The organism is Zunongwangia endophytica (genome assembly GCF_030409505.1).
GTDB lineage: Bacteria > Bacteroidota > Bacteroidia > Flavobacteriales > Flavobacteriaceae > Zunongwangia > Zunongwangia endophytica.
The window spans coordinates 346,030-403,700 of the sequence record NZ_JAUFPZ010000002.1 but is presented as its reverse complement, the minus strand read 5'-3'; the positions used below and the strand labels follow the sequence as shown (position 1 = coordinate 403,700).

General features: G+C 35.7%; 48 protein-coding genes and 2 pseudogenes (2 of these 50 only partly in view). 19 read left to right on the top strand and 31 right to left on the bottom strand.

Features of this window, described 5'->3' with window-relative positions; translation table 11 throughout:
• Nucleotides 1–1,266: the 5' portion of a phosphoglucosamine mutase gene (gene glmM, locus QWY91_RS01960; RefSeq protein ID WP_290231182.1), read on the bottom strand. The gene continues 120 nt to the left of window position 1, outside the view; only the first 1,266 of its 1,386 coding nucleotides appear in the window; it begins with the start codon at nt 1,264–1,266; the stop codon falls past the left edge of the window.
• A 118-nt stretch (nt 1,267–1,384) separates the two neighbouring features.
• On the opposite strand from glmM, the gene QWY91_RS01955 reads away from it, so the two are divergent.
• The 5 genes and pseudogenes from QWY91_RS01955 (at nt 1,385) to QWY91_RS01935 (ending at nt 11,101) form a co-directional block, all read left to right on the top strand.
• Nucleotides 1,385–1,975 carry an acyl carrier protein phosphodiesterase gene (locus tag QWY91_RS01955; RefSeq protein ID WP_290231180.1) on the top strand — a complete coding sequence of 197 codons (591 nt, stop codon included), beginning with the start codon at nt 1,385–1,387 and terminating at the stop codon, nt 1,973–1,975.
• A gap of 119 nt (nt 1,976–2,094) precedes the next feature.
• A complete protein-coding gene (gene uvrA / locus QWY91_RS01950) occupies nt 2,095–4,923 on the top strand; it encodes an excinuclease ABC subunit UvrA (protein ID WP_290231178.1) in 2,829 nt (942 codons plus the stop codon).
• A gap of 23 nt (nt 4,924–4,946) precedes the next feature.
• Nucleotides 4,947–5,635 (top strand): annotated as a pseudogene (locus tag QWY91_RS01945) (LOG family protein).
• 54 nt (nt 5,636–5,689) lie between these two features.
• Complete coding sequence (locus QWY91_RS01940) at nt 5,690–8,500, top strand: gluzincin family metallopeptidase (RefSeq protein WP_353958643.1); 2,811 nt, start codon at nt 5,690–5,692, stop codon at nt 8,498–8,500.
• 195 nt (nt 8,501–8,695) lie between these two features.
• Nucleotides 8,696–11,101 (top strand): alpha-ketoacid dehydrogenase subunit alpha/beta, encoded by a 2,406-nt coding sequence (locus QWY91_RS01935; protein WP_290231176.1) that lies wholly within the window; start codon nt 8,696–8,698, stop codon nt 11,099–11,101.
• A 66-nt stretch (nt 11,102–11,167) separates the two neighbouring features.
• Here QWY91_RS01935 and QWY91_RS01930 read toward each other — a convergent pair whose 3' ends face one another.
• The 6 genes from QWY91_RS01930 to QWY91_RS01905 form a co-directional block, all read right to left on the bottom strand.
• Nucleotides 11,168–11,887, bottom strand: a complete 720-nt coding sequence (locus QWY91_RS01930; protein WP_290231174.1) for a right-handed parallel beta-helix repeat-containing protein — start codon at nt 11,885–11,887, stop codon at nt 11,168–11,170.
• Between the two features lie 243 nt (nt 11,888–12,130).
• Nucleotides 12,131–13,663, bottom strand: coding sequence for a PH domain-containing protein (locus QWY91_RS01925; RefSeq protein WP_290231172.1), 1,533 nt, complete (start codon nt 13,661–13,663; stop codon nt 12,131–12,133).
• A complete protein-coding gene (locus tag QWY91_RS01920; RefSeq protein ID WP_290231170.1) occupies nt 13,656–14,180 on the bottom strand; it encodes a PH domain-containing protein in 525 nt (174 codons plus the stop codon). Before QWY91_RS01920 ends, QWY91_RS01925 begins: the two co-directional genes overlap by 8 nt.
• On the bottom strand, nt 14,168–15,007 hold the full coding sequence (locus QWY91_RS01915; protein ID WP_290231169.1) for a 1,4-dihydroxy-2-naphthoyl-CoA synthase: 840 nt from the start codon (nt 15,005–15,007) through the stop codon (nt 14,168–14,170). The genes QWY91_RS01920 and QWY91_RS01915 overlap by 13 nt, the downstream gene beginning before the upstream one ends.
• 297 nt (nt 15,008–15,304) lie before the next feature.
• A complete protein-coding gene (locus tag QWY91_RS01910; protein WP_290231168.1) occupies nt 15,305–15,709 on the bottom strand; it encodes a DUF2059 domain-containing protein in 405 nt (134 codons plus the stop codon).
• 85 nt (nt 15,710–15,794) lie between these two features.
• Nucleotides 15,795–16,547 carry a GLPGLI family protein gene (locus tag QWY91_RS01905; protein ID WP_290231167.1) on the bottom strand — a complete coding sequence of 251 codons (753 nt, stop codon included), beginning with the start codon at nt 16,545–16,547 and terminating at the stop codon, nt 15,795–15,797.
• Between the two features lie 207 nt (nt 16,548–16,754).
• Between QWY91_RS01905 and QWY91_RS01900 the strand changes: the two genes are divergently transcribed.
• The gene (locus QWY91_RS01900; RefSeq protein WP_290231166.1) at nt 16,755–17,252 is read left to right on the top strand and encodes a hypothetical protein; all 498 of its coding nucleotides are present in this window, start codon (nt 16,755–16,757) and stop codon (nt 17,250–17,252) included.
• Here QWY91_RS01900 and QWY91_RS01895 read toward each other — a convergent pair.
• The 5 genes from QWY91_RS01895 to QWY91_RS01875 all read right to left on the bottom strand — a co-directional run bounded on the left by QWY91_RS01895 (nt 17,249) and on the right by QWY91_RS01875 (nt 22,215).
• Nucleotides 17,249–18,088: a CvfB family protein gene (locus QWY91_RS01895; protein WP_290231165.1), complete on the bottom strand. Its 840-nt coding sequence runs from the start codon at nt 18,086–18,088 to the stop codon at nt 17,249–17,251. The two genes, QWY91_RS01900 and QWY91_RS01895, sit on opposite strands and share 4 nt — an antisense overlap.
• 108 nt (nt 18,089–18,196) lie before the next feature.
• The gene (locus QWY91_RS01890) at nt 18,197–18,541 is read right to left on the bottom strand and encodes a DUF2853 family protein (protein WP_290231163.1); all 345 of its coding nucleotides are present in this window, start codon (nt 18,539–18,541) and stop codon (nt 18,197–18,199) included.
• Nucleotides 18,542–18,757: 216 nt separating this feature from the next.
• The gene (gene menD, locus QWY91_RS01885; RefSeq protein WP_290231161.1) at nt 18,758–20,488 is read right to left on the bottom strand and encodes a 2-succinyl-5-enolpyruvyl-6-hydroxy-3-cyclohexene-1-carboxylic-acid synthase; all 1,731 of its coding nucleotides are present in this window, start codon (nt 20,486–20,488) and stop codon (nt 18,758–18,760) included.
• A 168-nt stretch (nt 20,489–20,656) separates the two neighbouring features.
• Nucleotides 20,657–21,796 carry a chorismate-binding protein gene (locus QWY91_RS01880; protein ID WP_290231159.1) on the bottom strand — a complete coding sequence of 380 codons (1,140 nt, stop codon included), beginning with the start codon at nt 21,794–21,796 and terminating at the stop codon, nt 20,657–20,659.
• On the bottom strand, nt 21,793–22,215 hold the full coding sequence (locus QWY91_RS01875; protein WP_290231157.1) for a PaaI family thioesterase: 423 nt from the start codon (nt 22,213–22,215) through the stop codon (nt 21,793–21,795). Before QWY91_RS01875 ends, QWY91_RS01880 begins: the two co-directional genes overlap by 4 nt.
• Before the next feature lie 48 nt (nt 22,216–22,263).
• Here QWY91_RS01875 and QWY91_RS01870 point away from each other — a divergent pair, with 48 nt between their 5' ends.
• Together QWY91_RS01870 and QWY91_RS01865 are read left to right on the top strand one after the other, a co-directional pair.
• Nucleotides 22,264–22,899: an alpha/beta hydrolase gene (locus QWY91_RS01870; RefSeq protein ID WP_290231155.1), complete on the top strand. Its 636-nt coding sequence runs from the start codon at nt 22,264–22,266 to the stop codon at nt 22,897–22,899.
• 143 nt (nt 22,900–23,042) lie between these two features.
• Nucleotides 23,043–24,320: an NRAMP family divalent metal transporter gene (locus QWY91_RS01865; RefSeq protein WP_290231154.1), complete on the top strand. Its 1,278-nt coding sequence runs from the start codon at nt 23,043–23,045 to the stop codon at nt 24,318–24,320.
• Between the two features lie 119 nt (nt 24,321–24,439).
• Here QWY91_RS01865 and QWY91_RS01860 read toward each other — a convergent pair whose 3' ends face one another.
• Both QWY91_RS01860 and dnaK read right to left on the bottom strand, forming a co-directional pair.
• Entirely contained in the window at nt 24,440–24,790 is a 351-nt protein-coding gene (locus QWY91_RS01860) for a hypothetical protein (protein WP_290231152.1), read from the bottom strand.
• 104 nt (nt 24,791–24,894) lie between these two features.
• The gene (gene dnaK / locus QWY91_RS01855; protein ID WP_290231151.1) at nt 24,895–26,811 is read right to left on the bottom strand and encodes a molecular chaperone DnaK; all 1,917 of its coding nucleotides are present in this window, start codon (nt 26,809–26,811) and stop codon (nt 24,895–24,897) included.
• Between the two features lie 243 nt (nt 26,812–27,054).
• Here dnaK and QWY91_RS01850 point away from each other — a divergent pair, with 243 nt between their 5' ends.
• The 6 genes from QWY91_RS01850 to QWY91_RS01825 all read left to right on the top strand — a co-directional run bounded on the left by QWY91_RS01850 (nt 27,055) and on the right by QWY91_RS01825 (nt 32,612).
• On the top strand, nt 27,055–28,479 hold the full coding sequence (locus QWY91_RS01850; protein ID WP_290231149.1) for an L-serine ammonia-lyase: 1,425 nt from the start codon (nt 27,055–27,057) through the stop codon (nt 28,477–28,479).
• A gap of 73 nt (nt 28,480–28,552) precedes the next feature.
• Complete coding sequence (locus QWY91_RS01845; RefSeq protein WP_290231147.1) at nt 28,553–29,188, top strand: CPBP family glutamic-type intramembrane protease; 636 nt, start codon at nt 28,553–28,555, stop codon at nt 29,186–29,188.
• A 61-nt stretch (nt 29,189–29,249) separates the two neighbouring features.
• On the top strand, nt 29,250–30,251 hold the full coding sequence (locus QWY91_RS01840; protein ID WP_290231145.1) for an alcohol dehydrogenase: 1,002 nt from the start codon (nt 29,250–29,252) through the stop codon (nt 30,249–30,251).
• 303 nt (nt 30,252–30,554) lie between these two features.
• Nucleotides 30,555–31,373, top strand: a complete 819-nt coding sequence (panB, locus tag QWY91_RS01835) for a 3-methyl-2-oxobutanoate hydroxymethyltransferase (RefSeq protein ID WP_290231143.1) — start codon at nt 30,555–30,557, stop codon at nt 31,371–31,373.
• A gap of 13 nt (nt 31,374–31,386) precedes the next feature.
• Nucleotides 31,387–31,890 carry a cupin domain-containing protein gene (locus QWY91_RS01830; RefSeq protein ID WP_290231141.1) on the top strand — a complete coding sequence of 168 codons (504 nt, stop codon included), beginning with the start codon at nt 31,387–31,389 and terminating at the stop codon, nt 31,888–31,890.
• A 23-nt stretch (nt 31,891–31,913) separates the two neighbouring features.
• Nucleotides 31,914–32,612, top strand: a complete 699-nt coding sequence (locus QWY91_RS01825) for an RluA family pseudouridine synthase (RefSeq protein WP_290231139.1) — start codon at nt 31,914–31,916, stop codon at nt 32,610–32,612.
• Here QWY91_RS01825 and ypfJ read toward each other — a convergent pair.
• On the bottom strand, nt 32,609–33,451 hold the full coding sequence (gene ypfJ, locus QWY91_RS01820) for a KPN_02809 family neutral zinc metallopeptidase (RefSeq protein WP_290231137.1): 843 nt from the start codon (nt 33,449–33,451) through the stop codon (nt 32,609–32,611). The genes QWY91_RS01825 and ypfJ overlap by 4 nt on opposite strands.
• 327 nt (nt 33,452–33,778) lie before the next feature.
• On the opposite strand from ypfJ, the gene QWY91_RS01815 reads away from it, so the two are divergent.
• Nucleotides 33,779–35,581, top strand: coding sequence for a glycoside hydrolase family 15 protein (locus QWY91_RS01815; RefSeq protein ID WP_290231135.1), 1,803 nt, complete (start codon nt 33,779–33,781; stop codon nt 35,579–35,581).
• 15 nt (nt 35,582–35,596) lie between these two features.
• Here QWY91_RS01815 and QWY91_RS01810 read toward each other — a convergent pair whose 3' ends face one another.
• Nucleotides 35,597–36,463 carry a DMT family transporter gene (locus QWY91_RS01810; protein ID WP_290231133.1) on the bottom strand — a complete coding sequence of 289 codons (867 nt, stop codon included), beginning with the start codon at nt 36,461–36,463 and terminating at the stop codon, nt 35,597–35,599.
• 11 nt (nt 36,464–36,474) lie between these two features.
• A complete protein-coding gene (locus tag QWY91_RS01805) occupies nt 36,475–38,019 on the bottom strand; it encodes a hypothetical protein (RefSeq protein WP_290231131.1) in 1,545 nt (514 codons plus the stop codon).
• Between the two features lie 147 nt (nt 38,020–38,166).
• Between QWY91_RS01805 and QWY91_RS01800 the strand changes: the two genes are divergently transcribed.
• The 4 genes from QWY91_RS01800 (at nt 38,167) to leuB (ending at nt 42,565) form a co-directional block, all read left to right on the top strand.
• A complete protein-coding gene (locus QWY91_RS01800) occupies nt 38,167–39,339 on the top strand; it encodes a 2-isopropylmalate synthase (protein ID WP_290231129.1) in 1,173 nt (390 codons plus the stop codon).
• Nucleotides 39,340–39,410: 71 nt separating this feature from the next.
• Nucleotides 39,411–40,793, top strand: coding sequence for a 3-isopropylmalate dehydratase large subunit (leuC, locus tag QWY91_RS01795; protein WP_290231128.1), 1,383 nt, complete (start codon nt 39,411–39,413; stop codon nt 40,791–40,793).
• Nucleotides 40,793–41,407, top strand: a complete 615-nt coding sequence (gene leuD, locus QWY91_RS01790) for a 3-isopropylmalate dehydratase small subunit (RefSeq protein ID WP_290231126.1) — start codon at nt 40,793–40,795, stop codon at nt 41,405–41,407. Before leuC ends, leuD begins: the two co-directional genes overlap by 1 nt.
• A 45-nt stretch (nt 41,408–41,452) precedes the next feature.
• Nucleotides 41,453–42,565 (top strand): 3-isopropylmalate dehydrogenase, encoded by a 1,113-nt coding sequence (leuB, locus tag QWY91_RS01785; protein ID WP_290231124.1) that lies wholly within the window; start codon nt 41,453–41,455, stop codon nt 42,563–42,565.
• Nucleotides 42,566–42,829: 264 nt separating this feature from the next.
• Here leuB and QWY91_RS01780 read toward each other — a convergent pair whose 3' ends face one another.
• From QWY91_RS01780 to ilvN, 14 genes and pseudogenes are all read right to left on the bottom strand, one after another.
• Nucleotides 42,830–44,122, bottom strand: coding sequence for a hypothetical protein (locus tag QWY91_RS01780; RefSeq protein ID WP_290231122.1), 1,293 nt, complete (start codon nt 44,120–44,122; stop codon nt 42,830–42,832).
• Between the two features lie 197 nt (nt 44,123–44,319).
• Nucleotides 44,320–44,880, bottom strand: coding sequence for a GNAT family N-acetyltransferase (locus tag QWY91_RS01775; RefSeq protein ID WP_290231120.1), 561 nt, complete (start codon nt 44,878–44,880; stop codon nt 44,320–44,322).
• A 2-nt stretch (nt 44,881–44,882) separates the two neighbouring features.
• Complete coding sequence (gene argH / locus QWY91_RS01770; RefSeq protein ID WP_290231119.1) at nt 44,883–46,157, bottom strand: argininosuccinate lyase; 1,275 nt, start codon at nt 46,155–46,157, stop codon at nt 44,883–44,885.
• 156 nt (nt 46,158–46,313) lie between these two features.
• Nucleotides 46,314–47,381, bottom strand: a complete 1,068-nt coding sequence (locus QWY91_RS01765; protein ID WP_290231116.1) for a M20 family metallo-hydrolase — start codon at nt 47,379–47,381, stop codon at nt 46,314–46,316.
• A complete protein-coding gene (gene argB, locus QWY91_RS01760) occupies nt 47,381–48,154 on the bottom strand; it encodes an acetylglutamate kinase (RefSeq protein ID WP_290231115.1) in 774 nt (257 codons plus the stop codon). Before argB ends, QWY91_RS01765 begins: the two co-directional genes overlap by 1 nt.
• 201 nt (nt 48,155–48,355) lie before the next feature.
• Nucleotides 48,356–49,302, bottom strand: a pseudogene (locus QWY91_RS01755) (N-acetylornithine carbamoyltransferase).
• A gap of 176 nt (nt 49,303–49,478) precedes the next feature.
• Nucleotides 49,479–50,615, bottom strand: coding sequence for an aspartate aminotransferase family protein (locus QWY91_RS01750; protein ID WP_290231113.1), 1,137 nt, complete (start codon nt 50,613–50,615; stop codon nt 49,479–49,481).
• 2 nt (nt 50,616–50,617) lie between these two features.
• On the bottom strand, nt 50,618–51,412 hold the full coding sequence (gene proC, locus QWY91_RS01745; RefSeq protein ID WP_290231111.1) for a pyrroline-5-carboxylate reductase: 795 nt from the start codon (nt 51,410–51,412) through the stop codon (nt 50,618–50,620).
• A 23-nt stretch (nt 51,413–51,435) separates the two neighbouring features.
• Nucleotides 51,436–52,398 (bottom strand): N-acetyl-gamma-glutamyl-phosphate reductase, encoded by a 963-nt coding sequence (gene argC, locus QWY91_RS01740; RefSeq protein ID WP_290231109.1) that lies wholly within the window; start codon nt 52,396–52,398, stop codon nt 51,436–51,438.
• Nucleotides 52,399–52,404: 6 nt separating this feature from the next.
• Nucleotides 52,405–53,592 (bottom strand): argininosuccinate synthase, encoded by a 1,188-nt coding sequence (locus QWY91_RS01735; RefSeq protein WP_290231107.1) that lies wholly within the window; start codon nt 53,590–53,592, stop codon nt 52,405–52,407.
• A 14-nt stretch (nt 53,593–53,606) separates the two neighbouring features.
• A complete protein-coding gene (locus QWY91_RS01730) occupies nt 53,607–54,236 on the bottom strand; it encodes a GNAT family N-acetyltransferase (RefSeq protein ID WP_290231106.1) in 630 nt (209 codons plus the stop codon).
• A 393-nt stretch (nt 54,237–54,629) separates the two neighbouring features.
• The gene (gene ilvA, locus QWY91_RS01725; protein WP_290231104.1) at nt 54,630–55,901 is read right to left on the bottom strand and encodes a threonine ammonia-lyase IlvA; all 1,272 of its coding nucleotides are present in this window, start codon (nt 55,899–55,901) and stop codon (nt 54,630–54,632) included.
• Nucleotides 55,902–55,903: 2 nt separating this feature from the next.
• Complete coding sequence (gene ilvC, locus QWY91_RS01720; RefSeq protein ID WP_290231102.1) at nt 55,904–57,379, bottom strand: ketol-acid reductoisomerase; 1,476 nt, start codon at nt 57,377–57,379, stop codon at nt 55,904–55,906.
• On the bottom strand, nt 57,376–57,671 hold the 3' portion of the coding sequence (ilvN, locus tag QWY91_RS01715) for an acetolactate synthase small subunit (protein ID WP_290231101.1). It continues 244 nt past the right edge of the window; 296 of the gene's 540 nt are visible here — the last part of the coding sequence; the start codon falls outside the window, past its right edge; the stop codon is at nt 57,376–57,378. The genes ilvC and ilvN overlap by 4 nt, the downstream gene beginning before the upstream one ends.

Below are 57,671 nucleotides of genomic sequence, written 5' to 3'. Positions count from 1 at the left end.
TACCCAGTTTTCAGGAAAATCAATTTTGACTCCGTCTACCGTGCTAATTTCTTCAACTTTATACTTTTCTTCTATCGCTTTTAAAATTGCATCAACGTCGATTTGCGGAGTTAATTCAATTTTATTTTTACTCATAAAGTATGCAGGATATTCTGCGCGTAACTCAGAAACTTTTACATTCTTTTCAGCTAAATGCGTTAAAAACAACGCAACACCTACCAAACTATCTCGGCCATAATGCGCTTCAGGATAAATAATTCCGCCATTACCTTCGCCACCAATCACTGCATTACTTTCTTTCATTAAGGTCACGACATTCACTTCTCCTACGGCGCTAGCTTTATAAGTTCCGCCATGTTTTTCAGTAATATCACTTAATGCTCTAGATGACGATAAATTACTTACCGTATCTCCCGGAGTTTTCCCAAGTAAAAAATCTGCACATGCCACTAAGGTGTATTCTTCGCCAAACATTTCTCCGGTTTCATCAATAAACGCCAAACGATCTACATCAGGATCAACCACCACCCCAAAATCTGCTTTTTCTTTCTTTACCAGTTCACAGATATCGGTTAGATGTTCTTTTAAAGGTTCCGGATTATGCGGAAAGTGGCCATTAGGTTCGCAGTATAATTCAACCACCTCAGCACCCAATTTTTTAAGCAATTTCGGGATCGCAATTCCGCCGGTAGAATTTACAGCATCTACAACCACTTTAAAGTTAGCCGACTTGATTTTTTCAGCATCAACTAATTTTAGTTTTAAAACCTCTTCAATATGACGATCGATATAATCATCGATTTTGGTCAATTTTCCAAGATCATCTACTTCAGCAAAATTAAAATCTTCGCTTTCTACAATTTCAAGAATTTTGGCTCCGTCTTCGCCACTTAAAAATTCACCTTTTCTATTTAGTAATTTTAAAGCATTCCATTGTTTTGGATTATGGCTTGCGGTTAGGATTATTCCGCCATCTGCATTTTCTAAAGGCACCGCGATCTCTACCGTAGGCGTTGTCGATAAATCAATATCGATAACATCGATTCCTAATCCCAAAAGCGTATTAACGGTGAGTTGCTGAATCATACTTCCAGAAATTCTCGCATCTCTACCAATCACAACTTTTAGCTGTTTTTTATCTGAAGTCCATTTTAACCAACTACCGTAGGCAGCGGCAAATTTAACTGTGTCTAAAGGCGTAAGATTCTCGCCGGTTTTACCACCAATAGTTCCTCGAATTCCTGAAATAGATTTTATTAAGCTCATTTTCTATAATTGTTTGTTTCTACTGGCTTTTATAAACCGAAAGGCAAATATAACAGCTTAGCCCGGCTGCTCAAAATCTTAACAAAACATAATGAAGTAGATTCCTTATCTTGTGGCAATGAATTATCTTGCCCACATCTACCTTTCGGGAGAAAATGATATGCTAAAAATCGGTAATTTTATCGCCGATTCTGTAAAAGGAAAACAATATTTAGACTACCCGGAAACAGTCCAAAAAGGGATTACACTGCATCGAAATATTGATGAATTTACCGACGCTCACCCTATCGTGCACCAAAGTGTTCGCCGTCTTTTTGAGAAATATTCGCATTACAGCACAGTGATTGTTGATATTTTATATGATCATTTTTTAGCTGCAAACTGGCAGGATTTTCATAACACCAAATTAGAAAATTATAGTTCAGATTTTTATAAACTCATCCAAAACAATATAGAAGTTTTACCAAAGCGAGTAAAAAACTTTATGCCGTACATGATCGAGCACGATTGGTTAGTCACTTATTCTACTATTGATGGGATTGGTCTAATTTTGTCTCAGATGAATAAGCGTACTAAATTTAGATCGAAAATGGGTGAATCTGTACACGAACTTCGTGAATTCTACGAGGAATTTAAAGATGAGTTTTATAGGTTTTTTGCAGAGCTTGAAGTTTTTGCTGAAAAAAGAAAAAAAGAACTACTGCAATAGAATTTGCTTAACCAAACTTAAAAAATCGCCCAATTTTAGATTGAAATTAACAATGGTGAAACCTTGCTTACTTTTTAGTTAGCAATGCATTGAGTAACTTTGCGATCTTGATGAAAAATATGACGAAAACTGAAGAAAAAATAGAAGTTTTAGGAGCCAGAGTTCATAACTTAAAAAATATTGATGTTGAGATTCCCCGCGAAAAATTAGTCGTGATTACGGGACTTTCAGGCTCTGGAAAATCTTCTCTTGCTTTTGATACGATTTATGCTGAAGGCCAACGCCGCTATATTGAAACATTTTCTGCTTACGCTCGCCAGTTTCTTGGCGGTTTAGAACGTCCCGATGTCGATAAAATTGAAGGACTTTCTCCGGTTATTGCGATCGAGCAGAAAACCACAAGTAAAAATCCGCGTAGTACCGTTGGAACGATTACCGAAATTTACGATTTTCTAAGATTACTTTTTGCCCGCGCCGGGGAAGCCTATAGTTATAACACCGGCGAGAAGATGGTAAGTTATACCGATAATCAAATTAAAGAATTGATTGTCGAGCATTATAAAGATAAACGTGTAAGTGTTTTAGCGCCGGTAGTACGTTCCAGAAAAGGACATTACCGCGAATTATTTGAAAATATTGCCAAACAGGGTTTTGTGAAAGTACGAACCAATGGTGAGATTCGAGATATCGTAAAAGGCATGAAGCTGGATCGATATAAAACGCATGATATAGAAATCGTCATCGATCGGCTTAAGATCGACGATAATACCGATGCGCAAAAACGTTTAGACGAGAGCATTAAAACCGCGATGTACCATGGCGATGATGTATTGATGATCATGGAGCAGGAAACTGGCGAGACCAGATTTTTCAGTAGAAATTTAATGTGTCCTACAACCGGGATTTCTTATCCAAATCCAGAACCAAACACTTTTTCTTTTAATTCTCCAAAAGGAGCATGCCCTAGCTGTAGCGGGATTGGTACTTTATATAAGGTGAACGAAGAACGAATAATTCCAGATAAATCAAAATCGATAAAAAAAGGGGGATTAGCACCACATGGTCCGCAAAAAAAGAACTGGGTATTTTCACAACTTCAGCTAATTGCAGATCGCTTTGATTTTAGTCTGAACGATCCTATCGAAAAAATTCCGAAGGACGCCATGAATATGATTATGAATGGTGGTAAAGAAAAATTCAGTAAAGAATCAAAATCTTTAGGAATTACTCGCGAGTATAAGATCGATTTTGAAGGCGTAGCAACTTTTATCGAAGAAACCTTTAAAAATAATGATTCTACTTCTTTGCGCCGATGGGCCAAAGAATACATGGATAAGATTGAGTGTACTACTTGCAACGGTAGTCGCTTAAGAAAGGAATCTCTATATTTCAAAATAGATGACAAAAATATTGCTGAATTAGCTAATATCGATATTAGTGATTTGGTAGCTCTTTTTGAAAATCTAGAAGATCGACTTACAGAAAAGCAAAAGAAGATCGCTACGGAAGTGGTAAAAGAAATTAGGACCCGACTTAAGTTCTTAGAAGATGTGGGGCTTACTTATTTAAACCTGAATCGTAGTTCTAAAAGTTTATCTGGTGGTGAAGCACAACGAATTCGATTGGCAACTCAAATTGGGTCGCAGTTAGTTGGCGTGCTTTATATTTTAGATGAACCAAGTATTGGTTTGCACCAACGTGACAACGAAAAACTGATTAATTCTCTAATTTCACTACGTGATATCGGAAATTCTGTTATTGTGGTAGAGCACGATAAAGATATGATCGAGCGCGCCGATCACGTAATTGATATTGGCCCAAAAGCCGGGAAACACGGCGGTGAAATTATTAGCCAGGGACCACCTTCAGAAATGCATAAAAATAGAACGCTTACCGCCGATTATCTTAGTGGTAAACTTGAAATTGCTGTGCCTAAAGAACGAAGAAAAGGAAATGGTAAAAAAATAAAACTTACTGGTGCTACTGGTAATAATTTAAAAAATGTTTCGGTTGATTTTCCTTTGGGAAAAATGATTGCGGTCACGGGAGTTTCAGGAAGTGGTAAATCTACTTTAATTAACGAGACTCTCTATCCGATTATGAACGCCTATTATTTTAATGGCGTAAAAGAGCCAAAACCTTATAAAAAGATAAAAGGATTAGATCATATCGATAAAGTAATCGATATTAACCAGTCTCCTATTGGGCGTACACCAAGAAGTAATCCGGCAACTTATACCGGTGTTTTTTCTGAAATTAGAAGCCTTTTTGCTAAAACTCCTGAAGCTTTAATTAGAGGTTATAAACCGGGCAGATTTAGTTTTAATGTAAAGGGAGGTCGTTGTGAAACTTGTAGAGGCGGTGGTTTGCGTGTTATCGAAATGAACTTTTTACCCGATGTGTATGTTGAATGTGAAACCTGCCACGGAAAAAGATTTAACCGCGAAACTTTAGAAATTCGGTACAAAGGAAAGTCAATTTCAGATGTTTTAGAAATGACTATTGATGAAGCAAACGAATTCTTCGAGCCGATTCCTAAGATCTACAGAAAACTAAATACCATAAAAAATGTTGGTTTAGGTTATATTACGCTTGGACAGCAAAGTACTACCCTTTCTGGTGGTGAAGCACAACGTATAAAATTAGCAACAGAATTATCTAAACGTGATACCGGTAACACTTTTTATATTTTAGATGAACCAACAACAGGACTTCATTTTGAAGATATTAGAGTGCTTATGGAAGTCCTAAATAAATTAACCAACAAAGGAAATACGGTACTCATAATTGAACATAATATGGATGTTATTAAAATGGCAGATCATATTATCGATATTGGCCCTGAAGGTGGTAAAGGTGGTGGCGAAGTTCTTGTAACCGGCACTCCTGAAGAAGTATCGAAAAATAAAAAGAGCCATACCGCAAGATTCCTTAAAAAAGAACTTTAATAAAAAAATTGAAAGCATAAAGCATGAGACCTAAACAAGGAGGAAAGACCTGGAACGAAATAAGAACTAACGATAGCTGGGCAATCTTTAAAATAATGGGAGAATTTGTGAACGGTTATGAAAAACTGAGTCAAATTGGCCCTTGTGTTTCTATTTTTGGTTCGGCAAGAACCAAACCTGATATGAAATATTATAAGCTTACTGAAGAAGTAGCGAAAAAAATAGTAGATCATGGTTACGGAATCATCACAGGTGGTGGTCCGGGATCATGGAAGCAGGAAATAAAGGAGCGCATTTAGCGGGAGGAACTTCGGTAGGATTAAATATCGAATTACCGTTTGAGCAACATGATAATCCTTATATCGACAATGATAAGAGTCTGGATTTCGACTACTTCTTCGTGAGAAAGGTAATGTTCGTTAAATATTCACAGGGTTTTGTGGTTATGCCAGGAGGTTTTGGAACCTTAGATGAATTATTTGAAGCCATCACACTTATCCAAACACATAAAATCGATAAATTTCCAATAATTTTGGTAGGAAGTGATTTTTGGAGTGGTTTGGTTGAATGGATTAAAAGCACTTTATTAGATACTTTTAAGAACATTAGCGCTCCAGATATGGATCTTGTTCAGGTGGTAGATACTCCAGAAGAAGTTATCGAAATTCTTGATAAATTCTATGAAGAGTACAATCTAAGTCCTAATTTCTAAACCACCAGACCAAAGTTTTCGTAAGCATAGTAGACGTTAAAACCTAAAAGCCTTTTGAGAAACTTTCTTCTACTCTTTTTGTGTTGTGTAGTTAAGATGACTAGCGTAGTCGCTCAGCATCGTATTTCGATAGACGCAAAAATAGATAAAGAAGAGAATACAATTCACATTCAACAGGAGGTTAGCTACGTTAACACATCAAAAGAAGCGATTAGGGAAATCTATTTTAATGATTGGGCGAATGCCTTTAAAGACAAAAGCACTCCCCTAGCCCGACGTTTTGAAGAAGAATATGTTCGGAAATTTCATTTTTCTAAATCAGAAGAAAAGGGATACACAACCATAAAGAAAGTAAAACTGGATGGTGATAGTCTTATGTGGATAAGACCTCAAAACCATCCAGATATTCTCCGTGTTCTTTTAAATGAAAAGCTTGAACCTGGTGAAACAGTTGCACTTCAGTTTGATTACGCGGTTAAACTTCCTAGCGATAAATTTACACGTTTTGGTGTTGGTGATGAAGGCGATTATAAGTTAAAGTTCTGGTATTTAACTCCGGCTATCTTCAATGGAGAATGGAAAATTTACAGCCATAAAGATATCGGCGAGCAATATACTCCGCCTTCCGATATTGAAATTCATCTAAACACGCCAACTGAATTTACCCCTTCAAGCTCACTAAATATTGAAGCAAATTATATTGAAGGCAATAGAAGGTACATTTCCCTGTCGGGAAAAAATCGGGTAGAGTCTGAACTTTTACTTACGCAAACTTACGAATTAGAAACCCTGCCCGTTGGGCGCCATCAATTGGTAAGTAATCTTGATGACGATGGTTTACAACCTGAAATTAAAGATCTAATTCTTATTCGAATTTTCGATTTTCTGGAAGAACGTCTAGGAACATATCCTCATCAAAAACTTTTGATCACTAAAGAAGATTATCTTAAAAATCCGGTTTATGGATTAAACCAATTACCCGATTTTATAAGACCTTTCCCTGATGGTTTCAATTATGATATTCAGCAATTAAAAACAATTACGAATAATTTTTTAAGCAATAGCCTTTTACTAAATCCCAGAGAAGATCAATGGATCCATGATGCGATCGCCATTTCTATAATGATGAATTATGTAGATCGCTATTATCCAAAAATGAAACTCATTGGAAGCTTAAGCAATATTATAGGAATTCGCTGGTTTCATGCAGCCGACTTAGAATTCAACGATCAATATCCATTACTTTACATGAATATGGCGAGAATGAATATTGATCAGCCTCTAAATGAAAGTAAAGATTCGCTATTAAAATTTAATGTCAATATTGCGAATCCTTATAAAGCGGGAATAGGAGTAAAATATTTAGAAGACTATCTGGGAAGTGAAGCGGTAAGAAATTCGATTGCTGAATTTTATTCAGAAAATAAATTGAAACTCAGCAACGCCGAAGAATTTGCTGCGAAACTTCGAAAGAACACCGATAAGAACATTGATTGGTTTTTTGAAGATTATGTAAATACTCGCAAAAAAATTGACTTCAAAATATCGAAACTCAAGAAGTCTAAAGATTCACTTCAAGTCACCATTAAGAATCGACGAGACAATAAAATGCCGGTTTCCCTCTACGGAATAAAAGACGATCAAATTATTTACAAAACCTGGGTAGACAGCATCGATAATGAAAAAACTGTAACCATCCCACGAAATGATGCCGAAAGAATTGCGTTAAACTACGAGCAAATAATTCCTGAATTCAACCAGCGTAATAATTACAAAGGAGTAAGTAAATTATTCAACAAACCAATTCAGTTTAGATTACTGGAAGATGTGGAGGATCCAGAATATACACAGATCTTCTTTATGCCAGAATTTGAATATAATTTATATGACGGTATCGCCATTGGCCCAAAAGTTTACAATACCACATTCTTGTCGCGTAATTTCAGTTTTAAACTATCTCCAAAATATGGTTTTAACAGTAATACCGTTGTAGGAAGTGCAGGTTTAGATTACACCTGGCAATATCTTAATAAAGATTTGAGCACCATAAGAATGGGCATTAGTGGTAATCGTTTTTCCTATGGATACGATCTCTATTATCGAAGGTACACCCCGTATCTTAGTTTTTACTTTAGACCGCAAAATCTTAGGGACAATGAGAGGCAAACTTTATCGATCAGAAACGTAAATGTTTACCGCGACGATAATCCCGTTATAGAAAACGAAACGCCAAATTATAATGTATTTAATGTACGCTATGCCTTTAGCAATTCGTATTTGGTTGATCGTACTTCAGCCCTTCTAGATTATCAATTGGCCGAAAATTTCAGTAAAGTATCCTTAACTCTGCAATACCGTAAGCTCTTCAAAAATAATCGCCAGTTAAACTTAAGATTCTTTGGTGGAGCATTTATATATAGTGATGTTAAGGACTCCGATTATTTCAGTTTTGCTTTAGATCGCCCAACAGATTACTTGTTTGATTATAATTACTACGGAAGAAGCGAAGGCTCGGGATTATTCAGTCAGCAAATTATTATGGCTGAAGGTGGATTCAAATCCCAGGTAATGCCCGAGTATGCAAACCAATGGATTACCACTGTGAATGCGAGCACAAATATCTGGAAGTGGATTTTTGCATACGGAGATGCGGGAGTGGTAAAAAACAGAGTAGAAAATAGCGAATTTCTTTACGATTCTGGGGTTCGTGTGGCTCTTGTGGAAGATTATTTTGAATTATTTTTTCCGGTTTATTCCAATCTTGGCTGGGAAGTAGCACAACCAAATTATGACCAAAAAATACGATTTATAGTTTCTCTGGATATCAATACGTTAATAAGATTGTTTACCCGGCGTTGGTATTAAAAGGCTAGAATCCGAATATTTCAGCCTTAATAATCAAATTTAAAGAATTCAACAAAAACCATAATTCAGTATTATATTTTAAATTATTTTTAATTAATCGATGTTAAAATATGTTATATTTAAAATATGACGATTTTCATGAATTGTGTATAATTCTAATTTTCGCTATATTTGTGTGATCCAAAAAAGAAGTTCATGCAAAGCGAAACCGAAACTAAAGAATCGATTTCTTACGAAGATTTTAAAACTCAAGTTTTAGAAGATTATAAAGTTGCCGTTACGAGCCGCGAATGTAGTTTACTGGGAAGACGAGAAGTGCTTACCGGGAAAGCTAAATTTGGTATTTTTGGAGACGGAAAAGAATTGCCGCAGCTTGCTATGGCAAAGAGCTTTAAGAACGGAGACTTTAGATCTGGTTACTATCGCGACCAAACGTTTATGATGTCAATTGGTGCACTTACCATAGAGAATTTCTTTGCCGGCCTTTATGCCGATACGGATATTAGTAACGAACCTATGTCTGCAGGTCGCCAAATGGGCGGTCATTTTATTACCCACAATATTAATGAAGACGGAAGTTGGAAAAATTTGATGGAGCAGAAAAACTCTAGTGCAGATATTTCTCCAACGGCAGGGCAAATGCCAAGATTATTAGGTTTGGCGCAAGCTTCCAAAATTTACCGTCATGTTGAAGGAATTGATGCTGAAAAATTTTCTGATAACGGAAACGAAATTGCTTGGGGAACCATCGGGAATGCCAGCACAAGTGAAGGACACTTTTGGGAAACAATAAACGCAGCAGGTGTTTTACAGGTTCCTATGATTATGAGTGTTTGGGATGATGAATACGGAATTTCTGTACACGCCAAGCACCAAACTACTAAAGAGAGCATTTCTGAAGTTTTAAAAGGATTTCAAAGAGATGAAGATCAAAACAACGGTTATGAGATCATTGTTGTGAATGGCTGGGATTATGTAGCGCTTGTTGAAGCCTACGATAAAGCTCAGAAAATCGCCAGAGCAGAACATTGCCCGGTCTTAATTCATGTTGTTGAATTAACGCAGCCACAAGGTCACTCCACCTCTGGATCGCACGAACGCTATAAGAGTGATAAACGACTTGCCTGGGAAAAAGAGTACGATTGTAATACGCAATTTAGAAAATGGATAATTGATAATGGCTTTAGTACGCCAGACGAAATTAGCCAAATAGATAAGGATATTAAACGTAATGTACGTGAAGGTAAGAAACGTGCCTGGGATGCGTACATTAATCCTAATAAACAAAGACAAAAAGAATTGCTTCAGCTTTTAAGCAATATTGCTAAAAAAAGTGAAGACGCCGAGAACATTAAAAAGCTAATTAGCTGGCTAAAAAGTTGTAAAGAGCCACTTAAAAAAGATGTACTCTCTACAGCTAGAAAAAGCTTAAGATATCTTATCAATTTCGAAGGGAACGAAAAAGATGATCTTTTGGCGTGGATGGAGAATTTTAGAAGTCAAACTAAGGATGAGTATAGTAGTCATCTATACAGCACGAATAAAAAGATAGATGAAGAAGTAATACCGGTTTATGGTGATGAAACTAAAACCGTTGACGCACGAATAGTTATTCGTGATAATTTCGATAAGATTTTTGAAACTCGCCCAGAGACCTTAATTTTTGGAGAAGATGCAGGAGAAATAGGAGATGTAAATCAAGGATTAGAAGGTCTTCAGAAAAAATATGGAACATATCGCGTTGCCGATACCGGAATTCGAGAAGCTACAATTTTAGGACAGGGAATTGGTTTATCGTTAAGAGGCCTACGCCCTATTGCAGAGATTCAATATCTGGATTATGTGATGTACGCACTGCAAACGATTAGTGATGATCTAGCGACTTTACATTACCGTACCAAAGGAACTCAAAAAAATCCTTTAATTGTAAGAACTCGTGGTCATCGACTAGAAGGTATCTGGCATAGTGGATCTCAACTTGGTGGACTTTTAAATTTAATGAGAGGTGTTTTTGTTCTTGTTCCTCGAAACATGACAAAAGCTGCAGGTTTCTATAACAATTTATTAGATCTTGATAATCCAGCATTAGTTATCGAATGTTTAAATGGATATCGTTTAAAAGAGAAATTACCTGAAAATCTAGGGGAGTTTAAAACTCCAATTGGTAAAGTTGAAACGATTAGAGAAGGAAAGGATATGACTATTGTTTCCTATGGTTCTACCCTTAGAATTATAGAGCAAACCGCGGAAGAGCTTTCAGAAATAGGAATTGATATTGAAATTATCGATGTACAATCTTTAGTTCCGTTTGATACTTCTAAAGATATCGTAGAAAGCGTTAAAAAAACTAACCGTCTTCTAGTGATAGATGAAGATGTACCCGGTGGTGCTTCTTCTTATATTCTACAACAAGTCTTAGAAAAGCAAAATGCATGGAGATATTTGGATAGTAAACCGCAAACACTAACGGCTAACGAGCATCGTCCAGCCTATGGTAGTGACGGTGATTATTTCTCTAAACCTTCTCATGAAGATGTTTATGAAAGAGTTTACGCTATTATGCATGAGACTAATCCTGAGAAATTTCCAAAATTCATTTAGAATTCAAGTTTAGATATAAAAAAAAGCCGCTTTTAGCGGCTTTTTTATTGCTTAGAAAGCATAAAATTAATTAATCCTTGCAAAAAGTCCTTTTCCGTTTCCATTACCACCACTTCCACTAATATTAATGTAGCCGTTGTTTCCATTACCATCAAAGCCATAAGCAAGATTGTTTTGCGCCCAGCAGTTAGTAACGGTATGGTTTACGTTTTGACCGGCACTACCCAATTTAAATCCGTTTCCATCACCATTCACACCATAACCATTATCATATGCATTGCAATTTTTAATAGAAACAGAATAAGGCTGTCCATATAAATCCCAACCATCATCAGAATTATTAGTAGCAGTACAGTAATTAAATTGATTTCCTGGACCTGCGGACAATTTACAAGCATAACCATCAGCATTTTCTCCACCATTTGCTACATCATAATTATTATAGGAATAACTATTATTGATACTATTATGATGTGATCCATTATAAATTTGCAGACCAGAATCTCCATTGCCATGGGTTGTAACATTATAGACCCAATTGTATCCACCATGCTGGAACACAATACCACAATCTGGAGCATTACGTATTGTCATATTACTAATATTCCAATAACTCCCATTTACTTTAACACCCCATCCTGAAGATATATTAGAACAGTCTAAAGTTCCTCCAGTAAAATTAATTTTAGCACTTGATTGTCCATTTCTCAATAGTTGTAATTGCTGGGTTAGATAAATTGTTCCATTTACTGTAATTACATCCGGGGGATGCAGAAGAAATAGCATTTCTTAGTTGAGTTTCATTATAAACGCCAACGCTGGCGTTTAAAACCTCTAGTTCTTGTTCGGTGTTATCCAGTTCATCTTTAGAACAACCAATAAAAATTAGACACACCGCAGTACAAATTGATAAAAATCTTTTCATGATAAATTTGGTTTTAGTAGGTTAACTATCAGACTAAAATACTAAATTACTATAAACCGAAAACGTTTTCGTGTATAGAATTATTAATTATTTAAGTTTTAAAATTACATCCAGGCTTTATTGCTGCGTTCAATCGAATAAAGACAATAATTCAATTTATCTAAAATCGACTTATCTACAGCTCTAAAAGTAATGTCTCCTGCTGCGGAATGAAAAACAACATGAACTAAATTTCTACGCTTATACCACAGCGGTTGTTTTATAGTAATTGATTGCAGCTTATAGATTTCAATAATTTCGATAGTTTCATCCCAAAGAAAAGATTTCTTAGAAATAAAATTAGCTCCAATTTTTAATTCCAAAGAATTGAAAACTCGATATTGGCAATAAGTATAGATCACTAAATATAAAGCCGCTAAAATCGACCAGATTAATACTTCAACAAATTCGGTAAAATACTGTAGAATAACACTAAGAATGATAGGCAGAAAACCTAAGATCATTCTTCTGGAAAGATCCACCCAATGCGGTCTGAAAATAGTTCCTTTCTCAGTTACATCAGATTGATATAAGAAGAATTTTATTTTTTCAATCGTCTCTTTTTCTAAACCGGGAATCTGGATTTTATCTTTCTTCTGTCGTTGCTCACTACTCGCCAGCCAAAGCGAAGCCTGATGAAGATTTAATTTTTTCTGAATTGGATTGGTAATAATCTTTAAAATTTGAACTCTTTTTGGTTTCAAAGAAACTCGGGTGTTAGTTCTTAACCCCATTTGAAGATCTAAACTGCTTTTAGTTTGGGTAAGATTAAGATTGAAATATTTAATAAAAACCTCTCCGGTAGTAATTAGAATACTCAGTACCAAAATTACAATAGCAAAACACGCAAAAATAAATACTGAATTACTGGCAACACCTCCAATATCATCAATGACTTCAGTATCCCAAAAGTTAGCAGTTTCTTCTTTAAAAAACTGATTCAGCTCATTAAAAATAGTCGATACAAAAACGAAAATTAATCCAAAACCTCTCAAAAAATTACTACTTATACCGGTCTTGAGTAAGGTTGAAAGGCTTAGTCTATAGGTCCATTTTTCTTCTTGTTCAAATTCTTCAATTTCTTCGCTGTTCTTAGCTTCAGGAGCTATTTCAGTATTAGATAGTTTTTCATTCTTAAGACTATTCAGTATATCTGCTAGAAGATTAGCCTCTTCAGCACTTACAGCTTCAATTTTAACTTCTTTCTCTTTACTTCCGGCAGTATCTATTACCAAACTATAAACGCCAGCTATCCGCTGCAAAATACCTCTTTCAAAATTCACCTGTTGAATATTATCAAAAGGAATAGACACGAAATCAGAATTGAAAACACCCTTTTTCAGAATAAATTCTTCGGCTTCATAATCTATATGAAACAAAAACTTTCGATAATCAAAATAGCTGAAAATCGCTACTAGAATCAATAAGAGCGCAAATCCTAAACCAGCATATAACAAAACTTCCTGTCCCGGACTCTTTAAAATAAAAACAGCTAAAATCGCCCAAGATGCCCTTAGTAATTTGTAAAGTTTTGAGGAGAAAATCAGCAAAATTCCTGCTGCCGATTGTCGTTGCGGTATGCTAAAAGGTTTAGACATCTTCATTAGTAATCTTACCCGATAAAACTTCTTTTAGCATTTCTGCCATTTGTGGATCTAAACCAGGAATTTTTATATCGCTACCACTACCACCGGCAGTAAATAGTTTTAGTGTAGCAATTCCCAGCCATTTATCTAGAAGACTTCGATTTATAGAAACATGCTGAACTCTATTAAATGAGACTACCGTTTTTTTGGAAATAATAAACCCTCTTTGGTAAATGATGTCTTTTTCTCGAACAGCATAACCATAAAGCGATTGTTTTTTTACGACATCAAAAACCGAGAAAAGTAGAAAAAGAATCAGAATACTACTAATAATTGCTCCAATGAAAACCTCTTCTTTAAAATACATAAAAACGCCAAAACCAATCACAACTAAAAACCAAACACCTATTTGCATCAGGTGTTTGGTTAATAATTTTTTACTTACTGAATTTAAAGCTACCTGTTCAAAATTGGGTAAACCTGAAATATCTATAGTATTATTACTGAAATTGGGTTCTATGGAATCCATTTTTTATCGAAGTTTGGCTTTCTCTTTTCAAGAAATGCGTTACGACCTTCCTTAGCTTCATCTGTCATATAAGCTAGACGTGTTGCTTCACCCGCAAAAACCTGTTGTCCTACCATGCCATCATCGGTCAGATTCATGGCAAACTTCAGCATTTTAATAGAAGTTGGCGATTTAGCCAGTATTTCCTGAGCCCATTCGTATGCTGAATCTTCTAATTCCTCATGTGGGATTACAGCGTTTACCATTCCCATTTCGTAAGCTTCCTGTGCAGAATAGTTACGACCTAAAAAGAAAATCTCTCGTGCTTTCTTTTGTCCAACCATTTTAGCCAAATAAGCTGACCCATAACCGGCATCGAAACTAGTTACATCGGCATCGGTTTGCTTAAAAATAGCATGTTCTTTGCTCGCTAACGTAAGATCACAAACCACGTGCAAACTATGCCCGCCACCTACAGCCCAACCAGGAACGACGCAAATCACCGCTTTCGGCATAAAACGAATTAAACGCTGAACTTCAAGAATATTTAATCGATGGTAACCATCTTCTCCTACATAACCTTGATGTCCTCTGGCTTTTTGATCACCACCACTACAAAATGAATAGACACCATCTTTTGGAGAAGGTCCTTCAGCAGAAAGCAAAACGGCACCGATCGAAGTATCCTCGTGCGCATCCTGAAAAGCGTGCAACAATTCGCTGGTCGTTTTAGGTCGAAACGCGTTACGCACCTCTGGGCGATTAAATGCGATTCTTGCTACACCATTACATTTTTTATAAGTGATATCGTCATATTCCTTAACTGTTTTCCAGTCAGCTTTTTCCATATTATAAAATTTATGAAGTAAAAATAAGGTATTATGAGCAGTTTATAAAGTGAAGTTAGGAGTTAATGGCTTGACGGTTCACAGTTCACAGTTCACAGTTTACAGTTAACAGTTAACAGTTAACAGTTTGCAGTTTGCAGTTTGCAGTTTGCAAAGAAATATTTTGAAATAATTTTTTGTAAACTGTAGAATAATCTCTCCTCTATTTTCTGAAATCTCTTATCTATTTTCTCAGTACTAAAAATGCAAAAAAAAACCGGCAATTAAAGCCGGCTGATATTTTGAAAAATATAAACACTACATGTATTTCGACATAATTCCCTGTAATTCTACACCCCATTGTTGCCCAACGGTCATTGCTTTTTCCATTACTTTTGGTGTAGTTTCTACCATCTTCTTCCCTACCGGAGTATCATAAAAAGCAAGGATCTCATCGATTTCGGCTTCCGTAAACTCTTCTCGATAAATTTCAGCTAATTTTACATAAAGTCCGTTTAAGCTCTCGTTTAAGTCTTTCTTAAAAGCTTCACGATTTTCTTCAGGAATCTGATTAACGATTGGTTCACTAATAATTTCAAATTGCTGCCCAGATGTCAACTCGATTAACTTTACTGCTTTTTTCTGAAAAGAATCACCCTCAGTTTGTTGTGCAAATGCACTGGTTCCTAAGATAAAACAAAGGATAAAAATTAGTTTCTTCATGATTAGGTTAAGTATTAATAATTTGAACTAAAATAGGTTTATTTTTCAATATTCTGAATTATAATATCGCAATTTCGATATCGCTTTATTTATTCCCGTATTTATCCTTATAATATTGTTCTCCTAACTGCAATGCTTCGTAAGCTTCCTTTTGTGAGCGTATCTTGGCGTTCTTCTTTACTGTATCAATCTTAATTTTTTCATCGGGATTCAGCATAATTTCAGTAGCTACTATAGAAAACTTTTCTTTATCTATTCTTAGGATCAATCCCTGAAGCCCGTTATAATTTTTTGGCCCAAATTGTAAAGGGACTTCAGCAGTAAACCAAGCTATAACCTCCTCATCGGTAATCTCTCCATCGCGACCATAATGTTTCTCTGTACCTATAGCTTTAAAACATTTATAATCTCCAATCTCTTGTTTTTCATTTTGTATTTCCCATTCTATTTTAGGATAAGCTACTAACCCTAAACTACTTGTTTTTTGAATAATTTGATCTTTAGAAAGATTGACGTAGTAATCGTCGGAGCCTGCTCTACTCCCCATTTTCAGAGAATTATCGGCGTCATTGTCTAACGGCTCGATATAATGATAATATGATTCCTGATCCCGAAAGTGAAGTTCGTACTTATCCTCATCTGCATTCATGTACATATCTATTACTCCTTTTCTAATTTCTGGAGCTACATCTTTTTTCTTTATTTCATCAAGAAATTTTTTTCTAAATTCTTCGTTTATAATTCCTTTATACAGAACAATACCCGTGGTTTGCTGAGCCTGAAGAAAATTTAAACTGAAAAGAAATAAAATTATAGATAATGTGATGACTTTTTTCATAGCAAATGATGATTTAAGCTGAAGTATTAAGAATTATTTGAAGCATAGACCATAGAATCGCGACTTCAGTTAAAGTTATTAAATTAATTCTGAAAAAGTAATAATATCGGTTAACTATAAAAATACTGCAGTTAATTTTGAAAATAACTCAGGCTGTTTTAAGTTTAGCATAATTTTTGAAATTGATTTAGAAACTTTCATATTTAGATGAAAAAACTTCTTACCATATTATTTTTTATGACAATCAATGCAGTTGCATTTGCGCAGGAAAATCCTGGTGATAGTACTGTGAATATTAAAATGGAAGATCGTTCTATCGCTCCGGCTTTAACGGAATTAAGACCAAATCAGTTTCTACAATATGATCCAAATTTGCCAAGCGGAACATTTATCGGCGTTCAAAACGAACGCGAAGAATTCGACATGGTAGGCGTGATAGAAAAAGAAAATCGCCAACGCGAAATGGCGAAAGCCAAACGATTGGCTAATATTAGTTTACCACAAACACAGCCAAAGGAAGAAAAAGCAATTCAGCTTACTGGGAATAATCAAGAGCAAAATCAGCTAAATAATGGTATTAATAACTTCAATAATACCACAAACAGCAGCAATCCTTTCTATCAATATCACAACGCCTTGTACAATAACACCATGCGAGGTGGTTTTTCACAACCCTATCGCACTAATCGCAGATATTATTATTAATCCTCTTGATTGAGGTAAATACCATCTTCCTTTATATCAATTTGTCGCTGCTTGTAAAGATTACCGGCTGCTCGTTTAAAGCTTTTCTTACTCATTCTAAAAACGGCTTTAATTTTTTCGGGAGAAGATTTATCAGTAATATTTAAATAGCCGTCATGATGTTGCAATTCATCCAAAATGGCCTGAGCATTTGGCTCGATACTTCTATAACCAGGGCGCTGTAGTGTAACGTCGATTTTCTCGTCACTTCTGGTTTTCTTAATATATCCTTTTATACGATCTCCAATTTCGATAGGCTTGAATACATCATCGTTGTACACCAAACCTAAATGAAGTTCATTAATAATCACATTATAGCCAAGATCGGTTTTATTACTTACTATTAGATCGACCTCCTCAAAAGGCTTAATCGTTAATTCTGAATTATCTAAAAAAGCGTGTACTTTACTTGAAGCTACTAATCGATTAGTGTCTTCATCCAAATAACAAAAAACCAAGTAACTATGCCCTATTTGCATTGGGTAAATCTGTTCTTTAAACGGAACAAATAAATGTTTTTCTAAGCCCCAATCTAAAAAAGCACCAAAATCTGTTGTTTCTACACATTTTAAAAAGGCAAATTCATCTAACTGTACGTATGGCTTTAAAGTAGTTGCTACAGGACGTTCGGAATGATCCAGATACACAAAAACTTCAATTTCATCTTCTAACTGAAAAGTTTCAGGAATATATTTATTAGGTAGCAATACCTCATCTCCTTCAGCATTTTTAAGAAACAATCCTGGTTCGGTTTCACGATCAATAATCAAACGATGATTTTCGCCAATATTTAGCATAATTCTAATTTAGATTGCAAAGATACTTTATAATTTCAGGGGATCATAAAAAAAAGAATCCGCATCCTAAAAATAGAAAGCGGATTCAATACTGACTAATCCTTAAGATTAGGCAAATACAGACTCTTTTTTAAAATACTGGGTAAGTAAATAATATAATGTAACTCTATATTTATTTCGGTTAGACTTACCATATTTTTCCAACATAGCATTAAGACCAACATCTAATTTTTCGTCGTCTGGCAGACCTAATTTTTTAACTAGAAAATTATTTTTTACGGTATCCATTTCAGCTTGATCTGTAGATGAAACTGTCTCTGCATCATCTCTAAAAACTACCGGGCCTAAATATTCTGTAATATTTCTTAGAAGATTTACATCTGGCTCCTCTCCCACTTTATCTTTGACATCCTGAATGTATTTTCCTACGCGTTCATCAGTCTTAGTACTCATAATTTTGTTTTTTGGTTTGTTCGAAATTACATATTAACCATCTCAAAATGAGCTAATAGAATCACAACAAAACTTAGGGAAAATTTAAAATTTAAGACCAAATCAGCTATTTTGTTAAATTTTCCTAGTGCTTATAATCAATTACCTATGTTCTAAATTCTAAAAGCGTATCGGTGTCTAAATTCTAAGATCTAACAGCGCAGCGATCCAATTCAATTACCGCATATAACTAAAATACTTTAGTAATACCTGATCGTTAACTTTACGCGGAGTAAAAATTTCCAAAATCTTTGGTTGTTCTGAAGCTTCAAAAAATGTACTCAAAGAATGGCTAATTTCAGCTTCAGTTGAAGCAGCATCATATTCAAAATTGTACATTTTCGCTAAGTGTTCTGCTTTTAGATTATGCGTAGTTTCAAAATAAGTTTCAAAGTTTTCACTGTCCTTATTTCCCGGTAAAATTCTAAAAATTCCACCGCCAGAGTTATTCAGAATTATAATCCTAAAATGTTTGGGTAGATAATTATTCCAAAGCGCATTACTATCATAAAAGAAACTAAGATCGCCCGTAAGCATTAAAACAGGAGATTCACTTACTACGGCAGATCCTGCTGCTGTAGAAATACTACCATCGATTCCGCTTGTTCCTCGATTACAAAATATGCGCAACGATGGATTCCACTTAAATAATTGCGAATAGCGAATAGTTGAGCTGTTCGCTAGTTGCATAATGTAGTTATCTGGAATTTTAGGTACCAATAATTGCATGGCTTTTAAATCGCAATATGGAATTTCGCCCATATAAGCTTCATGCTTAGCTTGTCGGTTTTTACGGATATTTTTCCAAAATTCGCCGTAGTCGCTATCAATTTTAGTAGTAAGCGGAAAAAACTCAGTAAAGAAATCATTTACTGAAGTTTCAAAATGTTTATTTAGGCAAAAGAAGGTGTTATATGCTTTTTTAGAATCGACATGCCAGTGATGTTTAGGATTATAATTCCGTAGAAATGCTTTTATTTTTTTTGAAACGATCATTCCGCCGAAAGTCAACAAAATATCTGGTCGCAAAGCTTCAAAAAGCTCCTGCATATTTTCATCTTTTTCGATAGGGCCGATCATCGTATCGATTCTAGTAAAAAATGCTGAGTGATGTAAATTTGAAGTGGTTTCAGTAAATACAATTACCGAATCATCTTTTGCCAATTTCTCGAGAAATTTTTGCTCCACCGCATTTGGATGAGCGACACCAACAATTACCATTTTACGCTTAGCCTTGTTCCAAAGATCTGCGTACGGCAAAAGTTCTTCTTTAGCATAATGTCTTTTGGTAATTTCAGGCAAAATTTCAATAGGATTTACCTCGATATTTTCAACAGTATCGTAAAGCGGTTCGTAGAGCGGCACGTTAATATGAACAGGGCCTTTTTCTTCTATCGCTTTGTTTAGCGCCAAATTGATCTCTCGTTCGTTATGTTTTTGCGCTTCCCATTGTTTTTGCTGAAGTTTTTTATCGATCGCTTCAGATTCTAAAACCAGTTCAGAATACAAATTAGCAGAGTACATAATGTGATTTTCGTATACATTTTTTTGCCTAATGGTTTGCCCGTCCCCAATATCGATACGCTCGATTGGCCGATCTGCGGAAATTACCACAAGCGGAATATCACTATAAAAAGCTTCTGAAATTGCCGGATAATAATTTAACAAAGCAGAGCCAGAACTACAAACAAGGGCTACCGGTTGCTGTAATTGTTGTGCCATTCCCAAGGCGACAAAAGCTGCACAACGCTCGTCTACAATACTGTACGAATTAATTTCTGGATGATGCGAAAATCCAATCGTTAAAGGAGCATTTCGCGATCCCGGAGAAATTACAACATTTTTTATGTTTTTTGAAACGCAAAGTGAAACCACATTACGTGCAACAGGTATTTTAGAGTACTTCACAAAGTTTGTTTTTTGCGAGCGGTAATTTCGGGGAAGTTTGAAAATGCTACCGCAAATTTAATTTAAACCAAAATTACGATTTCAAGCAGACTTCCAAAGCGCCTTTAAAAAGTATTTAACGGATTTTTTAATCTTGCATAATCCAAATTATATATTTCCAATCTCGATTTATTCTTGATGTACTAAAACAGATTTAATGGTATAGCTTTTATTTACGGTTTCTTCCCACTCGGCTGTCGGATTCGAATCGGCCGTGATCCCACCACCAATAAAAATTTCAGCTTTTCCTTCGACTAATTTCATACAACGAAGATTTACAAAAATCTGCGATTGCTTAGAAATACTGGCATACGCCTGATTTTCCTGATTACGCCGATTCGAATTTCGTTTTACTTCCTGTTTTAAATTGATTTCGCCCAAAAATCCCGAATAAAATTCTCTATTGCTAAGCTCATTTTCTAGGATAAATTGCTTCGCAGCTTCACGCGGAAAACCGCAAACTGCAGGCGTTGGATGCAAACTTTCTAGAAGATTCGATAAATTATCGTTCTCTAAAATTCCCGAAATATCTGTACGAATATGAAGTAGATTTCCCGCTTTTACGGTATAAGGCTCAGTAAGTTTTATCGCTCCTATAGCAACTTTAAAATCCTTCAATTTTTGTACAATTTCATCTGAAACAATCTTTTGCTCCTCTACTTCTTTTGGTGTCCAGGCGGCTTCTTCTACTTCAGTTTTATAAGCCTGCGTTCCGGCAAGCGCCATCGTTTTAAAGCGGTTTCGCTCTACCTTCACTAAAGTTTCTGGAGTTGCACCAATCCAAATTCCGCTTTCAGGATGCGACCAGATATAACAAAATGCTTTTGGATAATTTTGTAGTAAATTTTTAAAAATAGAAAGTGCTGCAAGTTGCGTTTCTGCCGATTCTTTACGTGCTAAAACAACTTTTTTAAACGTACCCGATTTTATTTCAGTGATCGCCTTTTCTACCAGCGTTTCATGCTTCTTTTGCTCAGCATGATTGGTGATTTCAGGAATATATTCTGAAGCTTCATTCAGAGAATTTTCTTTCTCATATTCGGCATTAATCACTTCAGATTGATCCTCGGGAATCAATAAATTTTTATTTCCGCAGAAATCCGAAAAAACAAATCCACTTTCAGCAAAGTCTTTAGTGGTATAAGATTGCGTATCGTTTTGCAGAAATGATTTTACAATATTTTCATCTGGTTTACGATAAGCAACAAAAGCTAAATTTTTAGTAATATGGTCTTCTAATGCATTAAAAAATGCCATCGCCTGTATCATGATTTCTTTTTTGGTAATGCTATGGTTGTCAATTTTACGAGAGAAATTAAATTGTCGGCAGCATCGGTAATATGAATATTCCAAAGTTGTGTGGTACGGCCTTTATGGATAAAAGTAGCTTTGGCAAAAACATCGCCTTCTTTGATGCTTTTAAGATGGTTGGCAGAAATTTCTATACCGCGAATCACAAAATCTTTGGTATCCAGAAAAATATAACTTGCGGCGCTACCAACACTTTCTGCCAGAGCGACACTAGCACCGCCGTGTAACACACCATCTGGTTGATGCACTTTTGGAGTTACCGGCATTTTGGCGGTTAAAAAATCCTCGCCTACATCGACAAATTCAATATCCAGAGTTTCCATTAATGTGTTTTTACACATTTTTGCACACATTCCAAGGATTTCCTCTTTGTTCATAGCAATACGATTAATTACTTTGTAAAAGTACAAAATTGAATCTACAGCATGAGCCGAGAAAAACAGGTTTCTTATCAAATTAGCAATAGCTACAGCGTACTAAATGAATTTTCTGAGAAGACTAAAAACGTTTGGCTGGTTTGCCATGGCATTGGTTATTTAAGCCGATATTTTATTCGGTTTTTTAATCATCTGGATTCCAGCGAAAACTATATTATCGCGCCACAAGCGCAATCTAAATATTACCTGAAATCTGATTATCGGCACGTGGGCGCTTCCTGGCTTACCAAAGAAGATACAGAGGCTGAAATCGAAAATGTACTTAACTATTTGGATGAAGTTTATGCTGAAGAAAATTTAGCTAAAGCGCCAAATTTGATTGTTTTAGGATATTCTCAGGGAGTCTCTGTAGCTACAAGATTTTTGGCGAGAAGACAGATGAAATGCGATCAACTGATTCTTCATTCCGGAAAAGTTCCTGCGGAATTAATTCCCGAAGATTTTAAAATCCTAAAAGACACTAAGGTCACTTATCTCTACGGAAACGAAGATGAATACCTAAAAAAAGGAATTATAAAAGTTGAAGAAGAACGTATGAAATCTTTGTTTCCCAACAATTTTGAAATTATAACCTACAACGGCGGACACGAATTTAATACTGAAATTATTAAGAAACTTAGTTGATTTGAAAATGTGCAGATTTGATGATTAGATAATTCTGAAGATTTCTCTGCACTGAAAGGTGATGGCTTTTTTCTGTAAACCGTAAAATGTTAACTTTATTCTTATTTTTTTAATATTTTCGCTACATACGATTTATAAAAGCAATGGAATCACAAAAAAGCGCGGGAAATTCAAAAAAAACTTCAGTTTTAAAAAATATAGGTCCGGGCTTTTTACTAGCTGGTGCTGCGATTGGTGTTTCGCATTTGGTGCAATCTACACGTGCAGGAGCTGATTATGGATATATTTTAATTTGGGCGTTATTGCTAGCGTGTATTTCTAAGTATCCGTTTTTAGAATTTGGTGCTCGTTATGTGGCAGGAACTGGTAAACATTTAATTTCCGGCTATAAGCAGCTAGGTAAGATTCCTTATTATTTGTTCATTTTTATTACGATTGCCAGCATGTTTATTATTCAGGCTGCGGTAACTATCGTAACTGCTGGTTTAGCTGAACGACTTTTTAATTTTGGCTTATCTCCTTTTGTATGGAGTTTTATCATTTTTGGAGCTAGTATTGCTTTGCTATTAATCGGGAAATATCCCGGATTAGACAAAAGCATGAAGATTATCGTGAGTCTGCTTACTATAGCCACTTTGGCTGCCGTTTGTATGGCCTTAGGAATCCAGAAAGGCCCAATTGAAACTGTAGAAATTCCGTCGCTATGGACTACTGCAAGTCTTGGCTTTATCATCGCTTTTATGGGTTGGATGCCTATTCCGCTTGATGCTGCAGTATGGCATTCAATATGGACTAAAGAAAAAGCTCACGGAAACAAAGAAAAACTGACTTTAAAAAATGCTTTTTTAGACTTCAATATTGGATATTTTTCGGCCTGTTTTATTGGAATGCTTTTCTTTTTACTTGGAGTTTTAGTAATGTTTGGAAGTGGTGAGAGTTTTAGCAGCAACAGCGTAGAATTTTCTTCACAGCTTATTAATCTCTACGGAAAAACACTTGGAGAATGGAGCAAACCAATTATCGCAATCGCTGCTTTTGTCACCATGCTGAGCACTGTAATTACAGTAACCGATGCGTATCCCAGAGTAATATCAGAACTTTTTCATCCTGAAGTATCCAAAACCGATAATATTAAAAAACGTTGGCAATTTTATCAAATATCGATATTTATCATTCCGATACTTTCGTTAGCGATTCTATATTTCAGCTCTGGATCTTTTACCATTCTGATTGATTTTGCTGCCGGATTATCTTTTTTATCAGCGCCTATTCTAGCTTGGTTTAATTACAAATTAGTTACCGGCAAAGAAATGCCAGAAGCCGACCGTCCCGGTAAAAACTATCGAATATTCACAATAGTATGTTTTGTGATGCTCTTGATATTCAATATTGCATATTTGGGTTATAATTTCTTTGTATAAAATCTATTGACTTATCATCATTATTACAAGACAGACTAAGAAAATACTAATATGCGAAAAGGATAAATTTGAGTAAATTAAGTATTTATCTCAAAAAGTGGAGATCACTATCATCAAAATTAATCCGAATCGGAGCAGGTAAAAAGCTTTAAATCATCCTGACCTTCATTGTCTAAGTACTCATTACTTTCTTCTGCAGTTAATTCAGCTTCAACATCTCCATTGCAGTTATAAAATGTTATCATCGCTTGAAAATTCACAGCACCATCAGTGATTAATTCATAATAAACAGTTTGTCCCTCATAATTACCTCTAAAAATTGAAACTTCAATTTCGCAATTTGAGTTCAGTTCAGATTTATAATTAGTAAACCAGGTTTCATTCAATCCACCGGGACAATTATTATCATCATCGTCTGAACAAGAAAATAGTAAAATTGCTAAGGCTAGAATTGATAGTTTTTTGATCATAATTTTTGAATGCTTTTTAATTAGATGTAAGATTCCAAAAAAGGTTGCGTACAAAAAAAGCCGCTGAAAAATCAGCGGCTTTTTATCAAATATCTAGATGAAGCTTACTTCACTTCTTCGAAGTCTACATCTTCTACATCATCTCCACCTTTGGCTTCACCGCCTCCGGCTTGTCCTCCCTCTGCACCAGCAGCTCCCTGAGCACCACCTTGTGCTTCAGCTTGCGCTTTATACATTTCTTCAGAAGCTGTTTTCCATGCTTCATTCAATTTGTCTAATGCAGGAGTTATTTGTTCTAACTCTTTAGTTTCATAAGCTTTCTTAAGCTCCTCTAAAGCATCTTCGATAGGTTTTTTCTTATCTGCAGAAAGTTTGTCTCCAAATTCTTTCAATTGCTTTTCAGTCTGGAAGATCATTCCATCTGCTTCGTTAAGCTTATCTACTTTTTCTTTCGCTTGTTTATCAGCATCAGCGTTAGCTTCAGCTTCTTGTCTCATTTTCTCGATTTCTTCTTCTGTTAATCCTGAAGAAGCTTCAATACGAATATCCTGAGATTTTCCTGTCGCTTTATCTGTTGCGCTTACTTTAATAATACCGTTAGCATCGATATCAAAAGTTACTTCAATTTGAGGTGTTCCTCTTGGCGCTGGTGGAATTCCGTCTAAGTGGAATCTACCAATTGTTTTATTATCTGTCGCCATTGGACGCTCACCTTGTAGTACGTGAATTTCTACTGAAGGCTGATTATCTGCAGCGGTAGAGAATGTTTGTGATTTTTTAGAAGGAATAGTTGTATTCGCTTCGATCAATTTGGTATTTACTCCTCCCATAGTTTCAATACCTAGAGAAAGCGGAGTAACATCTAATAACAATACATCCTTAACATCACCAGTTAATACACCACCCTGAATAGCTGCACCAATAGATACAACCTCATCTGGGTTTACACCTTTAGATGGTTTTTTACCAAAGAAGCTTTCTACTTCTTCCTGAATCTTAGGAATACGAGTAGAACCACCTACTAAAATAACCTCATCAATATCGCTAGTAGAAAGACCAGCATCTTTAAGCGCTTTCTTTACCGGCTCCATCGATCTAGTAACTAATTCTGCAGCTAATTGCTCAAATTTAGATCTAGATAAAGATTCTACCAAGTGTTTTGGTCCACTTGCAGTAGCCGTTACGTATGGTAAATTAATTTCTGTTTGAGAAGAAGACGATAATTCAATCTTCGCTTTCTCTGCAGCTTCTTTAAGACGTTGTAAAGCCATCGGATCTTTTCTAAGATCGATATCTTCAGCTTTCTGGAACGTATCTGCTAACCAGTCGATGATTACTTCATCAAAATCATCACCACCTAAATGCGTATCACCATTTGTAGATAATACCTCAAATACGCCATCTCCTAATTCTAAAACAGAGATATCGAAAGTACCACCACCAAGGTCATATACAGCGATTTTTTGATCACTTGATTTTTTATCAAGGCCATAAGCTAATGCTGCTGCAGTAGGCTCGTTTATAATTCTTCTTACTTTAAGACCAGAGATCTCACCAGCTTCTTTTGTAGCCTGACGTTGAGAATCGTTAAAATATGCTGGTACTGTAATTACAGCTTCAGTCACATCCTGTCCTAAATAGTCTTCAGCAGTTTTCTTCATTTTCTGAAGGATCATTGCTGAAAGTTCCTGTGGAGTATAAAGACGACCATCGATGTCTACTCGTGGTGTATCATTATCTCCTTTAACTACTTTATAGGCTACACGCCCTGCTTCTCTTGAAGATTCTGAGTATTTATTACCCATAAATCTTTTTACTGAAGCAATTGTTTTTTGCGGATTAGTTACAGCCTGACGCTTTGCAGGATCTCCAACTTTAATTTCACCACCTTCTACAAAAGCAATTACAGAAGGAGTTGTTCTTTTACCTTCGGCATTAGGGATTACCGTAGGCTCGTTACCTTCCATAACTGAAACGCAGGAGTTAGTAGTACCTAAGTCAATTCCAATTATCTTACTCATAACTTTATACGTGATTTAATGTTTTATATTCAATTTTACGATCAGTAAAAGTCAATCTTTGTGCCAGCAGAAAACTTATGACAGGTTGTCACTTACTTTTTTTAAGCGAGCATAATTTCTATTTCTTAGATGAAACAATTGCAGATTTTGCCAGTATTTATGCCGAATTAGGCAGAGTACTATGCATATTTATTTCTCAATCTCTTTCTTAAATTATACATTTGCTCGCATAATTTTTTCAGTATGGAATGTATTAGCGTATTCGATATGTTGAAGGTTGGGGTTGGACCTTCCAGCTCTCACACTTTGGGACCATGGCGGGCAGCGCAACGTTGGATTTCAGAATTAAAAAGCAAAGGAACCTTCGATTTAGTCGAAAAAATACATATAGATCTTTACGGTTCTCTTTCTCTAACAGGAAAAGGACACGCTACAGACATCGCAACTATTTTAGGTCTTAGTGGCTACGATCCTGTAACGATGGATATTTCGATAATTGATACTGAAATTTCTAAAATAAGAACAGAGAACATACTGAAACTAAATCAGGAAAAAGCTATTCCTTTTGAAATTGAAACGGCTATAAAATTCAATCGTAAATTTCTCGAATATCATCCTAACGGAATGATCTTTAGAGCAAATTTGTCGAACGGAAAAAAATGTTCCTCATCTTTCTTTTCTATAGGTGGCGGTTTTGTAATTAAAAAAGCAAGAAAGAATGCAAAAAGAAAACAGGACAAATTTGACGAATTTCCCTATCCGGTAGAAAGTGCCAATCAGTTACTTGACTATTGTAAAGCTGAAAATCTAAGTATTTCAGAGCTAGTTTTAGAGAATGAACGTTCGCTACGAAGCGACGACCAAATCGATGGGGGGTTACAGATAATTTGGGATACCATGCTCGAATCGATGTATATAGGTTGTCATACTGAAGGTACCTTACCCGGCGGATTAAGTGTAAAACGCCGTGCTTTCGAGATGCATCAACGCCTAATCGCAAATGAGAAATATAGCAACCCTGAAAACTGGATTGATGCGATTAGAAATACCGAAGTTAAATTTCGGCAAATATTAAAATGGGTTAGTTGTTTTGCTTTGAGTGTAAATGAGGTAAATGCCAGTTTAGGCCGCGTAGTTACCGCTCCCACAAACGGTAGTGCCGGCACAGTACCAGCAGTAATGATGTATTATATGGTTATCGAAAATCATCAGGCTACTTTCGAGGATATGAAACGTTTTATGCTAGTAGCAGGAGAAATTGGTAGTCTTTTTAAAAAGGGTGCCACAATTTCTGCAGCGATGGGTGGTTGCCAGGCCGAAATTGGAGTATCTTCAGCAATGGCTGCTGGTGGATTAACCGAATTACTGGGTGGAACACCAGAACAGGTATTGATGGCCAGTGAAATCGCCATGGAACATCATCTTGGTTTAACCTGTGATCCTATTGGAGGTTTAGTACAGGTGCCTTGTATCGAACGTAACGCGATGGGCGCTATCAAAGCGATTAATGCTGCTGAAATTGCATTAGAGAGCGACGCCACTAAAGCAAAAGTTCCACTAGATAAAGTAATTGCAACCATGTGGGATACGGCAAAAGACATGAATTCTAAATATAAAGAAACCAGCGAAGGCGGTCTTGCAGTAAAAGTAAGCCTTAGTGATTGCTAATCTCATTCTATAATTGTACGCTCAAAATTTACCATCGAAAATCAAAAATCTCATTCGCCATTATTTTCTAATAATGGGCTGTTATATTTTGTTTTTTATGGGGATAGGATTTCTAAATAAGTTCTTTCCATCAATAGATCTAGATCGTTACGAACAATCCGGGATTTACGAAATGATGACAGATAACCCCACCATCTTTTTTATTCTCGCGGTAATTATTGCTCCGATTATGGAAGAAAGTCTTTTTAGGAGTTTAATAAAGCCCTCACAAAATGAAATTCTAATATTCATTTGTTCCTGGATTTTATTTTTGAGTTTGGCTTTTATTCCTGCGGAAGCCAATGTAATTCTTAAATATGCCTTATTACTATTAAGTGTTTTTATCATCTTTTTATTTCTGAAGTCGGTAATTCCTGAAAGAAAAATGAAAAGATTTCAATATTATCTTCATAAACACTTCCGCGTAGTTTGGATTCTTTCCGCAGTAATTTTTGGTTACGTACATGTGTGGAATTACGTCTCTGGATTCGAATTCAATATTATATTATTCTTCCTCATTTTTCCACGAATAATTGCTGGTTATTTTATGGGCAGATTAAAAGTTCAGAACAAAGAATTATACTGGCCTATGCTATTACATGCTATGAATAATGGCATTGTCGTACTCATTTCTACGAATGCTGAAAAAATCACCGATCTTTTTATTTAACAAAGACTTAAAAATCTTCGTACTTCAATTTCGTAAATTCAAGAATCAAAAAAATTGAACGATGAAAGCAGTACAAGTAAAAGAAAAAGGTGGAGAATTCGAATACATAGATGTTGATAAACCTTCACCAAAAGAAAACGAAGTTTTAATTAAAATTGAAGCTTGTGGTATTTGCCATAGTGACGCCATTACAAAAGAAGGTTTGATGCCTATCGATTATCCTAGAATTCCTGGTCACGAAGTTGTAGGAATTGTAGAAAAAGTCGGCGATCGTGTTTCACAATGGAAAGAAGGACAACGTGTAGGCGTAGGCTGGCACGGGGGACATTGTTTTGAATGTGAACCTTGTCGTCGTGGTGATTTTATTAACTGCGAGAATGCGAAAATTAGCGGAATCTCTTACGATGGTGGTTATGCCGAATTTATGACCGCACCTCAAGAAGCTATTGCAAGTATTCCAGACGAATTATCTTCAGCAGAAGCTGCTCCATTACTTTGTGCAGGGATTACTGTTTTTAATGCTTTAAGAAATTCAGGAATTACTCCGGGCGATGTTGTCGCTATTCAGGGAATTGGCGGTTTAGGACATTTAGCCGTTCAGTATGCTTCAAAAATGGGAATGCGAACCGTAGCGATTTCGACCAGCGATGATAAAAAATCTTTAGCTTCAGATCTTGGAGCGCAGCATTTTATAAATGCTAAAGAGCAAGATACGGTCGAAGAACTTAAAAAGCTGGGTGGAGCAAAACTAATCTTAGCTACAGCTCCAAACAGTAAAGCTATAAGTAGTGTGGTTGATGGATTAGGTCCCAACGGAAAACTGCTAATTGTAGGTGCTACCGGCGAGCCTGTAGAAGTTTCACCAATGCAATTAATAATGGGAAAAAATTCTGTCGCAGGATGGGCCAGCGGAACCGCTATGGATAGCGAAGACACTTTAAAATTTAGTGCGCTAAGCGGAACCAAACCTATGATCGAAGAATATCCACTTGCTGATGTTGAAGAAGCCTACAAACGAATGATGGATAACGAAGCACGATTTAGAGTGGTTTTAAAACCATAAAGTAAACTTCAAAATAGAACATTTAAGCCATCATTTTTGATGGCTTTTTTAATTGAAAATTTTTCATCTCAGAAAAGCTAAATTAATTCCTGACTTTGTAATAGACCGCATACTTCTTCAAACGCTAAGAAATTATGAATAATAGACTTGCTCAGAAAAGTCGAAAAATAAGCGACACTAAAAAAGTATTGTTAAATGTCTAAAATTGAAAATAAGAAAAGTACAGCATCCCCAATTTCTTGAGGGAATCTTAATTAGTCTCTCATTAAAACCTTATTTTTACGCATACCAAAATTTAAATTAATGTCTGTTGCTAAAAAAGAATATAAAAGAATTACTGTTAAGTCTTTAGTTGATATGAAAAAACGTGGAGAGAGAATCTCTATGTTAACGGCCTACGATTATTCGATGGCAAAAATTATGGATGGCGCAGGGATCGATGTGATCCTTGTTGGCGATTCTGCCAGTAATGTGATGGCGGGTTACGAAACAACGCTTCCAATGACGCTAGATCACATGATCTATCACGCCACAAGTGTCGTAAATGCCATCAACCGTTCTTTAGTTGTGGTCGACCTTCCTTTTGGAACCTACCAAAGTGACCCAAAAGAGGCTCTGCGATCTTCCATTAGAATTATGAAAGAAAGTGGCGCACATGCCATTAAATTAGAAGGTGGTAAAGAAATTAAAGAATCAATTAAACGAATCTTACATGCTGGTATTCCGGTGATGGGCCATTTGGGATTAACACCACAATCCATCTATAAATTTGGTACATATACCGTTAGAGCAAAAGACGAAGAAGAAGCTGAAAAGCTAAAATCTGATGCTAAACTTTTAGAACGCTTAGGATGTTTTGCCGTTGTTTTAGAAAAAGTGCCTGCTAAATTAGCCAAAGAAGTCGCTGAAAGCGTTAGCATTCCGGTAATTGGTATTGGTGCTGGTAACGGCTGTGATGGGCAGGTTTTAGTAGTTCACGATATGTTGGGAATGACCAAAGAATTTAACCCAAGATTCTTAAGAAGATACCTGGATCTTTATACTGAAATGACAGGAGCATTTCAACGGTATGCTGAAGATGTAAAAAGTGGTGATTTTCCTTCGGAAGATGAACAATATTAATTTTTTTTGCTGAATGAATACTGCGGAATCAATTATTGAAAAACTGAAGTTACAACCTCATCCTGAAGGTGGTTACTTTAAAGAAGTCTATCGAAGCGACGATGTTATCACAGCAGATGCATTACCTGAAGCTTTTAAAACAGAACGTAACTATTCGACCAGTATTTATTTTTTACTCACTTCAGAAAATTTTTCAGCATTTCATAAAATAAATCAAGAGGAGATCTGGCATTTTTATGACGGCTCTCCTCTACTCTTATACATGATTTCGCCTTCCGGAGAACTTTCCGAAGTAACTATTGGTAGAAATCTGGAAAAAGGAGAAAAACCTCAATTTGTAGTTCCTAGAAATTATTGGTTTGCTGCTAAAGTTATTCAGCATAATCAATTTTCCTTTGTGGGTTGCACTGTCGCTCCGGGATTCGATTTTGAAGATTTTACATTAGCAGAAAGGGATCATCTTACCAGTGAATTTCCGCAGCATAAAGAGATTATCGCTGAATTTACCAGAAATTAAAATTTCACCTCAAACTATCTATTTTGCCAGAAAAATTACTTTCCTCTAAAGACAATTTACAGATACTTCACGAAGATAACCATGTAATTATCGTGAATAAACGCGTTGGTGATATTGTACAGGGTGATAAAACCGGAGATAAACCTTTAAGTGAGGTTGTAAAATCGTATATCAAAGAAAAATACAATAAACCGGGTAATGTCTACTTAGGCGTTGTTCATCGTTTAGATCGCCCTACAAGTGGTATCGTATTATTTGCAAAAACTTCTAAATCACTACCCAGGCTTAATAAATTATTTCAGGAGAAAGAAGCTAAAAAGACGTATTGGGCGATTGTTAAAAATCGACCGCCAAAAGATCAGGATACACTAGTTCATTTCCTGAAGCGTAATCCAAAACAGAACAAATCTTTCGCTCATAAAAAAGAAGTGCCTGATAGTAAAAAAGCAATTCTAGAATATCGAATTTTGAAAGAATTAGATAACTATTTTTTACTGGAAATCGATTTACAAACCGGGCGACATCACCAAATTCGAAGTCAACTTTCTGCTATTGGCTGTCCAATAAAAGGGGATTTAAAATATGGTTTTGATCGGAGTAATAAAGATGCCGGTATCAATTTACATGCTCGTAAACTGGAGTTTGTTCATCCGGTAAAAAAAGAACCCGTAAACGTAATTGCCGAAGTTCCTAATGAACCTTTATGGAAAGCCTGCACTTAATTTAAAAGTGCATGAAACGTATTTCCTTTACTAATATCGCCGCTACGATACCCTTTCATAAACCACTCCATTCGTTGTGCCGAAGTTCCGTGCGTAAAAGAATCTGGATTTACAGTTCCGTTTACACGACGCTGGATAGCATCATCTCCTACTGCGTTTGCTGCACTTAATGCCTCCTGAATATCGCCTTCCTGAAGATATTCCTGATTATGATTTGCCCAAACTCCTGCATAAAAATCGGCTTGAAGTTCTAATGCAACAGAAAGTTCATTTGCCTGATCCTGTGATTTACCTTGCTGCAATTGTCTAACTTTTTGAGAAGTTCCTAAAACGGTTTGTATATGATGCCCTACTTCGTGAGCAATAACATAGGCAGTGGCAAAATCACCTTTTTCTGCGCCAAATTTATTATGTAGTTCGTCAAAGAATCGAAGATCCAAATATAACTTTTGATCTGCAGGGCAGTAAAACGGTCCCATTGCGGCAGAAGCTCTACCACATCCAGAACTTACGGCATCATCAAATAAGACCATTCCGGGTTTTGGATAATTCATATCATTTTTTGAAAAAATGGAAGTCCAAATATCTTCAGTATCTGCTAATATTGTGGCTGCAAATTCTCCTTCTTCCACTTCTGCTTCAGAAAGTTCGCGAGTTTTTTCAGTCGCTACGCCTGATCGTTCTTCAGATATAAGTTGGCTAACGTCTACTCCTGTAAACAACTGAAGCGCTATTACAATAACTGCCACTATACCGCCACCTGCAATGGTTTTTCCTTTTGTAGACATTCCTCTGCGATCGTCTACATTAGAACTCTGTCTTCTACCTTTCCATTTCATAATTAAGTTTTGAAAATGCTATATTATGAAATTCAGAAACTTAGGACTATATAAATGAATTAAAAATTTGTAAAAAATGATCTTTTGGCAATCTTTTATTGAGATCACTTAATTGCATCAACTCAAAAAGATATTTTCTAATTCAAAAAACTAATAATTATTTGCCAATGCTATGCTAATAATTTGATGGTTCGTTTTTAGTAAATTACATTGTAAAAAAAATTGATTCAATCTTTCCAGAAGTCATTGAGTATTTTTTAATCATAGAATGGAAAATGAAATTGGGGATTGCAAAAGTAGATTGCAACCTGAAGGAGATAAAATAGCATGAGAAAGAATAGATTTACTAAAATAAACAATTACGGATTTATAGGAAACCTACAAACAACAGCTTTGGTTTCGCAACAGGGCGATATCGATTTTATGTGTTTTCCTAATTTTGATTCACCCAGTGTATTTGCGACGATACTAGACGAAGATAAAGGTGGTTGTTTTTCTATTGAACCTTTGATAGAAGATTTAAAATACACGCAATTTTATATTACAGATACAGCAACCTTGATTACGAGATTTTCTTCGGAAAAAGGAGTTGGGGAAATCTGTGATACTATGATTGTAGATGAGAAAGATCACAAATTCAAGTTACTAAGAAAAATTACAACTAATCACGGTAACATCTCGTACCGCGTTAAATGTAAACCTAGATTTGATAATGCGCAGGCAAGACATACTGTAGAACAGCATAAAAATGAAATCACATTCACTACAGATGATGATAATTTTCTTTGTTTAAACAGTTGTAAGGAATTGTATATCTCTCGTGATGATGCTTACTCTGAATTCAAATTAGATGAAAAAGAATCCTGCTATTTTATTTTAACCGATTTCCATCTTTCTGAAGAACAAATAAATAATATGCCATCTTTCGGCGAAAAGTATCATAACGAAAGTCAGGCATACTGGAAAGAATGGATAAGCAAAACTACCTACAAAGGACGATGGGTAGAAACCGTTTTGAGATCTGCTATAACTTTAAAGCTACTTACCTCCCACAAAGAAGGAAGCATTATTGCGGCGCCTACTTTTGGATTACCTGAAAAAATTGGCGGTGAGCGAAATTGGGATTATCGCTACACCTGGATTAGAGACGCGGCTTTCGCTATGTACGCATTTATGAAGCTTGGCTTTAAAGAAGAAGCCAGTGCCTTTTTTAAATGGGTAGAGAAATATTGCTTTAAAGAAAAGATGGATCTGGTGTATACCTATGATGGCAAGACTCCGCCAGATGAATCTACATTAGACCATTTTAATGGCTATAAAAACAGCAAACCTGTTCGCTTAGGGAACGATGCGAAAAACCAAAAACAGCTTGATATTTATGGTGAGCTAATCGATGCAGTTTATGTTTACAATTTGCACGATGGTACTATTAAAAAGAGTTTCTGGAAAAATATTAAACAATATGTAGAATATGTTTGCGAACATTGGAAAGATAAAGATCGCGGAATTTGGGAAATTAGAGGTGATAAGAAAGAGTTTTTACATTCTCGCTTAACCTGTTGGATTGCGTTAGATCGCGGAATAAAGCTTGCAGAAAATAACGATTTAGAGTTTCCAAAAGAGAAATGGGAAGAAATAAGATCGAAAATTAAAGACAGTCTTTATACTGACTTTTGGAGCGAAGAAAAAGAAGCTTTTGTACAACATAGCGAAACCGATGAAATTGATGCATCGGTGATGTTAATGCCTATTCTACACTTTATAGATAAGCACGATGAAAAATGGAAAAAGACGCTTAAAGCGGTAGAACGCGAATTGAAATATGACGTTCTAATTTATCGCTATAGAGCTGCTGAAACTGATACCGACGGGCTAGAAGGCGAAGAAGGTACATTTACAATGTGTTCGTTTTGGTATATCGAATGTCTGGCACTTATGGATCGTCTAGATGAAGCTGCTGAAAATTTCGCTCGAATTCTTGGTTACGGAAATTCACTTAGATTATTTAGTGAACAAATTAGTAAAAGCGGTGAGCAAGTTGGGAATTTCCCACAAGCGCTTACACACCTGGCGATGATTAATGCCTGCCTGGAACTCAATAAAAAGATGAACCGTAAAGCCGAAAATTGATAAAATCAACTTCAGTTATTTTCTAAAACTTCTAAAAATTTCAGTAAAAACAGCAGTAGCAATTAAACAACCTCCGATTATTGTATTAGTGGCAGGAATTTCATTCAGTAAAAAGTAACCGAGCAAAATTCCGTAGATAGGCTGCGCGCTACTAATTATACTGGCGGTTGTTGCTGAAAAATATTTAAAGCTACTTACCATCAACGTGTGACCAACCGAGGTTGTAAACAATCCCAAAACCAGAATTGGCGCTATTTGCGAAGGAATAACTGATAGATCAAAAAAGAACAAAACCGGAAATAATAGAATACTTACAACGAGCATTTGATACATCATCAAAACAGAACCATTGTATTTTGCGGATTCCTGCTTCATTAAAATATTCCGAATAGAATAGAAAAAAGCAGAGCCAACTCCAAAACAAACAGCGATGGTTTGTTGATTATCCAAACTGAATTCGGGAACTAAAAAATATACGCCTAAAAGCACCAATATTCCTAATAGTAGATGGATTTTACTAAAACTTGTTTTCCTGATGAGCGGTTCCAAAAATGTGGTAATTACAGGATACGTATAGATGGAAAGCATCCCAATAGCTACACTCGATAATTTTAAAGATTGAAAATAAGTTAACCAATGGATGCACATTAAAACTCCTGCAAAAAGCACCGTATACAGATCCTTTCTATTTGAGAAACTGATCTTGAATTTTTTAAACTTGCAGAATATAAATAGTGCAAAAATTGCTATAAAAGATCGCAAGAAAATAATCAGGAATGGGCTTAGCTCAATATATCTGCCAAGTGTTCCCGAAGTACTTATAATTATAACTGCGAGATTAAGCTGAAGGATGTGTTTTAAATCGGCTCTTTCTTCAACCAAATTCAATTATTTTAGCGTGCATATTCATTTACTTTATCTTTGATCACATCTGAAACTGGGCGATTATCAATCTTACTTTCCAACCAGGAAATAATATCTAAATATAAAAAAGCTCGACGCTCAAAAGGATGGTCTTCATATTGTTTTAGCGTAGCGTGTAATTTCTTAAATTCATCTTTAATATCTAACGGACTCACATCGGGAAGGTTTCTTAAGAACTTTATCATCTCTTTTTGTACCTCATGCAAATCGTTCATCTTAATTAAAAACTTATATGTCGTTTTTATAAGACGCTCTAAATGATAATCCATGCCGGCTTCATAATGCGCTACCAAACTCAAAATTCTGGAAAAACACATTAAATCTTCTCGCATTTCCAGAGATTTGTTATGGATAATTTTGCGCAAATATTCAATGCATTTTTTGTTGTTTCCGCTTCCAAAATAGAGTGATGCAATTTTATAGTAAAACACCATGATATGATGTTCATCAATTTTACCTTTAAATCGCTTAATCTTTTGGTCTATTTTCTCCACTAAGGTTTCACCGCCATGAAACTCCCCTTTCATAAACTTAAGATTCAGCTTATTTTCATATAAATATAGAAAGGACAACGAGGCAATATTATCATCATCTGGGATTTTTGGATTCTTTAGAGTATCCTCAAATCGATGCAATACTTTCTCGAAAGTAGCCGTATGATTTAGATAGAATAGCGATTCTAACAGATAATGATTCCCCTTTAAATAGAATACGGGATGTACAGGAATTAAATGTTCATTTTCATTAAATAAATCGATCCATTTAGAGGAATATTTAAAAGCATTTAGAAAATTCTGCGTTATAAAGCTATACCACAAATGCGCCTGATATAACCATAATTTCTCTTTAAAACCTAAGTCTGAAAATCTGTATTCTGGTAAATTAGTTTCAAAATAATGCTGAATTGCTTCTGCTTCTTCTTCGGTACGCGCATATCCCATCTTCAGAAAAATACCGTATAACTGAAGGGAAAGATTGGATAATCTACTCGAGATTTCACTAAGTCGCGTAAGTTCTTCGGTTTGCTTAATTAAGGTCTCGGCTCTGTTTTCTATACTTCGGGTGATGTATTGTGATTCTATAATCTTTTCCAATTCTAAAATCTCGTACGCCAGATTTTTTTCTTCGTAAGCCAAAGCAGTAGTTTTTGTTTTATCCAAAAGCTTCAGGCTTTGCTTATAAAGTCCTTTTCGGTATAAAATAATCGCAAAATCCAATTGCTCTCTAATCTGAATTGGGATACTTTGATGGGCAGGATTCAAACGCAAACTAATTAAAATCTGCTTATATAAATGCGCTTTAATATTAGATAATTGCTGCTTACTAATATTGGTGTTTTTTAGTACAAATTCTTCGTCATATTTCTTCTGTTTTGATAAAACCTTAAAAAGATTGAGAAATTTGCTATCCGTATTCACTCCAATTCTTCCAACATATAGCGAAAACTGGCGCTTTTCTGAAGGAGATAGGGATTTAATTAGAGAAAATAGGTTATCGGTTAAATCATTAGTCATTGTAACAAGATAGTTTTTAAATAACTGAAAATCAGATATATTACGTAAATATATCGACTTTAATTATCGTAACACTTTACAGAGCTCGCTAGTGTAGCAATACTCTTTATAATACTTTAGTTAAAGATAAAGTAAAAAAATACTCTTATGAGCGCAGAAAAGGTAGAAATTTTTGACACAACTTTGAGAGACGGAGAGCAAGTTCCGGGCTGTAAATTAAATACAGAACAGAAGGTAAAGATTGCGGCAAGATTGGATGAGCTGGGTGTAGATGTTATTGAAGCCGGCTTCCCTGTATCAAGCCCAGGTGATTTTAGATCTGTTACTGAAATTTCAAAAATCGCAAAAAATGCTGCCGTTTGTGGACTCACCAGAGCTGTAAAAAAAGATATCGAAGTTGCTGCTGAAGCTTTAAAATATGCTAAGAAACCACGTATTCATACGGGTATTGGAACTTCAGATTCTCATATTAAATATAAATTCAACGCGACCAGAGAGCAAATTATAGAACGTGCAGTAAATGCTGTTTCTTACGCTAAAAATTTTGCAGACGATGTTGAATTTTATGCTGAAGATGCCGGCAGAACAGACAATGCGTTTTTAGCGCAGGTCTGCCAGGAAGTCGTCAACGCTGGTGCCACGGTTTTAAATATTCCAGACACTACAGGATATTGTCTTCCTGAAGAATATGGTAAAAAAATCAAGTATCTTAAAGATCACGTAGTAGGTATCGGTAATGTAACCATTTCTTGCCACTGCCATAACGATTTAGGTTTAGCAACAGCTAATGCTATCGCAGGAGTTTCTAATGGAGCGCGCCAAATTGAGTGTACCATTAATGGCATTGGTGAACGTGCCGGGAATACAGCTTTAGAAGAAGTCGTAATGATTCTTCGCCAGCATCCTACATTAAATCTAAATACAGATATTAATCAAAAATTATTGTTTGAATTGAGCAATATGGTTTCCAGAGAAATGGGAATGTATGTTCAGCCGAATAAAGCGATAGTTGGTGCTAATGCTTTTGCTCATAGCTCTGGTATTCACCAGGACGGTGTGATTAAAAATCGCGAAACTTACGAAATTATCGATCCGGCTGATGTTGGAGTAACAGAATCTGCGATTGTACTTACCGCTCGTAGTGGACGTGCCGCTTTAGCGTATAAAGCTAAAAAAGTAGGCTATAATCTTACAAAATTAGAATTAGATACGGTTTATGCAGAATTTCTTAACTATGCAGATATGAGAAAAGAGGTTTTGGATGATGATATTCACGAAATCATGCAGATCTCAAAAAAGAAATTTAAAGCAATTGCCTAACATAAAATACTGAGTTTTTATTAGAATTCAGACAAACACAGCCCTCGTGCTGTGTTTAAAACTTTAAAGAAATGAAGAAGACCCTATTCGATAAAATTTGGGATGCCCACGTGGTAGAATCGATTCCGGATGGCCCGGATATTTTATATATTGATCAACATTTAATTCATGAAGTTACGAGTCCGCAGGCTTTTAATGAACTGAAGGAACGCGATATCCCGGTTTTTCGACCAAATAAGATCGTTGCTACGGCAGATCATAATACCCCAACCGAAAATCAGCATTTACCTGTTAAGGATTTGCTTTCTAGGAAACAATTAAAAGAACTCTCGCAAAACTGCGAAGAAAATGATATTACGCTTTACGGTTTAGGACATCCCTACAACGGGATCGTTCACGTAATGGCGCCAGAACTTGGGATCACCCAACCGGGAAAAACTATGGTTTGTGGTGATAGCCATACTTCTACACACGGCGCTTTTGGTGCTATTGCTTTTGGTATAGGTACAAGTCAGGTAACTCAAGTTTTTGCATCACAATGTTTATTGGTAGAAAAACCAAAAAGATTACGTGTAAATGTTAACGGAAATCTGAAAAAAGGAGTAACCCCAAAAGATGTTATTCTTTATGTAATTAGTAAACTGGGAACGAACTCTGGTACTGGCTACTTTTGTGAATACGCAGGAGATGTTTTTGAAAATATGTCGATGGAAGGACGTATGACCGTTTGTAATATGAGTATTGAAATGGGCGCTAGAGGCGGACTTATAGCACCAGATCAAATTGCTTATGATTATGTTGAAGGAAGAGAATTTGCTCCTAAAGGAGAAGAATTTGATAAACTGAAAGCCTACTGGGAAACCTTAAAAACCGATGAAGGCGCAGCTTTCGATCAGGAATATTCGTTTGAAGCTGAAGATATCGAACCAATGATTACCTACGGAACTAATCCGGGAATGGGAATCAAAATTACTGGAGCAATACCGGTAGAAGGTGGTAAAAGCGATGCCAAAGCTTTAAGTTATATGGGTTTTAAACCAGGTGAAAGTTTAATCGACAAAACGATCAACTATATTTTTATTGGTAGTTGTACCAATAGTCGTATTGAAGATTTTAGACTGGCAGCAAATTACATTAAAGGAAAGAAAAAAGCTGAAAATGTAAATGCATTGATCGTTCCGGGGAGTAGACAAGTTGCCGCTCAAATTCAGGAAGAAGGATTAGATAAAGTATTCGAGGCTGCTGGTTTTACACTAAGACAACCTGGATGTTCAGCTTGTTTAGCGATGAACGATGATAAAATTCCGGAAGGAGAATATTGTGTTTCTACCAGTAATAGAAATTTTGAAGGAAGACAAGGACAAGGATCCAGAACAATATTAGCAAGCCCACTTACCGCGGCAGCAACAGCCGTAGCCGGAAAAATAACCGACTTTACAAAAAGTTTGAATTAATGGAAAAATTCACCACACTACAAGATACAGCCGTCCCTTTAGAGGTCGAAAATATAGATACCGATCAAATTATACCTGCACGTTTCCTTAAGGCAACTGATAAAGCAGGTTTTGGAGAGAATCTTTTTAAAGACTGGCGTTTTGACAAAGATGGAAAGCCGGTTGAAGATTTCACTTTAAACCAAGATCAATATTCAGGACAACTATTAATCGCCGGAAACAACTTTGGTTGTGGTTCCAGTAGAGAGCACGCAGCATGGGCATTAAAAGCTTATGGTTTCAAAGTTGTTGTTTCCAGTTATTTTGCCGATATTTTTAAAGGAAATGCACTGAACAATGGATTATTGCCTGTTCAGGTTTCTCCTGAATTTTTAGATGAACTCTTTCTTGCAATTCGAAAAGACAACAAAGAAAGTTTTAAAGTTGATCTTGAAAATCAGAAAGTTGAAATTATCAGCAGTGGCAAATCAGAAAATTTTGCCATTGATCCTTATAAAAAGACCTGTTTAATTAATGGTTTTGATGATATTGACTTTTTAGTTAGTAAATTAGAAGCCATTAAGAATTTTGAAGAAAAACAAACGCAAAGGCGTGAAGCTGCGGTTCAGCAATAAGATTGATATAAATTGAATCAAAGCTTTTAGAGACGACAATTACTTATGAAACTTAAAATAGCCGTATTAGCCGGAGACGGAATAGGACCTGAAATTACGCAACAATCGATAAAAGTACTTAAAGCAATCGCCGATCGTTTTGATCACGACTTTGAGTTCGAAGATGCCATCGTTGGTGCTGCTGCTATAGACTTATTAGAAAATCCGCTGCCTGAAGCGACATTAGATCTTTGTAAAAAATCTAATGCTGTTTTATTTGGTGCTATTGGTCATCCAAAGTATGACAACGATCCTGACGCTAAAGTACGACCAGAACAGGGACTTTTAAGATTGAGAAAAGAACTTGGCCTTTTTGCTAATATTCGCCCGGTAACTACTTATGCTAAGCTTATCGATCAGTCTCCATTGCGACCAGAAAGAATCGAAGGAGCAGACTTGACGATTTTTAGAGAACTGACAGGCGGGATCTATTTTGGAGAAAAAAGCCAGAGCGAGGACGGGCAAAGCGCAACCGACATTTGCACCTATTCTGTTATGGAAATAGAAAGAATGGCGCATTTGGCCTTTAAAGCTGCGCAACAGCGTCGTAAGAAGCTAACGTTGGTTGATAAAGCCAATGTTTTAGAAACTTCCCGACTTTGGAGAAAAACGGTTAAGAAAATTGCTGAAGAATACAAAGATGTAGCATTAGATTTCTTATTCGTGGATAATGCTGCTATGCAGATGATTTTAAATCCTAAACAATTTGATGTAATTCTTACTGAAAATATGTTTGGCGATATTATTTCTGATGAAGCCAGCGTGATTGGCGGAAGTATCGGATTATTAGCTTCTGCTTCAGTGGGTGGTGATAATGCGATGTTCGAACCTATTCATGGTTCTTATCCACAAGCCACCGGTAAAGGAATTGCCAATCCCGTAGCTTCGATCCTTTCTGCAGCAATGCTTTTGGATCATTTTGGTTTAACTGAAGAAGGAGACGTAATTAGAAAAGCTGTTGCCGTAAGCATCAATTTAAATGTATGTACTGAAGATATCAATAAAGATAATCCTTACAGTACTGAAAAAGTAGGTGACTTCTTAGAAGGTTTAATTAGCGAATCTGAAAATAATATCAACGACGAAAACCTGAATTTTGGGCAAATGACCATTATTTAAATACTGCTGAATACTGTCATTCTGTACTCGTTTCAGAATCTTATAAGAAAATATGAGATTCTTTCCCGATATATCGGGATGTGAAGAACAAAGAAAAATCTTAGTTGTATATTTAAAAAGGAGCTGAAATTGTCGAATTTCATCTCCTTTTTTATTTTCAGCAATATTTTCCATTTAAACTGTAGCCAGTACATCTGCTTTTTTATTTCAGAATAGGTCACTTTTTAAATAACTGACATTTTTTAAAAGGTAATTATACATTTATTAATTCGCTGTAAGATGTTCAAATGCTGCATAATCCATTTGAATTATTGAAGATTCTGAATTTTCAACATCCCCCGAAAGTGTAGCAAAATCTTCCGCGTTATTTAATACAATTCCATTGCGATGTTGTTTCAATGTAGAGAAAAACTTCACTTCAAACCACACTTTATCTAATACTTCTTGTTCTTCAGCAGTTAGCGGATTCTTCCCATCAACTATCCAATTCATTTTCTTTTGAGCTAGATGTTTAACTTCATCAGCAGTATTTTTATCGGTAGGCATATTACGTAGCGCCCCTACAACATATATTATTTTACCATAATAAATTGCTTCAACATATTCATTGCCGTACTTTAATTCGAAAAGAGAAGGATTTTCTTCCATTTCTTCAGTAAGGGACAAACTCTCTTCGTAAGAAGGCCTGAAGCCTCTTACACCCTCTTTATGTGTGAGATTTAAAGTAAGCACTTGATCTTCAGTAATGGGATATTGTTCAATAATAGATTGGTAAATTTCGGTGTTAACCGCAAGTGTAGTGGCAAATATGTTATCGGGGAAGTGAAATTCATAGAAATTACGAAAAGGAGGTATATTTCCGCTAGGATCTGCATTGTACTGCCAAGTAGCATTACGAAAAAAAGATCCATTAATTTTACGATAATTCCCATCAGAATTAGCAAAGGGATTACCCAGAGGAACTTGGTTGTTTGTTAGCATTGCGGCGCCAGTGTTATCAGTGTATGGATACACTTCTTCCAGAATGGTTTCGCCGTCTTTTTTAATCGTAACTGTTCTGCTTCCTTCAGTTTTATTAAAAACAGTAGAGCTTTTTCCGCTATTATCAGCCCTGGTGAAATCTACGGAAATCAGATCTCCTTCCTCATAACTATAAATTGAGGTGCCTTTTTCACTGTAAACCTTTTTCTCTGAAGCCCAGCCATTCTCATATACGGTCTCAAACCATAGATCACCTTCAGAAGTATAATATTTAGACCAAAGTGGTTTATTGTCTTCACTACGGCTCACTTCCATATATAAATGCTGTTTTGGATAGCTGGAATAGATTTTAGCAGATTTGATAAATCCGTTCTCATAATATTCAAAACTGTCATTTGGATTGTCCTGACCATGTTTAGCCGCTTTGATCCAGCCGTTAGGATGTTTGCTGATAATCTCGAAAAAATCATTAGATTCTATGGAATAATTGGTTTGAGGAAAATTATCATCTTTCTCACAGGAAGATAATAGAACTGTAACTGCTAATAGCAGTGATCGCAAAGTAAAATTTTTCATAATTGGGATACAGTAAAAAGTATTGGGTTTTAAAATATAAACGATAATTAATATTCTATGATTTTATTATAACTTAAATAATTTTGGCTATTGTTTACCAAAGCTCATTTATCCCATTCATTATTTTCCTTTCGCTTTTCTCCAATAAATTCCATTCCCCTAAGATAAATAAAAGTACTTAATACGTTCATTTATTTTTAGTGGTAATTATTCAAATACTCCTCTTTCAAAACACTAAAATAGGCGGTATCTCTCCGCCGATTATTGGTCATTAACGTGTGACTACGTAAAATTCCTTCTTCAGTAAAACCAGATTTTGCTAAAGAATTTTTGGCTGCATTATTTAAGATATCTGTTTTGGCTTCTACTCGCTCTAATTTCAAACTTTCAAAACAATATTTTAAGAGTAATTGTTTAGCCTGAAAATTATAACCCTTGCCTTGGAACTCTTTTCCCAGCCAAGTCCAACCAATTTCTATACGTTGATCTCTTTCAGAATAATTTCCTAAACTAGTCGATCCTATTAGCTTTTCTGAAGATTTTTCAATTATGGCAAAAGCTAAGCGCTTTTGATTTTTTCGCTCTTCAACCGCGGTATCAATCCAATTCTTCAAACCTTCAGGATTTGATAAATCTGAAGTGAAATAATACCACATTTCAGGTTTCTTCGTTAATTCAGAAATCTCATCAAAATCCTGAAATTCTAATGGTCTTAAAAGAATATTTTCATTTTCTAAATTGAGATCAAAATCAACCAATCTTATAACTTTTTCTTAGCTGCGATTTTATCTAAAGCTAAATTATCTTTACTTCCTAAATGGCTATGTTTTCGGCCTTCTCCCGGCTTATAAGTTCCAGACTGAACTTGTCCTCCTATTTCTTTATAAGCATCTCTAAAACTCGCGCCATCAATCACCAGATCGTTGATACTATCTACCGTAAACAGATATTTATATTTTTCATCATCCAAATTCACCTCTTTAACAATAATCTGAGAAATCGAATAAGAGAAAATATCTAAAATCTCTTTGATTCCTTCTACGGAAGTCATACTATTCTCTTTAATCAGCTGATAATCCCTATGATATCCACTTGGCAGATTATTGGTAATTAATACCATTTCTGTTGAAATTGCCTGAAGTTTATTCGATTTTCCTCGTATCAATTCAAATACATCAGGATTCTTTTTATGAGGCATAATCGAACTTCCGGTAGTTAATTCATCCGGAAAACTGATAAAACCGAAATTCTGACTCATATACAAACAAATATCCATCGCAAAACGTGCCAGTGTATTGGCTACGCCAGCAATTGCTGAAGTTACCGTACGCTCACATTTACCACGACTCATTTGCGCAGCAACCGAATTATATTTCAGGGTTTTGAAGCCTAATTCTTTAGTGGTGAACTCACGATCTATCGGAAATGAAGAACCGTAGCCCGCAGCAGATCCTAACGGATTCTGATCGGCTACTTTTAAAGCAGCTTCTAGTTGATACAAATCATCAATTAAAATTTCGGCATAGGCTGAAAACCACAGACCAAAAGAAGATGGCATGGCTACCTGTAAATGCGTATATCCGGGAAGTAATTTATCTTTATATTGTTCAGCTAGTCCTAAAAGAATATCAATTAATCCTTCTGTTTTTTGATGAATTTCAATTAAATTTTCTTTGAAGTATAATTGCATCGCCACCAAAACCTGATCGTTACGTGATCTTGCAGTATGGATTTTCTTTCCGGTATCTCCCAGAACTTTGGTGAGCTCATATTCTATTTTAGAATGGACATCTTCAAATTCTTCTTCAATTACAAATTCGCCATTTTCAACTTGTTTTTGAAGCTTATCCAATTCAGATAACAAAGCCGGAACCTCATCCTTCTCCAAAATACCAATTTTCCCCAGCATTTTAGCATGTGCTTTAGAAGCGGTTATATCATATTCAGCAAGATACATATCCAATTCTCGATCGTTACCAACCGTAAATTTCTCAATCTTCTTATCTATACTTATTCCTTTATCCCAAAGTTTCATTTCGTAATTCTTTAAGTTTCCCAATCAATAATATAATTGGGTTTTAGTTGATGTCATCCTGAACTTGATTCAGGATCTCACACAATCAGGATGAGATGCCGGATCAGGTCCGGCATGACGGTTATTGGTTCATTTTTATTCCAGCCTATTTCAACTCTATTTCAACGCCTTTTCTAATAAGACAATATATTTTTCTATTCCTTCTTCAACTTCGTTAACATAAATAAATTCGTCTGCGGAATGGGAACGTGTGCTATCACCTGGTCCCAATTTTAGTGAGGAACATTTCAGCATCGCCTGGTCTGATAATGTTGGCGATCCGTAGGTTTTCATTCCCAAATCTAAACCGGCTTTTACCAAATCATGATCTAACGGAATATTCGATGAATTTAATCGTAACGATCTTGGTTCGATACTATCTACCGGAGCGTTTTTCTGTAAAAAATCACTGACATCCTGATTCGAATAACAATCGTTCACCCGAACATCGATCACTAAATCGACCTTTGCAGGCACCACATTATGCTGCGAACCGGCTTTAATTTGGGTTACGGTTAATTTCACTTCGCCTAATTGCTTAGAAACTTCAGGAAATTTAACTGCTTCAAACCACTTTAAAACTTCCGCAGTTTTATAAATTGAATTATCGGTATTTGGATGCGCCGCGTGAGATGGCGTTCCTTTTACAACCGCATCAAAAACCACCAAGCCTTTTTCAGCAACCGCTAAATCCATCAAAGTTGGTTCGCCTACAATGGCTACATCAATTTTTGGCATTATGGGTAACATGCAGGCAATTCCGTTTTTGCCGTTAGTTTCCTCTTCTGCAGTACCGGCAAAAATGATGTTATAATTTAAATCTTTTCGATTATAAAAATAAGTAAAAGTCGCTAGCAAAGAAACCAAGCAACCACCGGCATCATTACTTCCTAATCCAAATAATTTACCGTCGGCAATTTCAGCTTTAAACGGATCTTTAGTATACGCTGCATTTGGTTTTACTGTATCGTGATGGGAGTTTAATAGCAAAGTAGGTTTACTCTCATCAAAAGAATGATTTGTTGCCCAAACATTATTTAAATGTCTTTTATGCTGAATTTTATGCTGAACGAACCATTGTTCTAACAAATCTGCCGTTTGATATTCTTCTCCTGAAAATGACTGCGTTTCAATTAAATATTGAAGTAACTGAAGTGCTTCTTGCTGAAGTGCTTTTATTTCCATTATTGAATGATTTTGGTATGCGTTGTATTTTCTTTTAAAGACTGATGATTTCCTAAATGAATTTTCTGAACACCATTTTCTAAAGCTTCAAAACAATTCTGAAGTTTAGGTAACATGCCATCCGTAATTACCTTTTTTTCTACCAGCGTTTTGTATTCTATAAAATCAATTTCTTTAATTATTGATTCATCATCTTCAGCATTTGCTAAAACTCCTTGCTTTTCAAAACAATAATACAATTCGGTTTCGTAAGATTTGCTCATGGCACGAGCAATTTCAGAAGCAATAGAATCGGCATTAGTATTCAGTAAAACTCCTTCTTTAGTGCAGGAAATCGCTGAAAAAACCGGAACAACACCATCGTTAAGTAAAGATTCTATAAATTCAGCATTTACTTTTTCTATATCTCCTACAAATCCATAATCGATAGCTGCGACTGGTCTTTTTACCGATAAAATACTTTGTCCATCTGCACCACAAAGTCCGATTGCATTCGTATTTAACGACTGTAATTTAGCTACAATATTTTTATTTATCAATCCGCCATAAACCATTATAATAACTTTTACCGTATCTGCATCTGTCACTCGGCGACCATCTATCATTTTAGTTTCATAGCCTAATTTGTCTGAAATCTCGGTTGCCATATTTCCACCACCATGCACTAGAATTTTGTGGCCTTCCAGGTTTTTAAAATCTTCCAGAAATTCATCGAATTTTGCAGTATCTTCGATAAGCTTCCCTCCTATTTTTACAACTTTTAGTGATTTCATTTTTTAGTAATTAGTAGTTAGAATTGAGTAGTTAGTGTTTGGATATAGCTATTAGCTGTTAGCTTTCAGCGATCAGCTTTTAAAATTTTTTATGTAATCCTTAATTAACCGAGTTTAGATTTCTCCATTTCGCTTCAGTCGAAATGACATAAATTTTCAAATTATCACATTTTCAAATCCACAAATCAGCAAATCATCACATTAATCAAGTTCTTCCAATATTTGCTTTAAAACAGCTTGAGCTGCATACGTTCTGTTATTCGCCTGATGAATTACTGCTGAATTTTCACTATCTAATACATCATCTGTAATTATTACATTTCGTCTAACCGGTAGACAGTGCATCACTTTAGCATCGTTAGTTAGCGCTAATTTCTCTTTCGAAAATGTCCAATTCGGATCTTTAGACAATACTTCTCCGTATTTCTCGTAACTACTCCAGTTCTTTACATACACAAAATCAGCATCTTTCAAAGCTTCGTCTTGGTTATGATAAACTTTCGTTCCGTTTAAAACACGATCACTAAGATCGTAACCTTCAGGATTTGTTACACAAAATTCGACATCCATTTTCTGCATCATTTCAGCAAAAGAATTGGGAACCGATTGTGGCAAAGCTTTTGGATGTGGCGCCCAGCTTAGCACTACTTTCAGTTTATCTTTTTTCTTTAATTCAGTAATAGAAATAGCATCGGTTAGCGCTTGTAACGGATGCCGGTAGAACTTTCTAAATTCACGACAGGAACACTGGCAAATTTTTTAAACGAATTAATTACCTGTTCCTCTTCATCTTTTTCTTTGTCCTTTAACCCAGGAAAGGCACGTACTCCAATAACATCGCAATATTGCGACAACACCGCTGCAGCTTCTTTAATATGTTCTGCCTTATCTGAGTTCATAATCGCACCATCTTCAAATTCCAACGCCCACCCATCGGCACCAACATTCATGGTAAGCACTTCCATTCCTAAAAGTCGACCTGCTTTTTCTGTACTTAAACGCGTACGTAAACTAGAATTGAAAAATAATAAACCTAAGGTTTTTCCTTTTCCTAAGTTCGCAGCCGAATTCTTGTTTTTAAGTTGAATGGCTTCTTGTATTAATTCATCAAGGTTTTCGATATCGTGAACGCTTGTGTAATGTTTCATTGAAATATTTTGTTTTTCTCTTGAACTTTTAATTTATCTATCTAATAATTCAATTTCGTCATTCCGTGCTTGACACGGAATCTCATTATGATTTTCAATCCAAAATTTATAAGATTGCCCCTGAATTAAGTTCAGGGTGACGCATTTATTTATGAATGAAATCAGACAGAAAAGTTTTATTTTAAATTCGCTAAACTGATTTTTAAGGCTTTAAAAAAGGCATCAAAATGCTGTTTTTCGATATTTAGTGGTGGTAAAATTCTAAGCAACTTTTTGTTAGCAGCCGAGCCGGTAAAAATTTGATGTACATATAACATATCTTTTCTAAGATTCGCTATTTCGAAATCGAATTCTAAACCAATCATCAATCCGCGGCCTTTGATATTTTTAATCTGCGGAATTTCTTTTGCTTTCTCCTGAACATAATCGAACATCATTGAAGCATTTTGCATCAGGTTTTCCTTTTCCAAAATATTGAGGACTGCCAAACCGGCTGCGCAAGCCAAATGATTTCCGCCAAAAGTAGTTCCTAACATTCCGTATTTTGGAGCGATATTTTTATCGATTAAAACGCCACCAATTGGGAATCCATTTCCCATTCCTTTAGCAATAGAAATAATACCTGGATGAATATGATGTTTCTGAAATGCAAAAAAGTCGCCCGTTCTACCATAACCAGCCTGAACTTCATCGGCAATAATCATTGCTCCGTTTTCTTTGGCTAATTTTTCAATTTGCTGATAAAATTCAGTAGTTGCTTCATCTAAACCACCAACACCCTGAATCACTTCAAAAATAACCGCAGCTACATCTCCTTTTTGTAATTCTGTAGCTAAAGCTTCAGTATCATTAAAAGCGATTTTAGTTATTTTATGGCCTTTATTAAAAGGTGCCTTAATATTCTCATTATCGGTTACTGCCACCACACCAGATGTCCTTCCGTGGAAAGCATTATCAAAATAGATCACGCGATCTTTACCGGTTGCAAACGATGCTACTTTAAGTGCATTTTCGTTTGCCTCGGCTCCCGAATTACATAAAAACAACTGATAATCTTCGCAACCGGATAATTTACCTAGTTTTTCGGATAATTCTACCTGCAACGGATTTTTAATAGAATTCGAGTAAAATCCTAATTGGCGAACCTGATTAGAAATTCCGTTAACATACGCGGGATGCGAATGCCCGATAGAAATTACCGCATGTCCACCATATAAATCGAGATATTTTTTGCCTTCTTTATCGAAAACGTAAGCGCCTTCGCCTTTTACTGGAGTTATATCAAACAACGGATAAACATCAAAAAGCTCCATATTTATTGTTCTGAAATGTTATTTATTTTTTTGAAAGAGGCTTGTAAGCCTTTAATTAGAGAAGAACTTAAACCATTGTGTTCCATTTCGTTTAAACCTTCGATGGTACAACCTTTTGGAGTAGTTACCTTATCGATTTCTTCTTCGGGATGTTTCCCGGATTCTACCAGTAAACTAGCTGCACCCAAGCAGGTATTCATCGCTAATTCCTGAGCATCCTTAGCATCGAAACCAAGCTGAACAGCACCCTGAGTAGTTGCACGTATCAATCGCATCCAAAATGCAATTCCGCTGGCACAAATAACTGTAGCGGCTTGCATTTTATTTTCGTTGATAATAATGCTGGTTCCTAGACGATTGAAAATAGCTTCTGCGATAGCAATTCTTTTCAATCCCTTTTCATTACTACACATGCAAGTCATCGATTTGCCTACTGCAATAGCTGTATTGGGCATCGCTCGAATAATAAACTGATCTTCGCCTACAATAGCTTCAATTCGATCGGTTTTAAAACCTGTAATCGTTGAAATTAATACATGTTTTTCGGTTAATAGATCTTTAATTTCTTCGAGAATTCGTTCTAATTGCTGGGGCTGTACTGCAAAAATTAAAATATCCGAATTTCTAACAGCTTCCTGATTATCTGAAGTTACCGTTACTTTTGAGTATTCTTCGTAAGTTTTAATGGCATCGGTATCGCGCTTAGTAAGATAAAGTGTGGTAAACGCATTATTTACGATAAGTCCTTTTGCAATAGACTTTCCTAAATTTCCTGCACCTATAATTGCTATTTTCATGATTTAAGTTTTTAGAAATTAGTCTAAAAGTAACTCGCCTTAAGATGTAAACCTGAATCTTCCGGTAAACCAAATATCAAATTCATATTCTGTACCGCTTGACCAGAAGCTCCTTTCAGTAAATTATCGATTACACTGGTGATTAATAATTTATCACCAAATTTCTCTATTTTCAGTAATGCTTTATTGGTATTTACCACTTGTTTTAAATGAATATTTTCTTCAGTTACAAACGTAAAAGCCGCATCTTTATATTGAGCTGCATAAATCCCTTTCGCTTCTTCCAAACTTCCTAGAAACTTGGTATAGGCTGTTGCATGGATTCCGCGCGAGAAATTTCCACGATTCGGAATAAAATTAACTGTAGCATCAAATTCTGGTTGTAATAATTTAAGGCTCTGCCCTATTTCATTTAAATGCTGATGTTCAAAAGATTTATAAGCTGAAAAATTATTATCTCGCCAGGTAAAATGTGTTGTAGCTGAAAGTGAAACTCCGGCTCCCGTTGCTCCGGTAACTGCATTTACATGCCATTCGTCTGTTACTTTTTTAGCTTTTGCCAGCGGAAGGATGGCCAAACTTATTGCGGTAGCAAAACAACCTGGATTCGCAATAAAATTCGCTTTTTTAATCGCTTCCTTTTTGAATTCAGGTAAACCATATACAAAATCATGATCACCATCCATTCTAAAATCAGTACTTAAATCAACGATTTTCGTTTGTGCTGAAAATTTATTTTCAGCTAAAAACTTTACTGAATTTCCATGTCCTAGACAAAGAAAAACAACATCAACTTTCGTATTTATTTCTCCGGAAAACAATAAATCAATTTCTCCGATAAGATCCTGATGCACTCCAGAAACCGGAGTTCCCGGTCTAGATGTACTATAAACAAAATCGAGGTCAACTTCTGGATGGTAGGTTAAGATTCTAACCAGTTCTCCCGCTGTATATCCTGCACCACCAATAATTCCTGCTTTAATCATGAGATGCTATTTTTGAGTATTTTCTACTGACTGATATATTTTACCAGCATTCGATAAAATCTTGATAAATCCTTTAGCATCATCGGCAGTCCAGGCTTTATTTTCTTCTCCGTAATTTCCGAAGTTGCTATTCATTAAATCATGCGGGGAAGAAATTCCGTCTAAACTAAATCGGTATGGATAGAGACTTACAAATACTTTCCCGGTTACTCGATCCTGAGAACTTTTTAATAAAGCTTCGAAATCTCGCATTACCGGATCTAAATATTGGCCTTCATGTAAATGTGTACCATACCAGTTGGCCACGTAATCTTTATGTTGTAATTGCCATTTACTTAGCGTATGCTTTTCTAATAAATGATGCGCTTTAATGATGATTGTTGCTGAAGCAGCTTCAAAGCCTACTCTTCCTTTTATCCCAATAATCGTATCGCCAACATGAACATCTCTACCAATCGCGTATTTCTTAGCTATTTCTTCAAGAATTTGGATATTATTTTCAGCAGAATCTTCTTTCTCATTAATCGCGGTAAGTTCTCCTTTTGTAAAACTCAAGCTAATTTTTCCTACTTCCGTTTCTGAAAGTTGTGATGGAAATGCCGATTCTGGTAAAGCCTGATGAGAAGTTAAGGTTTCAGCCCCACCAACACTGGTTCCCCAAAGTCCTTTATTTACAGAATACTTGGATTTTTCCCAATTCATTTCAACTCCATTTGCCTTTAAGTAATCGATCTCCTCTTGTCGGCTTAATTGTTTATCTCGAATTGGAGTGATAATTTCAATCTCTGGAGCAATAATCTGAAAGATCATATCAAATCTTACCTGATCATTACCTGCACCGGTACTACCGTGTGCGATATATTTTGCCCCAATTTCTTTTGCATAGTTTACAATTTCAATCGCCTGAACGATACGCTCTGCACTTACTGAAAGTGGATAGGTGTTATTTTTTAAAACATTCCCAAAGATTAAGTATTTTACTACTTTATCGTAAAATGAAGAAACAGCATCGATATTTTTATAAGTGGTTGCTCCAATTTTCTTGGCATTATCTCCAATATGCTGAACTTCCTCTTTTGAAAATCCTCCGGTATTCACACTAACTGCATGAACTTCGAAACCTTCATTAGAAAGTGATTTTGCGCAATATGAAGTGTCTAATCCGCCGCTATAGGCTATAACTACTTTTTTCATTGTATTGGTACGTTTTAATCTTGGTTGTTTTTTTCTTTTTTATAGAAAAGACTTTGCTTAATATTTTTTAATCGGGTAAAAGTTTTCTCGTTGAGATCGTGCTTATTTTTTTCTTTTTTCTTTTTTTCAGGATCGTATAGCATTCCTGTACACAAACACATTTTACGTTCTGTACGAGTTAGAATATCATAGTTCTTGCAGGTTTGGCAGCCTTTCCAGAAAGCTTCATCATCAGTAAGTTCAGAAAAAGTAACGGGTTGATACCCCAGCTCGTAATTAATTTTCATTACGGCTAGACCTGTAGTTATCCCAAAAATCTTGGCTTCAGGATACTTTTTTCTGGAATAATCGAAAACTGCTTTTTTAATATCTTTCGCTAAGCCTTGATTTCGATAATCGGGATGGACGATTAAGCCTGAGTTTGCGACATACTTCTCGTGACTCCACGTTTCGATATAACAGAATCCGGCAAATTTATCGCCATCTAAAGCTATAATAGCATTACCATTTTCCATTTTGGTAATTACATATTCTGGAGTACGACGAGCGATACCTGTACCACGAACTTTGGCAGATTCTTCTATGGTTGTACAAATAACCTCAGCAAATTTTGCATGAGATTTATTAGCAATGATAATCTTCATTTGCTAAGCGATTATAAAATTGAAAAAAAATAAGTTGAAATTCTGACTGAAAGGGGAACCGGACTCACCTAAGCTCCATAAAATTATACACGCACTTGCGTGCGGCGGGGGCTGCGACGGCGGCGTATAGGAATAAGAATAGCAGTAGGAAGATTTTCCCTACTGAATATGTTATTCAAAGAAGTAAAAAGAACTTCAAAGCTCTTTAGTAATTGTAGTATGTTTAGTGGATTTTTCAAAGTAAAGTTTTCAAATAATATTAATTAGAAGTAATTATATAAGGATTACCACACGCGGCGCATGGGGCATCGATTATTAGATAATATTATTTGAGCTTTTTTTCTCACAGAGTAAATATAGTTTTTAAATGTGAACTTTCAAAAATAAATATCATTAAATAATAAACTGAAAAAGATCTGGTGTATCGTTTAAATATCGACCATAAAAATTACGCTCTTTCATACGATTTAATAGCGGCTCAAAATCATTTTTGCTTTTCAGCTCTATACCTACAACGGCTGGCCCGTTTTCTCTTTCGTGTTTTTTAGAGTATTCAAAATGTGTAATATCGTCTGTGGCTCCCAAAACATCATCTAAAAATTCACGTAAGGCTCCTGCTCTTTGAGGAAAAGTAACAACAAAATAATGTTTCAATCCTGCATAAAGTAATGCTCTCTCTTTAATTTCAGCGGTTCTGGTAATATCGTTATTGCTACCACTTACGATGCAAACAACATTCTTACCTTTTATTTCTTCAGCAAAAAAATCTAAAGCTGAAATGGACATTGCACCGGCAGGTTCTACGACAATGGCATCTTGATTGTAAAGATCCAGAATTGTCTGACATATTTTCCCTTCAGGGACTGTGATCATCTGATCTAAATTATGCTTACAGATTTCAAAATTTCGGCTTCCTACTTTCTGTACCGCAGCTCCATCAACAAAACGCTCAATATGCGCTAATTCTATAAGCCTGCCTTCTTTTAACGAAGCTGACATGGATGCCGCGCCTTCAGGCTCCACACCGATAATCTTAGTATTTGGAGATAATTCTTTGAAAATAGAAGATACTCCGGCTAACAATCCACCACCTCCTAAAGGTGCAAATACGTAATCGATAGGCTCTTTAGATTGTTGCAATATTTCTAAACCTATAGTTGCCTGACCTTCGATCACCTTTTCATCATCAAAAGGATGAATAAAAACCAAATCATTTTCGCTAGCTCTTATCATCGCGTTTTTAAAAGAATCGTCGAAAGTATCTCCTTCTAAAGCAACTTCTACCCATTCTCCACCAAACATTTTTGTTTGGGCAACCTTTTGACTTGGAGTGGTACTTGGCATATAAATAACACCTTTTGTTTTAAGCTTATTACAGGCAAAAGCCACACCTTGTGCATGGTTTCCTGCACTGGCACAAATTACACCTTTAGCAAGCTGATCTGCTGGCAAACTAGAAATCTTATTGTAAGCTCCTCTAATCTTGTAAGAGCGTACCTGTTGTAAATCTTCTCTTTTAAACATCACGTTTGCACCAAAACGATTACTATATGTAAAAGATTCGGCTAAAGGAGTGTTTACAACAACTTTAGAAATTCTATCTGCCGCTTCTCTAACAGCTTCTAATGTAGGTATATATGATTTTTGTGCCAATGCAGTTTCCATATCTATTCGTATATTCTTTTCATCGCAGTCATTGCTTTTCTAAGCTTCGCTCCTACTTTCTCTACAGGATGTTGTCTTAGTGCATCGTTTACTGCGATTAATTCTAAGTTATCAATGCCAGTATCATCTGTTTTATATGATTCTCCTATTAAATCTTTATCCAGACCATTAACGTAATCCTTTATTAATGGCTTACAAGAATGATCGAATAAGTAACAACCATATTCAGCAGTATCAGAAATAATTCGGTTCATTTCGAATAATTTCTTTCTGGCAATGGTGTTAGCGATAAGTGGAGTTTCATGTAAAGACTCGTAATATGCAGATTCTGCAATAATACCAGCTTCTACCATAGTTTCAAAAGCCAGCTCTACACCAGATTTTACCATAGCAACCATTAATACACCTTTGTCGAAATATTCCTGCTCAGAAATTTCAATATCAGCAGCAGCTGTTTTTTCAAAAGCAGTTTCTCCAGTTGCAGCTCTCCACTCTAATAATTCTTTATCATCATTTGCCCAATCTCGCATCATTCTAGAACTAAATTCTCCAGAAATAATATCGTCCATATGTTTTTGAAAAAGAGGACGCATAATTTCTTTTAATTCTTCTGAAATTTCAAATGCTTTTACTTTTGCAGGATTAGAAAGACGATCTAGCATATTGGTAATACCACCGTGCTTAAGGGCTTCAGTAATTGTTTCCCAACCATACTGAATTAACTTTGCTGCATACGATGGTTCTACTCCATCTGCCACCATTTTATCGAAGCTAAGAATAGATCCTGTTTGAAGCAATCCACAAAGTATCGTTTGCTCACCCATTAAATCTGATTTCACCTCAGCAACAAAAGAAGACTGAAGAACTCCCGCTCTATGACCTCCCGTACCGTAAGCGTAGGCTTTAGCCCATTCCAGACCAATACCTAAGTGGTCATTTTCAGGGTGCACTGCAATTAATGTAGGTACCCCAAAACCTCTTTTATATTCTTCTCTTACTTCACTACCAGGACATTTAGGAGCTACCATAATTACGGTAATATCCTCTCTAATTTGCATCCCTTCTTCAACAATATTAAAACCATGAGAATACGAAAGAACCCCATCTTTTTTAATATGTGGCATAATTGCTTTAATAACGCCGGTATGTTGTTTATCTGGAGTAAGATTAATTACTAAATCTGCTGAAGGAATTAACTTTTCGTAAGTTCCAACTGTGAAATTATTTTCAGTTGCATTTATGTAAGATTGTCTTTTTTCCTTAATTGCTCCTTCTCGAAGCGCGTAAGAAATATCAAGACCACTGTCTCTCATATTCAGGCCTTGATTTAGACCTTGAGATCCACATCCCACAATAACTATTTTTTTATCTTTTAATGCAGCCACTCCGTCACTAAACTCATCTAGTTCCATGAACCTGCAAGTGCCTAGCTGGGCTAATTTTTCTCGTAAAGAAAGGCTGTTAAAATAGTTTGTCATGATATTGAATTTGTAGTATTAAATTTTTCTAAGATTCCTGTTATCGGCATTTCGCTTTTTGAAACTGCAATAGTTCCTGAACGTACAAACTGCATTAACCCGTAAGGTTTAAGTGTTTCGTACAATGCGTTTATTTCGTTATGCTTACCGGTTTTCTCGATTACAAAGAATTTTTGAGTAACGGTAACAATCCGAGCATTTGTTGCTTTAATAAAATCCTGAACATTAAAGTCATCTAAAAATTCTGAAGATCTTATTTTATACAATGCCGTTTCTTGGTAAACCATTTCCT

Coding starts and splice junctions, on each gene's coding strand:
- QWY91_RS01955 (WP_290231180.1), top strand. CDS start 1,385: ATGAATTATCTTGCCCACATCTACCTTTCGGGAGAAAATGATATGCTA.
- uvrA (WP_290231178.1), top strand. CDS start 2,095: ATGACGAAAACTGAAGAAAAAATAGAAGTTTTAGGAGCCAGAGTTCAT.
- QWY91_RS01935 (WP_290231176.1), top strand. CDS start 8,696: ATGCAAAGCGAAACCGAAACTAAAGAATCGATTTCTTACGAAGATTTT.
- QWY91_RS01930 (WP_290231174.1), bottom strand. CDS start 11,887: ATGCTATTTCTTCTGCATCCCCCGGATGTAATTACAGTAAATGGAACA.
- QWY91_RS01925 (WP_290231172.1), bottom strand. CDS start 13,663: ATGTCTAAACCTTTTAGCATACCGCAACGACAATCGGCAGCAGGAATT.
- QWY91_RS01920 (WP_290231170.1), bottom strand. CDS start 14,180: ATGGATTCCATAGAACCCAATTTCAGTAATAATACTATAGATATTTCA.
- QWY91_RS01915 (WP_290231169.1), bottom strand. CDS start 15,007: ATGGAAAAAGCTGACTGGAAAACAGTTAAGGAATATGACGATATCACT.
- QWY91_RS01910 (WP_290231168.1), bottom strand. CDS start 15,709: ATGAAGAAACTAATTTTTATCCTTTGTTTTATCTTAGGAACCAGTGCA.
- QWY91_RS01905 (WP_290231167.1), bottom strand. CDS start 16,547: ATGAAAAAAGTCATCACATTATCTATAATTTTATTTCTTTTCAGTTTA.
- QWY91_RS01900 (WP_290231166.1), top strand. CDS start 16,755: ATGAAAAAACTTCTTACCATATTATTTTTTATGACAATCAATGCAGTT.
- QWY91_RS01895 (WP_290231165.1), bottom strand. CDS start 18,088: ATGCTAAATATTGGCGAAAATCATCGTTTGATTATTGATCGTGAAACC.
- QWY91_RS01890 (WP_290231163.1), bottom strand. CDS start 18,541: ATGAGTACTAAGACTGATGAACGCGTAGGAAAATACATTCAGGATGTC.
- QWY91_RS01880 (WP_290231159.1), bottom strand. CDS start 21,796: ATGATACAGGCGATGGCATTTTTTAATGCATTAGAAGACCATATTACT.
- QWY91_RS01875 (WP_290231157.1), bottom strand. CDS start 22,215: ATGAACAAAGAGGAAATCCTTGGAATGTGTGCAAAAATGTGTAAAAAC.
- QWY91_RS01870 (WP_290231155.1), top strand. CDS start 22,264: ATGAGCCGAGAAAAACAGGTTTCTTATCAAATTAGCAATAGCTACAGC.
- QWY91_RS01865 (WP_290231154.1), top strand. CDS start 23,043: ATGGAATCACAAAAAAGCGCGGGAAATTCAAAAAAAACTTCAGTTTTA.
- QWY91_RS01860 (WP_290231152.1), bottom strand. CDS start 24,790: ATGATCAAAAAACTATCAATTCTAGCCTTAGCAATTTTACTATTTTCT.
- dnaK (WP_290231151.1), bottom strand. CDS start 26,811: ATGAGTAAGATAATTGGAATTGACTTAGGTACTACTAACTCCTGCGTT.
- QWY91_RS01850 (WP_290231149.1), top strand. CDS start 27,055: ATGGAATGTATTAGCGTATTCGATATGTTGAAGGTTGGGGTTGGACCT.
- QWY91_RS01845 (WP_290231147.1), top strand. CDS start 28,553: ATGGGCTGTTATATTTTGTTTTTTATGGGGATAGGATTTCTAAATAAG.
- QWY91_RS01840 (WP_290231145.1), top strand. CDS start 29,250: ATGAAAGCAGTACAAGTAAAAGAAAAAGGTGGAGAATTCGAATACATA.
- panB (WP_290231143.1), top strand. CDS start 30,555: ATGTCTGTTGCTAAAAAAGAATATAAAAGAATTACTGTTAAGTCTTTA.
- QWY91_RS01830 (WP_290231141.1), top strand. CDS start 31,387: ATGAATACTGCGGAATCAATTATTGAAAAACTGAAGTTACAACCTCAT.
- ypfJ (WP_290231137.1), bottom strand. CDS start 33,451: ATGAAATGGAAAGGTAGAAGACAGAGTTCTAATGTAGACGATCGCAGA.
- QWY91_RS01815 (WP_290231135.1), top strand. CDS start 33,779: ATGAGAAAGAATAGATTTACTAAAATAAACAATTACGGATTTATAGGA.
- QWY91_RS01805 (WP_290231131.1), bottom strand. CDS start 38,019: ATGACTAATGATTTAACCGATAACCTATTTTCTCTAATTAAATCCCTA.
- QWY91_RS01800 (WP_290231129.1), top strand. CDS start 38,167: ATGAGCGCAGAAAAGGTAGAAATTTTTGACACAACTTTGAGAGACGGA.
- leuC (WP_290231128.1), top strand. CDS start 39,411: ATGAAGAAGACCCTATTCGATAAAATTTGGGATGCCCACGTGGTAGAA.
- leuD (WP_290231126.1), top strand. CDS start 40,793: ATGGAAAAATTCACCACACTACAAGATACAGCCGTCCCTTTAGAGGTC.
- leuB (WP_290231124.1), top strand. CDS start 41,453: ATGAAACTTAAAATAGCCGTATTAGCCGGAGACGGAATAGGACCTGAA.
- QWY91_RS01780 (WP_290231122.1), bottom strand. CDS start 44,122: ATGAAAAATTTTACTTTGCGATCACTGCTATTAGCAGTTACAGTTCTA.
- argH (WP_290231119.1), bottom strand. CDS start 46,157: ATGAAACTTTGGGATAAAGGAATAAGTATAGATAAGAAGATTGAGAAA.
- QWY91_RS01765 (WP_290231116.1), bottom strand. CDS start 47,381: ATGGAAATAAAAGCACTTCAGCAAGAAGCACTTCAGTTACTTCAATAT.
- argB (WP_290231115.1), bottom strand. CDS start 48,154: ATGAAATCACTAAAAGTTGTAAAAATAGGAGGGAAGCTTATCGAAGAT.
- QWY91_RS01750 (WP_290231113.1), bottom strand. CDS start 50,615: ATGGAGCTTTTTGATGTTTATCCGTTGTTTGATATAACTCCAGTAAAA.
- proC (WP_290231111.1), bottom strand. CDS start 51,412: ATGAAAATAGCAATTATAGGTGCAGGAAATTTAGGAAAGTCTATTGCA.
- argC (WP_290231109.1), bottom strand. CDS start 52,398: ATGATTAAAGCAGGAATTATTGGTGGTGCAGGATATACAGCGGGAGAA.
- QWY91_RS01735 (WP_290231107.1), bottom strand. CDS start 53,592: ATGAAAAAAGTAGTTATAGCCTATAGCGGCGGATTAGACACTTCATAT.
- QWY91_RS01730 (WP_290231106.1), bottom strand. CDS start 54,236: ATGAAGATTATCATTGCTAATAAATCTCATGCAAAATTTGCTGAGGTT.
- ilvA (WP_290231104.1), bottom strand. CDS start 55,901: ATGGAAACTGCATTGGCACAAAAATCATATATACCTACATTAGAAGCT.
- ilvC (WP_290231102.1), bottom strand. CDS start 57,379: ATGACAAACTATTTTAACAGCCTTTCTTTACGAGAAAAATTAGCCCAG.